Origin of the sequence: Streptomyces sp. NPDC008150 (genome assembly GCF_042956945.1) — a bacterium.
Taxonomy (GTDB): Bacteria; Actinomycetota; Actinomycetes; order Streptomycetales; family Streptomycetaceae; genus Streptomyces.
Genome location: NZ_JBIBHJ010000003.1, coordinates 229,363 through 285,297, shown reverse-complemented (window position 1 = coordinate 285,297; position 55,935 = coordinate 229,363). Strand labels below are relative to the sequence as shown.

Genomic DNA, 55,935 nt, shown 5'->3' with positions numbered 1-55,935 from the left:
CGCCTACAAGTACCTGATCATGCCGGTGCGCCTCAGCGGCTGACCGTCGGACGGTCCGTGCCCGGCCCCTCGCGGCCGGGCACCCAGCCCGCCTCCCGGGCGGCGTTCGCGCCCGCTCCAGGGCCCCCACGAGCCCCTGGGAGGCGGCGCGGGACGCGAGGGGAGACGGGGTCGGCGGACCCGGCGCCGGAGCGGCCGCCCGGCAGGGGTCGTCCACAGGCGCTCCCCGCCGGAGGCCCCGCAGGCACCCGGCACCGGCGCCGGACCCGAAGCCGCAGGTCGCGGCCCACGCCTGAGCGCGCATGCCCACAGGTGTGCGCGGACGTCCGGGTTTAGGGTCGGACCGGGTACGCAAGTGCCCCCACGCCACGTCGCACACCTAAGGAACACTGATGGAGCTCGGTCTCGTCGGCCTCGGCAAGATGGGCGGGAACATGCGCGAGCGGATCCGCCGCGCAGGCCACACCGTCATCGGATACGACCGCAACCCGGACCTCGCCGACGTCCACAGCCTGGAAGAGCTCGTGGGCAGGCTCCAGGGCCCGCGCGTGATCTGGGTGATGGTCCCCGCCGGTGCGCCGACCCAGTCCACCGTCGACGAGCTCGGCGCGCTGCTCCAGCCCGGCGACGTCGTCGTCGACGGCGGCAACTCCCGCTGGACGGACGACGAGAAGCACGCCGAGGAACTGGCTGCCAAGGGCATCGGCTTCGTCGACTGCGGCGTCTCCGGCGGTGTCTGGGGCCTGGAGAACGGCTACGCGCTGATGTACGGCGGTGACGCCGAGAACGTCGCGAAGGTGCAGCCCGTCTTCGACGCGCTCAAGCCGGAGGGCGACTTCGGCTCGGTGCACGCCGGCAAGGTCGGCGCCGGCCACTTCGCGAAGATGGTCCACAACGGCATCGAGTACGCCATGATGCAGGCCTACGCCGAGGGCTGGGAGCTGCTGGAGAAGGTCGACTCGGTCACCGACGTGCGCGAGGTCTTCCGCTCCTGGCAGGAGGGCACGGTCATCCGTTCCTGGCTGCTCGACCTCGCGGTCAACGCCCTCGACGGCGACGAGCACCTGGAGAAGCTCAAGGGCTTCGCGCAGGACTCCGGCGAGGGCCGCTGGACCGTCGAGGCCGCCATCGACAACGCGGTGCCGCTGCCGGCGATCACCGCCTCGCTGTTCGCGCGGTTCGCGTCCCGCCAGGACGACTCGCCGCAGATGAAGATGATCGCGGCGCTGCGCAACCAGTTCGGCGGCCACGCGGTCGAGGCCAAGTAGCCTCTGCGGCCGCGCTGTTCGGCCGGACGGTCGCCCGGCCGTTCCGGCCGGGAGGCGGCCGTGCGGGAGCACGCAGGACAAGAGCAAGAACCGGTGCCGCTCCGGCGGGCACCCTTCCGCCCGCCGGAGCGCCCCGGTCGTCCACAGGCCGGGGACGGCCGGTGGACAGGACCGGTGGACACGAACCACCATGTTGGGGGAGGTCGGCACACGACCATGCACGTCACGCATCTGTCGCTGGCCGACTTCCGTTCGTACACCCGTGCGGAAGTTCCGCTCGACTCCGGGGTCACCGCGTTCGTGGGCCCCAACGGGCAGGGCAAGACCAACCTCGTCGAGGCCGTCGGCTACCTGGCCACCCTCGGCAGCCACCGCGTCTCCTCCGACGCGCCCCTCGTCCGCATGGGCGCCGAGCGCGCGGTGATCCGGGCCCAGGTCCGGCAGGGCGAGCGGCAGCAGCTCGTCGAGCTCGAACTCAACCCGGGGAAGGCCAACCGGGCCCGCATCAACCGTTCCTCGCAGGTCAGGCCGCGGGACGTGCTCGGCATCGTGCGGACCGTCCTGTTCGCGCCGGAGGACCTCGCCCTGGTCAAGGGCGACCCCGGTGAGCGTCGGCGCTTCCTGGACGAGCTCGTCACCGCGCGCTCGCCGCGCATGGCGGGCGTCCGCTCCGACTACGACCGTGTCCTCAAGCAGCGCAACACCCTGCTCAAGTCGGCCGCGCTGGCACGGCGGCACGGCGGCCGGTCCGTCGACCTGTCCACCCTCGACGTGTGGGACCAGCACCTCGCGCGCGTGGGTGCCGAACTGCTCGCGCAGCGCCTCGACCTGATCGCGACCCTCCAGCCCCTCGCCGACAAGGCGTACGACCAACTGGCGCCCGGCGGCGGCTCGGTGGCCCTGGAGTACCGCCCGTCCGCGCCCGGTGAGGCGCACGCGCGCGAGGAGCTCTACGCGCAGCTCATGGACGCGCTGACGGAGGCGCGCAAGCAGGAGATCGAGCGTGGCGTCACCCTCGTCGGACCGCACCGCGACGACCTGCTGCTGAAGCTGGGCGAGCTTCCCGCCAAGGGGTACGCGTCGCACGGCGAGTCCTGGTCGTTCGCGCTGGCGCTGCGGCTGGCCTCGTACGACCTGCTGCGCGCCGAGGGCAACGAGCCCGTCCTCGTCCTGGACGACGTCTTCGCCGAACTCGACGCCCGGCGCCGTGAGCGGCTGGCCGAGCTGGTGGCACCCGGGGAGCAGGTCCTGGTGACCGCGGCCGTCGACGACGACGTCCCGCACGTACTGGCCGGGACCCGGTTCACGGTGGCGGACGGGACGGTGGAGCGGGTATGAGCGACAGCGACGGCGGCACCGACGGCGAGCAGCAGCTTCCCCGCAAGGAGCCCGAACCGTCCGGCGTGGACCTGGCACGCGTCGCCCTCAGGGCGGCCCGTGAGCAGGCACGCGCGCGTGGTGACGCCGCGCAGCAGAAGAAGCAGGCCCGCCGGGGCGGGGGGCTGCGCTCCGGCGCACGTGCCGACGGGCGTGACCCCATGGCGCTGGGCGCCGCCATAAACCGGCTGATCACCGAGCGCGGCTGGGAGACGCCGGCCGCGGTGGGCGGCGTGATGGGCCGCTGGCCGCAGATCGTCGGCCCCGACCTCGCCAACCACTGCGAGCCGGAGCGGTACGACGAGGAGGAGCGGGTGCTGACCGTGCGCTGCGACTCCACGGCCTGGGCGGCCAACCTGCGGCTGCTCGCGCCCACCCTGGTCGCCCGCCTGAACGAGGACCTGGGCCACGGCACGGTGCGCACCATCAAGGTGCTGGGTCCGGCGGGCCCGGTCCGCCGCTACGGCCCGCTGCGGGCTCCCGGCAGCAAGGGACCCGGCGACACCTACGGGTGACGGTGGTCACCCGCGGGCCGCCGCCGCGGTCCGGGGTTCGCGGGAGCGACGGCCCGCGCACCGCCTGCGGGCCGTGCTCGTCCCGTGCTCGGAACCGTCGTACCCCTTCCCGTGACCGTCACTCGCTGTGACGTCCTCCGCCTCCCGCCGGACAGCCGTCCGCCGCGTCGGCCACGCCCGGCTGACCCCCGGGGCGCCCGCCACGAGCCCGCACGCCCGCGCGCGCCGGCCCGCACGAGCCGGTATCCGCCCTTGTCAGCCGCTGTTCCCCCCTCTTTCGCGACCCTTGCCAGGCTGCCCCGCGACCGTCGTCGCGGGCGGCCGGGGCCGGTCGTCCGGGGCCTGCGGCACGGACGCGTCGTCACCGAACGCGGTTGCGAATTCGGTGATGACTAGCCGGTAGCCAAGGGTTGACACCCAGAAGCGCTGAGTGCCGTTGTGAGCCTCCTGGAGCCCTGCTCCGTATATGGGGACCCGGAAGAGACCGGTTCAGGGCGGCACATGCGGACTCAGGTACCGGCAAACCCCCATCACTGTCAGCGCTACCGGTAGACTGGAAGCAATCCCGCCCCGACCGTGGGGACCGTCCGGGACAAGCTGAGCAACGCTGATCAAGGCTTACCAACGCAACATGCCGCAGCCGCTCCGGCAACCCGCCGACGAGCCCGGCTCGTGCTGTGCCAGAAAGGGCGCTTCGTGGCCGATTCCGGCAACCCCAACGAGAACATCCCGTCCACCGACACCGGCGTGAACGACGACGGGGCGGCCTCCTCGAACACCGAGGCCGCCCCCTCGTACGACGCCGGTGCCATCACCGTCCTCGAGGGTCTGGACGCGGTTCGCAAGCGACCCGGTATGTACATCGGCTCGACCGGTGAGCGGGGCCTGCACCACCTGGTGCAGGAGGTCGTGGACAACTCCGTCGACGAGGCTCTGGCCGGGCACGCCGACACGATCGACGTGACGATCCTGTCCGACGGCGGCGTCCGCGTCATCGACAACGGCCGCGGCATCCCGGTGGGCATCGTCCCCTCGGAGGGCAAGCCGGCCGTCGAGGTCGTGCTGACGGTCCTGCACGCGGGCGGCAAGTTCGGCGGCGGCGGTTACGCGGTCTCCGGCGGTCTGCACGGCGTGGGCGTCTCCGTGGTGAACGCCCTGTCCACCCGGGTCGCCGTCGAGGTCAGGACCGACGGCCACCGCTGGACGCAGGACTACAAGCTGGGCGTGCCCACCGCGGCCCTCGCCCAGCACGAGGCCACCGACGAGACCGGCACCTCGGTAACGTTCTGGGCGGACCCCGACATCTTCGAGACCACCGAGTACTCGTTCGAGACCCTCGCGCGCCGCTTCCAGGAGATGGCGTTCCTCAACAAGGGTCTGACGATCAAGCTCACCGACGAGCGCGAGTCGGCGAAGGCCACGACGGGCGCGGACGAGGCGGGCGGTGACGCGACCCCCGAGGTCAAGACCGTCACCTACCACTACGAGGGCGGCATCGTCGACTTCGTGAAGTACCTCAACTCCCGCAAGGGCGAGGTCGTCCACCCCTCGGTGATCGACGTCGAGGCCGAGGACAAGTCGCGGCTGCTGTCCGTCGAGGTCGCGATGCAGTGGAACAGCGGTTACAGCGAGGGCGTGTACTCCTTCGCCAACACCATCCACACGCACGAGGGCGGCACGCACGAAGAGGGCTTCCGCTCGGCGCTCACGAACCTGATCAACAAGTACGCGCGCGAGAAGAAGCTGCTCCGCGAGAAGGACGACAACCTCACGGGCGACGACATCCGCGAGGGTCTGACGGCGATCATCTCGATCAAGCTGGGCGAGCCGCAGTTCGAGGGCCAGACGAAGACGAAGCTGGGCAACACGGAGGCGAAGACCTTCGTGCAGAAGGTCGTCTACGAGCGCCTGAACGACTGGCTGGACCGGAACCCCAACGAGGCCACGGACATCATCCGCAAGGGCATCCAGGCGGCCACCGCGCGCGTGGCGGCCCGCAAGGCCCGCGACCTCACCCGTCGCAAGGGCCTGCTGGAGTCGGCGTCGCTGCCGGGCAAGCTGTCCGACTGCCAGTCGAACGACCCCACCAAGTGCGAGATCTTCATCGTCGAGGGCGACTCCGCCGGCGGCTCGGCCAAGTCCGGCCGCAACCCGGAGTACCAGGCGATCCTGCCGATCCGCGGCAAGATCCTCAACGTCGAGAAGTCCCGGCTGGACAAGATCCTCCAGAACCAGGAGATCCAGGCGCTCATCTCCGCCTTCGGCACCGGCGTGCACGAGGACTTCGAGATCGAGAAGCTGCGCTATCACAAGATCATCCTGATGGCGGACGCCGACGTCGACGGCCAGCACATCAACACCCTGCTGCTGACCTTCCTGTTCCGCTTCATGCGCCCGCTCGTCGAGGCCGGACACGTGTTCCTGTCGCGCCCCCCGCTGTTCAAGATCAAGTGGGGCCGGGACGACTTCGAGTACGCCTACTCGGACCGCGAGCGCGACGCGCTGATCGAACAGGGCCGCCAGGCCGGCAAGCGCATCCGGGACGACTCGATCCAGCGCTTCAAGGGTCTCGGCGAGATGAACGCCGAGGAGCTGCGCGTGACGACCATGGACGTCGACCACCGCGTCCTCGGCCAGGTCACCCTGGACGACGCCGCGCAGGCCGACGACCTGTTCTCGGTCCTCATGGGCGAGGACGTCGAGGCACGCCGCCAGTTCATCCAGCGCAACGCCAAGGACGTCCGCTTCCTCGACATCTGAGTCGGTCACCGCTGACCGCGTCAGAAAGGATCTTCACCAGCAATGGCCGACGAGAACACTCCAGTCACGCCTGACGGGGACGGCGCCACCGCGATGCGGATCGAGCCCGTCGGGCTCGAGACGGAGATGCAGCGCTCCTACCTCGACTACGCGATGTCCGTCATCGTGTCGCGCGCGCTGCCCGACGTCCGGGACGGCCTCAAGCCCGTCCACCGCCGCGTCCTGTACGCCATGTACGACGGTGGCTACCGGCCCGAGCGCGGCTTCTACAAGTGCGCCCGCGTCGTCGGCGACGTCATGGGCAACTACCACCCGCACGGCGACTCCTCGATCTACGACGCGCTGGTCCGCCTCGCGCAGCCGTGGTCCATGCGCATGCCGCTCGTGGACTCCAACGGCAACTTCGGTTCCCCGGGCAATGACCCGGCCGCCGCCATGCGGTACACCGAGTGCAAGATGGCGCCGCTGTCCATGGAGATGGTCCGCGACATCGACGAGGAGACCGTCGACTTCACGGACAACTACGACGGCCGCTCGCAGGAGCCGACCGTCCTGCCGTCCCGCTTCCCGAACCTGCTGATCAACGGCTCGGCGGGCATCGCGGTCGGCATGGCCACCAACATCCCGCCGCACAACCTGCGCGAGGTCGCGGCCGGCGCGCAGTGGGCCCTGGAGAACCCGGAGGCCTCGCACGAGGAGCTTCTGGACGCGCTCATCGAGCGCATCAAGGGCCCCGACTTCCCGACCGGCGCCCTCGTCGTCGGCCGCAAGGGCATCGAGGAGGCGTACCGCACGGGACGCGGCTCGATCACCATGCGCGCGGTCGTCGCCGTCGAGGAGATCCAGAACCGCCAGTGCCTGGTGGTCACCGAGCTGCCCTACCAGGTCAACCCGGACAACCTCGCGCAGAAGATCGCCGACCTGGTGAAGGACGGCAAGGTCGGCGGCATCGCGGACGTCCGCGACGAGACGTCGTCCCGCACCGGCCAGCGCCTGGTCATCGTCCTCAAGCGGGACGCGGTCGCCAAGGTCGTCCTGAACAACCTGTACAAGCACACCGACCTCCAGACGAACTTCGGCGCCAACATGCTGGCGCTCGTCGACGGCGTGCCGCGCACGCTCTCCCTCGACGCGTTCATCCGGCACTGGGTCACCCACCAGATCGAGGTCATCGTCCGCCGCACGCGCTTCCGGCTGCGCAAGGCGGAGGAGCGCGCGCACATCCTGCGCGGCCTGCTGAAGGCCCTGGACGCCATCGACGAGGTCATCGCGCTGATCCGGCGCAGCGACACCGTCGACATCGCGCGCACGGGCCTGATGGAGCTCCTGGAGATCGACGAGATCCAGGCCAACGCGATCCTGGAGATGCAGCTCCGCCGCCTGGCCGCCCTGGAGCGTCAGAAGATCATCCAGGAGCACGACGAGCTCCAGGCGAAGATCACGCTGTACAACGAGATCCTGGCCTCGCCGGTCCGCCAGCGCGGCATCGTCAGCGAGGAACTGGCCGCGATCGTCGAGAAGTTCGGCGACGACCGCAAGACCAAGCTGGTGCCCTACGACGGTGACATGTCCATCGAGGACCTGATCGCCGAGGAGGACATCGTCGTCACCATCACGCGTGGCGGCTACATCAAGCGGACCAAGGCCGAGGACTACCGCTCGCAGAAGCGCGGCGGCAAGGGCGTCCGGGGCGCGAAGCTCAAGGAAGACGACATCGTCGACCACTTCTTCGTGTCGACGACGCACCACTGGCTGCTGTTCTTCACGAACAAGGGCCGCGTCTACCGCGCGAAGGCGTACGAGCTTCCCGACGCCGGCCGTGACGCGCGCGGCCAGCACGTGGCGAACCTGCTGGCCTTCCAGCCGGACGAGTCGATCGCGGAGATCCTCGCGATCCGGGACTACGACGCCGTTCCGTACCTGGTGCTCGCCACCAAGGCCGGCCTGGTGAAGAAGACCCCTCTGAAGGACTACGACTCCCCGCGTTCGGGTGGTGTCATCGCGATCAACCTGCGCGAGCAGGAGGACGGTTCCGACGACGAACTGATCGGTGCCGAACTCGTCTCGGCCGACGACGATCTGCTGCTGATCAGCAAGAAGGCCCAGTCGATCAGGTTCACCGCCACGGACGAATCGCTGCGGCCCATGGGCCGTGCGACCTCGGGCGTCAAGGGCATGAGCTTCCGCGAGGGCGACCAACTGCTCTCGATGAATGTTGTTCGAGCCGGTACGTTCGTGTTCACTGCCACAGACGGCGGGTACGCGAAGCGGACTCCCGTCGACGAGTACCGCGTCCAGGGGCGCGGCGGCCTCGGCATCAAGGCCGCCAAGATCGTGGAGGACCGTGGTTCGCTCGTCGGTGCGCTGGTGGTCGAGGAGACGGACGAGATCCTCGCCATCACGCTCTCCGGCGGTGTGATTCGCACGCGAGTCAACGAGGTCAGGGAGACGGGCCGTGACACCATGGGCGTCCAACTGATCAACCTGGGCAAGCGCGACGCCGTGGTCGGCATCGCGCGTAACGCCGAGGCGGGACGCGAGGCGGAGGAAGTCGACGGCATCGAGGCCGTGGACGAGCCCGCCGAGGGTGCCGTGACCACCGGCACGGACGAGGACGAGGGGTCCTCGCCCGAGTAGCACGAGGAGAGTCATCGTGAGCGGAGCCACGGGCGCCGGATCGACCGGAACGGAAACGGACGGCGGCGGCCGTGGCTCCGCCGCGCAGGTGACCGACTCGAACGCCCACGACACTCATGGATCCCAGGGGGGAACTGTGACGGACACCCGAGGTCCGCAGACCCAGCAGTACGCGGCTGGAGCGGGCCCGGCCGCTCCGGGCACGCCGGCCCAGCCGGCCGCGGGCGGTGCGGCGTCGCCGCTCCCCGGCGACCGGCAGCCGCAACAGCCCGCGGGCCCGTACCACCCGCCGCAGGCCTACCAGGCGCAGGCACCCGCGGGCGCCGTGCGCCGGCCCCGCACGGGTGCCCGCACGACACCGCGCACCCGCAAGGCACGCCTGCGGGTGGCCAAGGCCGACCCGTGGTCGGTGATGAAGGTCAGCTTCCTGCTGTCCATCGCCCTGGGCGTCTGCACGATCGTCGCGGCCGCCGTGCTGTGGATGGTCATGGACGCGATGGGGGTCTTCTCCACGGTCGGCGGCACGATCTCCGAGGCCACCGGCTCGAACGACTCCAACGGCTTCGACCTCCAGGCGTTCCTGTCGCTGCCGAACGTCCTGATGTTCACGACGATCATCGCGGTCATCGACGTCGTCCTCGCGACGGCCCTCGCGACGCTCGGAGCGTTCATCTACAACCTGTCCGCGGGCTTCGTGGGCGGCGTCGAGCTGACCCTCGCCGAGGACGAGTAGAGCCCCGGTCAGAGCGGTTTCCGCGGTGCCGCGGGGGTGCCCCGACTATCGATTTTGGGACTGCCCAGGTCGTGCGCTAATCTTCAGGGGTCAGCGCGCGGGACACACTCCGCAAAGCGCGGCGGGGCTATAGCTCAGTTGGTTAGAGCGCATCCCTGATAAGGATGAGGCCACAGGTTCAAATCCTGTTAGCCCCACCAGCACGAAGGCCCCCAACCGGTACCGGTTGGGGGCCTTTGACATCTACGGGTGACATCAGCCGATCAGTGGATCTTCCAGCAGGCCGGCCAGCAGGTCCGCAGCCTCCCTCTGATCGTCGCCCACGACGTGCGTGTACACGTCCATCGTCATGCGGATCTGCGAGTGCCGGAGGATCGCCTGAGCGACCTTCGGATGGACCTTGAGGAAGGCCAGCAGCGTCCCGCAGGTGTGCCGAGCCAGCCGCACGGTGATCCGGGGCACGCCGGCCCGCGTCACCCTGGCATCGAAGGACCGCGAGAAGCCCCGCGGCTCGATGGGCCCGCCGTTCCGCTCAGTGAAGATCAGGTCCGCCCCCGGAGCCTGCGACCACTCGGCGCCGGCCTGTGCCCTCTCGATGCCCTGGAGGTGACGCCGCTCCGCCAAGGCCCGCACGCAGAACTCCGGGAGCGGCAGCGTGGCTTGGGACGAGTCGGTCTTGAGTTCCTTGAGCACGAGTCCCCTCCCCTTCTCCCGCTGCACCTGCTTGACCGGCGTGAACTGGCGAGCGTCGAAGTCCACGTCTGACCACCGCAGTCCGAGCACCTCGCTTCGCCGAAGCCCCAGAACGAGCACCAGGACGAAGGCGGCATACAAGCGGTGCGCCCGGACCGAGCGGAGGAAGGCGACCGCCTCACGGGCGTTCCAGGGGCTGTGAGGCTCCTTGGAGACCTTCGGCATGTCGACGAGCAGCGCGACGTTCCGCGTGATCAGTTCCTCGCGCAGAGCGCGGTTCAGGGCGTTCCGCAGGGTACGCAGAACCTCGAACCGCACCGACGCGGACACCTTGGCGCGGGTGAGCTGTTGCATCATCAGCCGCACCTGAGCAGGCGTGAGCTTGGCCAGGGGCTTCTTCCCGAGTGCCGGCACGAGGTAGAGCCGCACCTTCGACTCGTACTTGGACCAGGTGTTGTACTCGGTGTTCGGCTTCACGATGTGCGTCAGCCAGTAGGCCAGCCACTCGCCCACCGACCAGGACCGCGAGGGCACCGGGACCCCGTTGCGCTCTTGGTCTTGCAGCTTGCCCAGCTTCTCCGACGTCTCGTCCCAGGTCTGCCCGTAGACGTACTTGCGGACGCGGTTGCCGTCCGTGTCGGTGACGTAGGCAGCGCCCTGATACCGGCCGTCGCTCCGCTTCGTGATGGTGCCTCCGCCGTTGGGCCGACGCTTCGCCATCAGGCAGCCTCCCCGATCTGACCGACGATGAAGTCGTGAATGGCACTGTCGGGGATGCGCCGGCAGCCGTCGACCTTGATGGACGTCAACCGGTGGGTGCGGATCAGGTCGTAGACCTTGGTCCGACCGACCTTGAGCCGCGCCATGACTTCCGGCACGGTCAGCAGCTCAGCGGGTGCGGTGGTCATGCTGCGGCTCCTTCCAGTTCGAGCAGGGCGGGAAGTTCCTCGCGGGCGGTTTCGCGGTTGAGTTGGATCTCTCGGCGGGTGTTGGCGGCGAGCCAGGATTCACCGGGGGTGTGGCCGTGGCCGGCGTAGGCCCAGTGGGCGAGGGTGAGCGTCGACGCTTCGGGGTCGTCTGGGTCGGGCAGGCCGAGGGCGGCCCGGTGCTCGCCGGCGCGGTAGTCGGCCCGGACTTGGCGCAGGGCGCCCAACGTGGTCGAGTAGCGGCGGGACTTGGTGGAGAAGTGGCCGCGGAAGCCGAGCATGTGGGCCCAGTCGCGCAGCTTGCGGTCCGGGTACAGCGCGTGCAGGTCAAGGCATGCGGCGATGAGCCGGGCGGGATGCTCGGGGACGTCGAGCAGGGCCAGGGCTTCCTTGTTGCCGATCCGGCGATCAACCGTGCCCGTCGTCTCGGCCGCCTTGGTGGCGTACTTGGCGACGTAGGAGGCGACCGCCTGTTCCGTGATGTCCTCCCCGTCGCCGAACGCGCGGATCGGGCGGACGTCGAGCTGTGTCCCCCACGTGAGGGTGCGGGTCGGCTGGTCACCGGCCGGGGGGACGTCGACCGCAACGCGGGCGGCAGCGGCCCTAATTGCGGTGTCGAGGAGTTCGAGCGTCGCCCACGTCGGGGGCGGGGAGTCGGGGCCGTCCGGTCCGTCGAAGCGGATCACGGCGTGGAAGTGCACGGCGCCGCGCTTCTGGTACTCGGCGACCTTGCCGAAGGAGACCCGCGACTCTTCCTTGGCCGCCTTCTGCGTGAGGCCGGCGTGCCGGGCGATCTCGCGGCGCAGGTAGATCGAGAAGTAGCGCCACAGGTCGGAGGCGTGGTTGTTCCACAGCACCGCCCCGGCGTAGTCGTACGTCTCCGGGGCCAGCGGCGTGCCCAGGGCCGGCGCGTCCTCGGGGTGGCGGGCGCCGCACCGGCAGGGGCCGGAGCCGCCAGGCCGGTTGTGGACAGGGCCGAAGGAGGGTGCGGTGAGGGTGGCGAAGACGCGGGGGTGGTTCCGCACGGTGGGCGGGGTGCCCTTGGCGGGGTCGCCGACGAGTCCGGCGCGGATGAGGTGGTAGGTGTCGCCGGCGTAGGTCCAGGCGCAGGAGGGGCAGCGGGAGGCACGGCGGTTGCCGCACGCGATGCGGAGCCGGCCACCGGGTTCGTTGTCGGTCGAGTACCGGTGTAGGACGTGCCCGGTGGTCCGGTCGCGGGTGACGGTGCCGCCGGTGAGGTGGATCGGGTCGGAGCAGCCGCCGGTTCGGCGGATCTGGTCCTGGATGCGGTCGAAGCCGGGAGACCCGGTCAGCCTCAGCACGTCGGCGAGGGTGGCCGGGTCCAGGCCCGCCATGGTGGCGGTGTCGGTCACGCGGCGGCCTCCAAGGCGTTGGAAACCAGGGCGCGGAGGGCGGCGGAGGCGAGCAGCGGCGGAACGGCGTTGCCGATCTGCTCGAACTGCCGGGTCTTGGTGCCCTGGAAGGGGTAGCCGACGGGGAAGGTCTGGAGGGCGGCGGCTTCCGGAACAGTGATGCGGACGGATTCCGGACCGGCGGAGCCCTCCTTTTCCCAGGACACGTCGTTGCTGGCCTTGGCGAACAGCAGGGTTGCGGCAGGTTCATCGGCGCGCCGGACGGTGGCGTTTCGGCGGTTGCTGTGCCTCAGGACCCACTGACTGCCTGCCTTTGCCGTGAACGTGGGCGCGGGCGCACCATGCGGGTCGGCGGTCTGCCGATTGCCGTCGGGCCGTTGATCGCGGTTGGTGTGCAGCACCCACGAGCCGCGCCGTTGAGCGTCCATCAGGGCTTTCCGGGCCGAGCTGGGGAAGGGCTCCGGTCCCCCGCTCTTGCCGCCGCCGGCGGTGACCGTGGGGACGGGGCGGTCGGTGGCGCCCCAGCCCAGGGCGTCGGCCATGGTGACCCACGGCGCCAAGGTGGGGCCGAACAGGGTGTCAGGGCCGGGGTCCTTGGCGTGAGTGGGCTCGGGCGGTGCGGCGGTACGGGTGCGGGATGCCAGCAGGAGGGCCCGGCGGCGGGTCTGCGGGACGCCGTAGTCGGCCGCGTTGAGCACGCCCGTCCACACCGAGTAGCCGATGCCGCGCAGGATGCCCGCGACGTGGGCGAACAGGGGTGCCACGGCTGGGACTTCCTCCAGGGCGATCCAGCCGGGGCGTAGGTCGAGGGCGTAGCGCAGCGGTTCAACCACGAGCAGAGAGCGCGGGTCGGCGCAGGCGGCGCGAAGTGCGGGGCGGGTGTCGCTCCCGCGGGCGATGTCGTCAAGGCCCTGGTGGCACAGGTCCATGTCGTCGTTTCCGGCGCGCAGTCCGGCGGCGCTGAAGGTCTGGCAGGGCGGAGAGGCGATCAGCCCGGAGACCTTTCCGTCGAGCGGTGCGGTGGGGTAGGCGGCGACATCGGCGCGGATCGTGGTGTGCCCGGCGGCAGTACGGGTGGCGCAGGCCGCCGGGTCGATTTCAATCCCGACGTCCCGCAGCCCGAGCGATCGCAGTCCCTCGGACCAGCCGCCGGGTCCGGCGAAGAGGTCCAGGACGAGGGCGGGGGCGCTCATTCCGAGTCCCCCTTCTCGGGGGTGTGGGCGTCGATCCACTCTTCGGCGCACACCTTGTGGGCGGGCTTGCCCCGGTCGGAGCGCAGCGGGGTCGGCTTGGCGCACAGGACGCACGGCTTGTCGCCGGTCGGGTCGTAGTGCTTGGCGGAGCGCCAGTCGAGGAGGCTCACGAGTGCCTCCCGTGGCCGCGCGGCGGCAGGGGCTTGCCGTGGCGTTCCCACGGGCGGCCGTTGCGGTCGGGGCAGGTGCTGCCGTGGTCGGTGTACTCCTGGACGAGGTTCTGCACGGCGTGTCGGCCGCAGGCTTCACCGGCGGCGCCGCATCCGCAGGCGTAGGACGCGGTGGGCTGGCCGGCCAGGGTGGTCGGGACAACGCCGGACAGCTCCAGCTCGCTGGGGCGCTGGGCGTACCGGGGGTCCCGTTCGGCGGCGGACGGGGCAACGATGTGCAGTCCGGGGCTCTGGCGGGTGGGGCGCTTCACCGCATCCACCTCCCGACCGGGGCGAGACGGTCGGCGGGGCGGGTGGTACCGGTGCCCTTGCAGGCGGGGCAGACGACGGGGAGCACGGCGCGGGAGCCGTCGCGGTCGCGGCCACCAGTGGTGACCATGGCCGAAGCGTGGCCGTCGCAGTCGCGGCAGACGCGCATGGCGGAGTAGTGCTCGGGCATGATGGCCTTTCCCTTTCGGGTCCGTTGGATCAGGAGGGGCGGGCCCCCGCAGCGGCGGAAGTTTGGCGACCTAGGCCACTGCGGGGGTTTTTCAGTGCCGGTTCTCGTGGTTGAGCAGGGAACGCAGGACGACCGCGCACACGGCGACCGAGGCCCCCGTGATGGCGACCGCGAGGAGCATGGAGACCAGGACCGCGCCGACGACCAGGACCACGGCGGTCCCGCCGCCGACGAGGGCGAGGGTGCTGCCGGGGGTGAGCTGGACGACGGGCCGGTTCGAGACCGGGGCGGGGGCGGCCGGGGCCGGCGCGGTCGGCACGGACACCGGGGGCGCGACGGGGGCCGCGGCGGGGATGCCGGAGGCGGTGTCGGGGGCGGGGTACTTCGGGGTGAACACGGGTGGATCTCCCTTCGGTCAGGCGCAGCGGTGGGTGTTGGCGGCGAGTTCGGCGGCGGAGCGGTCGTCGTAGTCGGCGGAGAAGCCGCAGCCGGGGGCGGAGCAGGCGGCGACGTGGCGGGTACGGCCCCTCCCGTCCTGGTAGGTGGCGACCGTGACCGGGCCGATACGGCGCTTGTCGCGGAAGCGGCGGAAGGCGGGCATGGCAACTCCGTTCAGGTCAGGTTGAGTTGGTTGGTGATCGCGTCGGTCATCGGTGCGGGAAGGCCCAGCCGTCCCGCGAGCGCGGCAGCGGTGATCGGTTCTCCGTGCGCGGCCCGGTGGCTGTCGGCGATCTTTCGGGCGTGATCGAGCAGGGCCGCGGGGACAGCCGGAGCCGGCGTGGCCGGAGCCGGGGGTGCCGCAGGCAGTTCCGGGGTCGTCTCCCGCATCGGAGCAGGCTCCGGGGCGGGTTGGTCGGCCCGGTCCAGGGCGACGTCTGGCACCTCTGCGGGGACTTCCGGCGGGTTGTTCGCGGCCGGAGCGGTGGGGGCGGGTGCGTGGACGAGGAGGGTGCCGCCGAGGAAGGCGAGGGCGGGCCAGCCGGCGACGAGGATGCACAGCCAGGCGGGCACGTGCCGCATGTCGAGCAGACCGGCCGTGGCGACGTTCGCCCCGAGGGAGGCGCACAGCGCGATGGCGAACCAGGTCCAGGTGGCCCGGTCCCGTCCGGCCCGGAGCCGGCGCCATGCGGCGACAAGGAGCAGGTCCACGGAGACCGGGTAGGCCCACGCCTTCCATCCGGACTGTCCGGCAGCCGCCGCCAGGTCGTGCAGGTGCGCGAAGGAGAGCGCCCCGGCGATCACCGCTTGTACGAGGACCGCGTCCAGCCGGACCTTGCCGTTCATGAGGTCACCTCACCCTCACCGAGGCAGTTCAGGCAGAACCCGGACTGCTGACCGGCCGGGCGACGCTTGCGGCCGACCAGGACCGTGCGGGGAACGTCCCCGGAGCCCTTGCAGACCGGGCACGGCACGGTGGGCGGCGGGGTGGGGGTGGTGCTCTTGGCGCTCTTGCGTGCAGCCATGGCGAACACCTCCTACTCGGCGACCGGCCGGGGCTTGACCAGCGACGGACCGGACACCGGGGCGCCGGCGGGCACGTGCGGGCGGAACGACTCCAACGCGGGCAGGTCCGGCACCAGGTGCGCGTACCGGAGGCAGGCGGCGACCACTTCGGCGCGCGAGACGTGCGGGGTGCGGATACGGGACCAGCCGCCGGAGGTGTCTGCCGCGACAGCGGTTCCGGGGCGGTCCGCACGGATCAGCCCGGCAGCCGCCACCGCGTCCGGAGCCACGTCGCCCAAACCCATCTCGGCGGTCTGCTTGTCGTTGACCCGGTGCACCACACGCCCGGTGAGCTGGGCACGGAGCATGGTGGCGCCCCTGCCGAGTTCCGAGCCGAAACGCTGACCGCAGATCTCCAGATAGATCCCGACCGCGCGTGCCATCTGCGCGAGCCGGATCAACGCCGTCACCAGGCGTTCGCGCCGTTCCTCATCCTTCTTCGAGGAGATCAGGAACAGTTCCGCGATCTCGTCAACCAGCACCACCAACGGCACCGGACGCTCACCGGCGGGCAGTTCCCACATGTCGGAGACACCGTGCCTGGCCAACAGGTCGAACCGGTCCTCCATCTCACCGACGAGGACGTCGACCAGGGCGGAAGCCTGATCCGGTGTGGTGGCCAGAGCCGACAGCCGCGGGCGGTAGGCGGACTGTTCCACCCCGCGCTTGCAGTCGATGCCGACCAGCGCCACGGGCAGGGAGGCCAAGCCCTTGACCAGGTTGCGCAGGTACATGGACTTCCCCGAGTGCGTGGCACCGAGGGTCAGTGCCATGGGCACCTTGCGGTAGTCCCGCTCGAAGGCCGTGCCGTCGTCCCGCACCGCCACCGGCACCACCAGACCCGACGAACGGGCCGAGCGGGGCAGGCGGACCCGGGACAGGACGTCGTACCCGGTCATCCGCAGCTCGACATACCCGGGCTTGGTCTCCGCCACGGTGACCGCGTGGACACCCCAGGCGTGCCGAAGCCGCTCGGTCGAAGCGGTGATGTCGGCGGGTTCGAGGCCGGCGGGGAGCCGGAGGGTGACCCGCAGCCCGGTCGACGTACCGCGAACCCGGCGGACCTTCGGCGCCACCTGACGCACCTCGCGACGGGCCACGTTCCTGGTGACGAACGCGCGGAACCCGGACGGCTGCACCGTCAGCCCGCACACGTCCATCGTCGACTGGTACGACCACGTGAACCGACCCCAGGTCACCGGGAGCCCGACCAGCGACCAGTACACGCGAGGAGCGTGCACCTTCGCATAGCCGAGACCGCCGGCAGCCGAAGCGGCCCCCGCAGCCTCCACGTACACGGCCAGGTCCGTCATCCTCAGACCCCAGCCGTGATGGCAGCCGCACGGAACGCGATGCCGTGACCGGGCTTGCCGTTGAACGTGTTCTCCCAGTCCCGGGCCTTCAGGCCGACCACGGTCACCGGGACACCCACGGTCAGTCCGTCCGGCAGGCCCGTCTCCGGGACCGTCACCTTGTAGAGGTTCGCCTCCCCGTCGTCCGCGATCAGCAGCCCCACCGTGGACAGGCCGGCGCCCGTCTCGAAGTCCACCGCGCGCTCACCGGTCTTCTGGTCCTTCAGCTTCGGAACCGGGGCGGTCGCCACGAACACCGTGGCCGACGAAAGGTCGATCTTGAAGGACGGCATGCGTCACTCCTCGTTCACGGAAGTCGCCTGTACGACCTCTCTAGACATCTCCATTTGAGCGCACCTCTCTAGAGACGTCAAGGGAGATGTATAGAGATGTTGGTCGAGCCTGATCCGGGCTACACGCAGAGAGCGCCTATGGAACCCATGCCATAGGCTGTCTAGAGAAGAGAGGAGGGCTCCAAAATGGCCACCACCGACGACGACCGTCGGCCGAAGTACCAGCGGATCGCGGACTCCCTGCGTGAGGCGATCCAGTCTGGCGAATACGGTCCCGGTGATCGGCTACCAGGAGAGAACGACCTGATCTCCGAACACGGGGTTGCCCGTATGACAGCCCGCCAGGCTCTCGGCGTGCTTCAGTCCGAAGGGTTGGCCGAGTCCCGTAAGGGCGCCGGCGTCTTCGTGCGAGCCTTCCGCCCGCTTCGACGCCAGGGGATCAAGCGCTTGGCACAGGACCAGTGGGGTACCGGGCGCTCCATCTGGGCCGCCGACACCGAAGGCCGTGACCTCGTTGTCGACCAGGTCAGCGTTTCCGAGGAGCAGGCGCCAGCCGAGTTCGCGGAAGCACTCGGCTTGGCGGAGGGCGAGACCGCATGCGTCCGCCGGCGGAGGTTCGTGCTGGACGGGAAACCCGTGCTGTTCGCGACGAGCTACCTCCCCACGTCCGTGGCGGCAGGGACACCGATCACTGACGAGAACCCGGGTCCCGGCGGCATCTACGCCCGGCTTGCCGAAGTCGGCTGGAAGCCCATTCACTTCCGCGAGGAGATCCGCTCCCGCATGCCGTCGAAGGACGAGGCGGAGCATCTGAGCATCGCGGCCGGCACCCCGGTCATCCTCATCGTCCGGACCGCCTTCGCCGAGGACGGCCGCCCCGTCGAGATCAACGACATGGCCCTTGACGCTGCCTCGTACATCCTGGAGTACGCGTTCGACGCGTGATCAACCTGTCCAGGTCCGCGGACGTCGCGCCACGGCGTAGATGTGGGCGACCTGGTCGGGCGAGAGCGTGGGAGTCAGACCGGACAACACTTGGTCGAGCCGCGCGACTTCCAAGACGAGGACAGGCGGATTCGCACCCTTGACCGTGACCTTCGCCGCGTGCACGACAGAGATCACAGGACGGACGGAAATCTCGGTCCCGCAGTGACGCGACAGGGCACGCGAGATGCGGCGAGCTTCGGACTGGCTGATCGCGATGTGCCGGGTCGGGGAACGGTTCACTGTCAGGGCATGGTCGCCGTACCAGACCGTCTTGCCCGGGTGCCGTTTGGAGTTGATCGCGAAGACCCCGGCAGGACCGATGGCGAGATGATCGATGTCAGCGCCGCCGGCCCCCGGGATCGCGTGGAGGACGAACCATCCATGACGCCGGAGTGTGCTCAAACGGCGCCCGGTGAGGCGTTCACCGGTAAGACCGGCCGCCCAGCTGTAGATGGCCGACCCCGGACGCCAGCGGTCAATCAGCCTCAGCACCGGGTTCGGCTGCAACTCCAGGATCTTCCGACGCACCGCGTCGCCCGGCCTGTTCCGTGCCAAGTCGTCCGGTAACGGCTGCACCCTGCCCCCTCGCGCGTGACCTTCCTTCACCCCACCACGCGGCATGAGTAGCGCCAAGGCCCCTACCGGCCAGGAGCTGTTACAGGTTTCTCTACCTCATCAAGCCCCGGCTGCGCTCCGCTCCGCCGGGCGCGCTTCCCGGCTCTGGCTGCGCCCGCGCTCCTGCCTTCGGCCCGCTCGGCGCTGCCGCCGCCGACGCGCGCCCACACGTGGGTAGGGCCGAGGTCCATGGGGTGATCACCGTGCAGAGCAGCCACGCTACGAACAAGCCTCCGGCGGGGGCGCTCAGGCTCCGAGATGGCAGGGGGCCCGGTCGCGAGTGCCGGCCGTGAGTGGCTGGTGCGGAGGCTCCCATCCCGCCTGCCGTCGACCCAGGCAGAGCCGAGCAGACGCGGCCCAGGGCGTCAAGGTCGTTCGTACAGTGGCGCGCTCCACCTTGACGCCCTGATCCACGCCCGCTCCACGGTGTGTGGGTCGACGGCAGACGGGATGGGAGCTGGGGCGGGTGGTGAGTGGCAGGGGGTTGAGACGTGCTGACCTTGTGGTGTAGGCGAGTTTGATGAGTACACTGTTGATACGGCAAGCCGTGTACGCCGAGCCGCCGCGCCCTTGCGCCCACACCGCAAGTGACAGACGGTCAAGGCCCTTGGGGCCCACGTTCATTCATCGAGCTTGGCAACAGCCACGGACCGATGAGGGTGTGGGACTCGTCGAGGTCGGAGAAGGCTGTGACCAAGAGGGGCAAGAACTCTCTTAAGCAGAAGGCCCGTCAGCTTGCCCAGCATGAGGGCATCCACTACAGCACCGCACTTGCTCGTCTGAGCGGTACCCAGGACTGTCAGCCCCACCAGACCGAGTGCGGGAATCCTCTCCCCGATGCAACCTCGTTCCGGAAGCTGGCGGCTGAAGCGCGGCCGTTCCGGATGCTCGCGGACCAGCCGGCGCCGTTTGAGTCGCTGCTGAAGAAGCTGGCGGATCAGCAGCGGCCGTACGAGTCGGTACTGAAGAAGCTGGCGGATCAGCAGCGGCCGTACGAGTCGGTACTGAAGAAGCTGGCGGACCAGCAGCGGCCGTACGAGTCGGTACTGAAGAAGCTGGCGGACCAGCAGCGGCCGTTCGAGACGGCGCTGAAGAAGCTCGCGGACCAGCAGCGGCCGTTCGAGACGGCGCTGAAGAAGCTCGCGGACCAGCAGCGGCCGTTCGAGACGGCGCTGAAGAAGCTGGCGGACCAGCAGCGGCCGTTCGAGACGGCGCTGAAGAAGCTGGCGGACCAGCAGCGGCCGTTCGAGACGGCGCTGAAGAAGCTCGCCGACCAGCAGCGGCCGTTCGAGACGGCGCTGAAGAAGCTCGCCGACCAGCAGCGGCCGTTCGAGTCGGTACTGAAGAAGCTCGCCGACCAGCAGGCGCCGTACGAGTCGGTACTGAAGAAGCTGGCGGACCAGCAGCGGCCGTACGAGACGGCGCTGAAGAAGCTCGCCGACCAGCAGGCGCCGTACGAGATGGCGCTGAAGCGGCTCGGTCGGTGAAGGCGCTTCGCCTACGTGGGTAGCTCGTGTGTTGAGCCGCCTTTGTCAAGAGCGGCCCCGTTCGTTGACACCAGCGCCTGACACCAACAAGGGCGGACACTGGCGGGCACCGTCGAATACAGACGTACAGATGGTCCAAGTCCACGGCGGACTTGCCGATGCCCACAGGTACCCGTGATCGACCTGATAAGGATGAGGCCACAGGTTCAAATCCTGTTAGCCCCACAGCGGAAAGACCCCCGGCCCACAGGGCCGGGGGTCTTTTGCTGTCCCGTCGTGGCGGTGGCCCGCTCCGCTGGGATTCCCTTGGTCGAGGCCGTGATGGGGGCCTGGGCCGCGGGGGTGGGCGGGCTGGTCGTGTGGGGCTTCAGCAACGTGTTCGGGCCGGACGGAGAGCCGCTGAACTGGTGGCCGGCGTCGGAGGCGTGACCGGCTTCGCGAGCGGCGGCCGGGAGAGCCCGGTACTGGGCTCTCCGGGCGTCCCGGGGGGCGGAGAGGGCCCGCGCAACGCGCAACCCGGCGTAGACGTCAGGGACTTGGCCCACGCCGCACGGGACAGGTTCCGGGCAACGCGAAGAGCCCCGGCTGTCCAGGCCGGGGCTCTTTTTCTTCTCCAGGAGCGGAGTACGCAAATTCGCCGCTGGTTCGTGGAGAGGTCATGCGGGACGTGCGGGGGTACGGCGGGACGCGACGGGTGCCGTTCTCGGCCTGGAGCCCACTGCCGGGTTCGCCTCGCGGTGGCGGCACGTCCCGTCGGCGGTGGCGTGTGCGGCCAACTGCGCCGCGGCCTGCCGTCGTACGGGGATTCCGTCCGGTGCTGGGCTTACGTCGGGTCGTGAGCAGCCCTGTCGAGGGTGCGTGGCCACCGGGTGGTGGTCTCGTCCTGCCGTGCTGCTGCAAGTCCGTGTGGTGCGTGTGGTGCTGTCGTGCGGGGTGGTGCCGGAGGGTCTGGTGGGGCTGTGGAGCCGAATGTGCTGGGCTCGGGTGGCTCGCTCGGCCGGAGGGCCTGGCCCTGTCGGGCTGTGCCTGCTGGGCCGTCGGGCCGGAAGGTGCGGGACCGGGCTGCCGGACCGGGCTTGCCGGATCGGGCTGTTGGGGTCCTGCGCTGTCGGGACCGGGCTCGCCTGGCGGCGTGTGCCGGGGGCCCTGCCGTGTCAGCGCTGGAGCGGGACCGCCCGGTCGTGCTGGCGGGCGAGGGGGATGCCCGCGAGGTGCGGTTCCTTCAGGAGCGGTTCCGCCGGGGCGTCCGCGCACTGGGCGTCGGCCGGGATGCCTGCGGTGATGTCGGCCGGGGGTGCCTCGGCCTCGTCGTCGGCCGGCGGGCGGTGGCGGCAGCTCGGTGACTTGCCGTGGGCCTCGGCCCGGATGCGCTGCTTCATGGTGGGCGGTAGTGATCGCGCGAAGATCCACGCCCAGGGGCTGAGCGCCGGTGTCGTCACCTCCGCCGGGGTCTCGGTGGTGCGGGCGGCCGAGTCCGTCTGCGGCGCTGCCGCGGCGGAGGTGGTGGTGATCAGACCGAGCGCGGTGAACAGCGCGAGGAACGCGGTGACGATGGCGGTCCAGAGCTTCATGACCGGAATCCGGGCCATGACCCCTCACTTTCAGGTTGGGCGATTTGCGTACTTTCCTCATGATGTGTATGCGGACCGCGAAGTGGTGGACCTCGGCACGTGGCGCGTTGATGTTCAGATGAACACCACACGGATGGGTGCAAGAGGGACGAAAAGCGCCGCAGACGGGAGGAGAGTGGCCAAAGTCACCGTCCGTGCGGATGTGATCACCGTCAGATCGGACCGACGTCCACCCCGTCTACTGCGCTCCGGGGAACGGGAGTTGAGGGCCGGACGCGGGTCACTGATCGGTCTCGGTCGGTGTGTATAGTCGGGCGCCAGAGGTCCCCTTACGTCAAGGAAAGACGAGGTAGCGCGGTGAAGAAGCTTCTCCTGGTCGCACTGGCCGCCATCGGCGGGCTCCTCGTGTACCGGCAGATCCAGGCGGATCGAGCCGAGCAGGACCTGTGGACGGAGGCAACCGACTCCGTGCCCGCGGGTTCGTGAGCACCGACAAGCGAGACTGAACAGACCCCGGCCGCCTCGCGGTCGGGGTTTTGTGTTGTCCGGGCGCGGGATGCGGCACCCGGTGCAGGATGGGCCACGTCCGGAGCAACCGCGGGAGCAACGGCGAGGGGTGGCGCGATGGGGCGGGGTGTGGCAGGGGGACGCGGTGCGGCACGGCACCGGCGCCCTTTCCGACCGAAGGCGCCCGCGGCCCCTCCCACGGCGCAGGGCCGTCCGCCCGGCTCCCCGCTCCCCGGCGCCGCCGCCTCCCCTCTCTCTCCGGTCCACCCGGTGGCGCCGGTCCACGGCCGACCGTCCGGTGGTTCCCGCCTCCGCGGCGTCGCGCGCGCGGGTGTCGTCGGTGTGCTGCTCTGCGCGATGTCGGCGTCGGCGGTGCGGGCCGCGGTGGCCGCCGACGGAACCGTCCCCTACGACTACGTGCCCGGCGCGCGGACCGTCGCGGGCACGGAGGGGACCGTCGGCGCGTCACCGCTGGAGGCCGGGTCGGCCTACCGCAGCTCCCTGCCGAGGGACGGCGCCCGCTACTACCGCCTCGAACTGGACGCCGCGGAGACCGCCTACGTCTCCGTGACCGCCGTTCCGCGTGCCGGCGGAACGGTCGCCGCCACGGACGGCGTCCGCGTCTCCCTGCGGGACGCGAACGGCGGCACGTGCTCGCTGGCGACCGAACAGTTCGGCGCGAGCCACAGCCCCCACCCGGTCGCGGCGTCGGCGTCCCGCGAGGTCGCACCGGGATCCGGAGTGTGCCAGGGGGCGGGCACCTACTACGTCGTCGTCGAGCGGGCGGACGCGAAGAACTCCCAGGCCGGCGACTGGGGTCTCGAACTGACCGCCGTGTCCGAACCCGGGCTGAAGGCGGCCGGGGCGACGAAGGCACCCGAGGCGTGGGACTCCGCGACGCCCGAACCGCCGGCCGGGACCGCCGTGCGGCGCGCGGGCGGCGCGGGCTTCGGCTCGGCGGTCACCGTGGGACGGGGCACCTGGACGGCGGACATCCGGCCCGGCCGGACCCTCTTCTACCGGGTGCCGCTCGACTGGGGACAGCAGCTCGACGCCACCGCCGAGCTGGGCGCGGGACCGGGCACCGGCTACGTCACCGGCGCGCTGACCACCTCCCTGTACAACCCCGTGCGGGACGACGTGCAGGACGTCGCCCTCTCGTACGGCGGCCGCGCGGCGTCGGCCGCGCTGGACTCGTCGCCGCCCGTGGCGTACGCCAACCGCTTCAGCTTCAGCGACCAGGTGCGGGCGATGCGGGTCGCGGGCGCGTACTACCTGGTGGTGCATCTCGCCGGGCAGACGGCCGACCGGTTCGGCGACGGGCCCTTCACGCTGACGCTGCGGCTGGGCATCCGCGGCGAGGCGCAGGCGGGCCCGGGGTACGCGGGGAGGTCCGTGCCGTCCGGGGTCTTCGAGGTCAGCGACGCGGAACGCGACGCCGCGACGGCGCACGGCGCGGCGGGCACGGGCGCCGACCCGGGCATGCGGGCGGTCGCCGCGGGCGGGATCGGCGGCGGCACCGTACTGCTGGCCGGACTCGGCGTGTGGACGGTGCTGAGCAGGCGCCGGGCGGCGGCCGCGGGCCGGGGCTGAGCGGGGCCGTCCGGCCGCCGGGCGCGGTCACATCCGGGTCAGCGCCCAGAACCCCACGGCGTAGCAGGCGAGCGCGATGAGCAGGACGGGGACCACGACCGCGGCGGGCGGCCCCGGCCTCGGCCGACGCCGCCGCGAACCGCGGCGCCGGGCCGGCTCCCGCGCGGGGAGCGGGACCTGGGCGGTGTACGAGGCGGTCGGCCTCTCGGCGGGGACGTGCTGCTGGGTGGGCGGCGTCGCGTCGGGCACGGGGCCGAGGCCGCCGTACGGCAGGCCGCCGCCGGGAGCGCCGGGGCCGTCGTCCGGGGCGGGACCGGTGCGCTGTCCGCCGGGTACGCCGGGTGCCGGGGACGGCAGGCGGAAACTCCCGGTGTCCTCGGGCGAGGGCCCGCCGGTGCCGGGGGAGCGGGGCGTCGGCGCGGGCAGGTTCGCCGGGCGCGGGGGTGCGGAGACCGACGCCGAGGGGGAGTCCGGCGAACTGCGGGGGTCGGACGGCGGCGGGCCGGAGCGCGGGGGGCTCGTCACCGGTCCGCCCGGTGCCTGCCCGGCGGCCTTCGAACCGGCCCTTGCCGCACCCGCGTTCCCGTGTCGGGGCGACCCTCCGCTCTGCGAACTCCCGTTTTCCCAGACGTCCTTGACCGCACCCGGCCGTGTCGCGCTCGGCCCTTCCGGGCCGAAGCCCGGGGGAAGGGGGCCCAACTGGTCGAAGATCTCGATCAGTTCGTCGTCCGGGCCGGGCGGTGGGAGGAGTTCGGCGGCATCGGCGAGCGCCCGGCGGGCGCCGGTGGCGGTGCGGAAGCGGGCGTGCGGGTCGGGTTGCAGCAGGGTGGCCACGACCTGCCAGAGGGGCTCGGGCACGCGCTGCGGCGGCCCCGGCGTCCCGTGGGCGGCGAAGTGCTCGACCAGTGCCCTGGCGTCCGGCTTCGCGCCCTCCAGCAGGTAGAGGGCGACCAGCCCGACCGCGAACAGGTCGGCGGTGAAGTCCGGTTCGGCGCCCATCATCTGCTCGGGCGCGAGATAACCGGGCGTTCCCACCACGAGGTTGGTGTCCGTCAGGCGTGCCTCGCCGAGACGCATCGCGATGCCGAAGTCGGACAGCCGCAGCTTCGGGAGGCCCGTGCCCGTGGCTTCGAGGAGGATGTTGGCGGGCTTGATGTCGCGGTGCACGACCCCTTCCGCGTGGACGGCGGAGAGGCCGGACAGCAGCTGGTCGAGGAGCAGGCGGACGAACGCGGGCGGCAACGGCCCGTAGTCGCCGACGAGATGGACCAGGGAACCGCCCGCCACCAGGTCCATGGTGAACAGGACCTTGTCGTCGTCGGCCGCCCAGCTGGCCGGTGCCAGCACATGGGGATGGTCGATCCGCAGGGCCTGTTCGCGCACGAAGCGCAGCAGCGAGTGCGCGTCGCTCTGCTGGAGGACCTTTGCCGCGACGTAGCGGCGACGGCGGTGGTCCCAGGCGCGCCAGACGGCGCCCACTCCTCCGCGTCCGATCGGGTCGGCCAGTTCGTACCGGCCGGCGAAGACCTCACCCATGACAGCGCGTCGCTCCTCCCCCTGCGGTTGCCCCCGTGGGCCTCTCCGTGCCGGGCGGTGCGACTCCCCCGTGAACTCCCGCCCGTTCCTGGTGCCTTGCGCCGTGCCTTGCCTCTGTGCGGTTCTCGCGCGTGCCGCATTCCACGAGGGACACGGGAACGTCCGTGCCCCTCCGGTGCGGACGGGTGGAGTCCCCCGACTCCGTTCACACGGCCGGTGACGCGCCCCCGCGCGTTCCGTGCCTGCCCCTGCCCGACGGCCGGACCCCCTGCCGGCGACCGGGTGCGGGGTCTCAGCTCTGGTGGGACTGGTAGTGCGCCACGGCGTCGGACGTGCGGCCGGCGCCGTACACGCGCAGGAACTCGGCGAGTTCCGGATGGGACGGGGCGAGGGTGTTCGCCGCGTCGATGATGTCGCCCGCGGCGGCCACGGACCGCAGCAGGGACTGGATCTCACGGACCACCCGCTTGACCGTGGGCACTCCTGAACTGCTGGTCGTCTGCGTGGTGTTGCTGAGCACCGAGCCCCCTTGAGACTTCTTGATCTCCTCCATGCGCTCGGTGGCCTCGGCGGCGCTCACGCTGCCGTCCGCCACCTGGCCGGCCAGGTCCTGCAGCAACTGCACCCGCTGCACGACCGCCGGGTTGCCGATCTTCGCCCGCTGGCCGCTCATCAGCTGGGACAGCATCGGAGCCGACAGTCCCAGCACCCCCGCGAGACGAGCCTGGTTGAGCCCCAGGTCGTCGATGAGCTTACGGAAGAGCGCCCCCAGCGGCTCCCCGTACCAGTTCCGCTGCAGTTCCCGCGCTCGCGCGGTCGCTTCCTGCTGTGCGGCGTCCATTGCGTCTCCCCATCGCTTCCCCAATACCGTGGTTCGCTGCCGCGAACCACGCCGAGCATCTTACGGAGAGTGGTTGTCCACGGGGACCCCCAATCTTTTTGCGAGATCGGGGGGGTGACCCGGTACTCTGGGCCTGCGGCGCCCACCGGTACGGGGTTTCTCGGGGTGGTCGTCCGTCTTCGGGGCCTTAGCTCAGTTGGTAGAGCGCTGTCTTTGCATGGCAGATGTCAGGGGTTCGACTCCCCTAGGCTCCACAGTGATGAGCTCCTTCCACCTGCGGAAACGCGGTGGGAGGAGCTCATTTCGTTGCGACGTCGTCCGCCCCGCCACTCGCCCCCACTGGGCTGTTCGCCCCGCCCGGGGTGTTCGCCTCACCCGTGGCGGCCCGCTCACCTACGGCGGCCGACTGTCCCAGGCCCGCCGTGCGCACGATCAGGTCCGCCGTGGCCTCCACGGTGCTGCCGGCGCCCACGATCCGCTCGATGCCGCCGGGCAGCAGGTCGAGCGGCCGGTACCAGCCGCGCAGTTGGTCGGCGGTGACGTCCAGGGCGATCGGTTTGGTCGCGTGACGGGCGAGGGTCTCCGTGAACGGCACGTCCAGGTAGAAGAGATGGGTGCCGCCGCGGTGGTCCCGGCACAGGCCGTCGATCATCGTCCCGTAGTGAGCCACGTAGAGGATGCCTTCGAGGACGACGTGGAAGCCGTGGTCGAGGGCGTAGCGGACGGTCAGGTCGATGAGGCCGATGTTGGCCGCGTCCGGGACGTCGCGCTCGCGCAGCACCTCTCGGCGGAGGTTGTCCTGGCCGACCAGGGCGATCCCCCGGCCGTGACGTTCACGGACGCGTGCGGCGACTGTGGACTTCCCGGAGGCGGAGTTGCCGCGCAGCACGACGAGTCGAGTCGAGTCGCTTCCCGTCTTCACCGGCGGCACATTACCGGCCGGAACGGACGTCGCGGCCGGGTGCGGTCCCGACGAGGTTCCGCGGAGCGTTTCACGTGAAACAACGCGGCGGGGCGGACGACCTCAAGTCGTCCGCCCCGCCGCGTCGTTGGCGCCTTGCTTCAGAGGATGGTCGGTCCGGTGGGAACTCAGCCGAGGTCGTCGCGCTTGGCGGCTTCCTCGGCCTCCTTCGCCTGGACCTCCGGGTCGAGCGCGCTCTGTGCCTGCGCGCTGCCGTCCACCGAGGTGAGGCCGCCGGACTCCGGGACCTCCGTCGCGGCGGGCGGCTCCACCAGCCAGTCGGGGTTGGCCTGCTTGTCCCACCACTTCCAGGCGGCGAAGGCCCCACCCGCGAGGATGCCCAGAACGGCGAGTCCCTTGGCGATACGGCCGGCCCTGGCCCGTCGCTCGTGCTTGCGGACCAGCTTCTGGATCTCCTTCTGGGAGACCTGGCCGCGCAGTGCGGCCAGTGCGGCGAGTCCGCGCGCGGCGGCCTCGTCCTTGACCGGTCCGGCCGCTGCGACGGCCTGCTCGATCCTGGGGCGTGAGTAGTCGGCGGCCTGGCGGGCCGCCTTGCGGGTGCGATCGGCCGCGTCCTGGGCGGCCTGGTCGACCTTCGGCGGGACATGCGCGAGAGCCTGGTCCACTCGCGGCGCGACGTAGGCGTCGTACTGGACACGAGCCTGCTCGGCGGCCTGCGACACCTTGGGCGCGAGCCGTACACGCGCCTCCTGTGCGTAGAGCGCGGCCTTCTCCTTGGCCGTGTCGGCGTAGGGCGCCACCACTTCCGCGGCGTGCAGCACGCTGTCCTTCGCCGAACCGGTCGCGGCGCGCACGCTGTCAATGCGGGTCACGGGTTCCTCCTCCTCGGTGGCGTACGGTAATCGACTTTCCACCCTTTTCCGGATCATGCCTGTCCGTGTGCTCCGGGGCATGCGAGGACGGGCATCCGGGTCATGGGCACCGGCTCGGGGCCCGCCGGGATCAAGGACTTTCCGTACGGCGATCAAGTGCAATAGCGGATTAATTCGGGGCAACAGGAGCTTGTCGCCGACAATGCCACGGATCGTCGGCCCATGCTGCGGTCGCGCGGCGACTCGGCCGGATTTCTGCGAGCGGTCGGGCGGACGCGCGTCCCGAGGGCGGTGCGCGTGCCTCCGCCGGGGCGGTCGGAGCCGGGTCGGACGGGCGTGCGGAGGTTGTCGTCGAGCGCCGCGCGGCACCGTCCGTGCGAGGATCGGCGAGTCACAGGAGGACAACGGAAGGCACATCGTGGCCGAGCAGCTTTACGCCACCCTGAAGACCAACCTTGGGGACATCCAGGTCCGGCTGCTGCCGAACCACGCTCCCAAGACGGTCCGCAACTTCGTCGAACTCGCCCAGGGCGAGCGCGAGTGGGTCAACCCCGCGACCGGCGAGAAGACCCGTGCCAGGCTCTACGACGGCACCGTCTTCCACCGCGTGATCAGCGGTTTCATGATCCAGGGCGGTGACCCGCTGGGCAACGGCACCGGTGGCCCGGGGTACCAGTTCGAGGACGAGTTCCACCCCGACCTCGGCTTCGACCGGCCGTACCTGCTCGCCATGGCGAACGCCGGGCCGGGCACCAACGGTTCGCAGTTCTTCATCACCGTCGCTCCGACCGCGTGGCTGAACCGCAAGCACAGCATCTTCGGCGAGGTCGTCGACCCGGCCGGCCAGAAGGTCGTCGACGCCATCATCAACACCCCGACCAACCCGCGTACCGACCGCCCCGTCAACGACGTCGTCATCGAGTCGGTCGTCGTCGAGACCCGCGAGGGCTGAGCCGGGCCCAGGACCCGATCACCCCGGGTCCACAGGGAACCAAACGCCCCGCTCATCCGTAAGGATGGGCGGGGCGGTGCATTGTGCGTACGGAGTAGTGAGGGGACCCCGATGGAACAGGTGCCAGGCGACCCGCAGGGTCCCGCGGGCCGGGACCCGTCGAGCGCTCCGAGCCTGCCGCGCTGCTACCGCCACCCCGACCGGGAGACCGGCATCCGGTGCGTGCGCTGCGAGCGCCCGATCTGCCCGGAGTGCATGGTCAGCGCGTCCGTCGGGTTCCAGTGCCCCGAATGCGTGCGGCAGGGCTCGGGCACGGGCCACGCCCCGGAGGCGAACCGGCCGCGCACGATCGCGGGAGGCACGGTCGCCGCCGATCCACGGCTGCTGACGAAGATCCTCATCGGGATCAACATCGCGGTGTTCATCCTGGTCCAGGTGCGCGGCCAGGCGCTGGTCGACCAGATCGCCCTGCTGGGCCAGGCGCAGCTGCCCTCCGGGTCGGTCGCCGGCGTCGCGCAGGGCGAGTGGTACCGCCTGCTGACCTCGATGTTCACGCACCAGGCCGTCGCGCACATCGCGTTCAACATGCTGAGCCTGTGGTGGGTGGGTGCTCCGCTCGAAGCCGCGCTCGGCAGGCTGCGGTACCTCTCGCTGTATCTGGTCAGCGGGCTCGCGGGCAGCGCGCTGGCCTATCTGCTCGCGGCGCAGAACGTGGAGACCGTCGGGGCGTCCGGAGCGATCTTCGGCCTCTTCGGCGCGACGGCGGTGCTGATGCACCGGCTCCGGCTGGACCTGCGGCCGGTCATCGCCATGCTGGTGATCAACCTCGTCATCACCTTCGCCTGGGCGGGCATCTCCTGGCAGGCCCACATCGGCGGGCTCGTCGCCGGTGTCGTGACCGGGTACGCGATGGTCCACGCGCCCCGGCGCCACCGGGCTCTGATCCAGTACGGCACCTGCGCCGCCGTACTCCTGGTCGTCGTCGTGTTGACCCTGATCAGGACCGCTCAGCTCAGCTGATATCGGATCGTTGTCCACAGCGGGTGCCGGATCTTGTGCATAGTGTGCGGGAACAGCTGTGCAGCCGGTCGCTCAGACGTGTTTTCGCAGGTCAAGTGGGATGCGAACGCTCTTCCGGATCTCGGTGTGACGGTCCTACCGGCGTCAACGGCCAGTGGGTTATCCACAGATCGTCGTTCTTTTCCCCAGGGTCGTGTGGAAATTCGAATCAGGCTGTGGATAACTCAGTGGATAGCCGTGGGCAGAGCTGCCGTCGCCCGGCCGCACGCCGGGCCGCCGTCGGGGCGCCACCAGGCAGAACCCGCTGTCCGCGGGCAGGCAAAAACCCCTTCACCGGCTTTCGCGCCCGGTGAAGGGGCGGACCCCCTGGGAAGCTCAAGAAGCTCCGGAGGTCCTACTTCCACTGCGTGGAGACACCGAAGCCGGCGGCGATGAAGCCGAAGCCGACGACGATGTTCCAGTTGTCCAGTGCGTCGATGGGCAGCGAACCGTCGGTCACGTAGAAGACCACGATCCAGGCGAGCCCGATGACGAACATGGCCAGCATCACGGGCGCGACCCAGGCCCGGTTGTTCAGCTTGAGCGCGGTCGCCTGCTTCACCGGCGGCGGCGTGTAGTCGGCCTTCTTGCGGATACGTGACTTCGGCACGAGGGGCTCTCCTGTCGATGCGCTGCGTGGCCGCGCAGGGGACTTGGCTGGCTCGGAGGGCAGCGTACAAGGGGACGCTGAGCGCCCTCCCGGGCGTCCGTTAGCGTAGTGCTTCCGTGGCGTCGAAGGAGATAAGGGTACGTTGACCAATTCCGACGACTCCCCCGGAGCAGGCCCGGGCTCTGCCCGTATCCGCCGGTTCCGCCCGTTCCGGGTGGTCACGGCTGGCGTCTTCGCTCTCGCGGGACTCATTTTCTTCACCAGTTTCGACACCGCCAAGGGCACCGACATCCGCACGGACGCCTCGCTGCTCAAGCTCTCCGACCTGATCCAGGAGCGCAGCCACAAGAACGGCGAGCTGGACGAGTCCAACGGCACCCTTCGCGACGACATCGAGGGCCTGGCCGAGCGCGACGACGGCAGCACGCGGGCCGAGGACGCGAAGCTCGCGGCGTTGGAGAAGAACGCCGGCACCCAGAAGCTGTCCGGCGACGGGCTCACCGTCACGCTCGACGACGCCCCGCCCAACGCCACCGCGAAACTGCCCGGCTATCCCGACCCGCAGCCCGACTACCTGGTCATCCACCAGCAGGACCTCCAGGCCGTGGTGAACGCCCTGTGGCAGGGCGGCGCCAAGGGCATCAAGGTCATGGACCAGCGGCTGATCTCGACCAGCGCGGTGCGCTGCGTCGGCAACACCCTGATCCTCCAGGGCCGCGTCTACTCGCCGCCGTACAAGATCACGGCGATCGGGGACACGGACAAGCTGCAGAAGTCCGTGGCGGCGAGCCCGGCCATCCAGAACTACATGGTCTACGTCAACGTCTACGGACTCGGCTGGGACGTTACGGAGGACGGCCCGGTGACTCTGCCCGGCTACTCGGGCACAGTGGACCTGCACTACGCCAAGCCCGTCGGGTAGCGCGTCGTGCGGTAGGGGATCGGCTGTCGCTGGGGGGAACCGGTGCCGGTGCGCGTGATCGTCAGGACCGTCAGCGAACTGTGCGTCACGCTGGGCGCCCTCATCGTGCTGTTCGTGGTGTACCTGCTGTTCTGGACCGGTGTGCGGGCCGACGACGTGATGGACGACCAGGTCGGCCGGCTGCACGCCCAGTGGGACCGGGACCGGGAGCACGAGACCGCGGGCGGGAAGCCGGCCGCGCCCGCCTCCGGCGCCTCCCCGACGGCGACCGCCACCCCCGCCGCGAAGCCGTACCGGAACGGCAGGGCCTTCGCCGTGATGTACATCCCGCGTCTTGGTTTCACGTGGAACAAGCCGGTGCTCCAGGGCACCGCCACCGACGTCCTGAAGAAGGGCCTCGGCCACTACGGGGGTTCCGCGCGACTCGGTGGGACCGGCAACTTCGCGGTGGCCGGCCACCGGCGCACGTACGGCGATCCGTTCAAGGACTTCCCGAAGCTGCGGCGCGGTGACGCGGTCGTGCTGACCGACGGAACCACCTGGTTCACGTATCGGATAGACAAAGGCCCATACAAAACAGTTCCCACCGATGTGGCCGTGGTCGACCCCGTCCCGGCCAAGTCCGGGTACACGCGTCCGGGCCGTTACCTGACGCTGACCACGTGCGATCCGGAGTGGGGGCACAGCCACCGCCTGATCGTCTGGGCGCACCTGGCCTCGACCCGGCCCGTGGAGGCAGGGAAACCGGAGGCACTGCGCCGTTAGTCTGGTGCCGTACGGCGTGAGTCTGGTGCCGTGGTGCGACGGAAGGGACGGCATGTACGGCTGGATCTGGCGGCATCTGCCGGGGAACACGTGGGTGAGGGCACTCATCTCACTGGTGCTGGCGCTGGCCGTCGTCTACATCCTCTTCCAGTACGTCTTCCCGTGGGCCGAACCGCTGCTTCCCTTCAACGATGTGACGGTGGACAACCAGTGAGTGCGCGGATTCTCGTCGTCGACAACTACGACAGCTTCGTCTTCAACCTGGTCCAGTACCTGTACCAGCTCGGCGCCGAGTGCGAGGTACTGCGCAACGACGAGGTGTCGACGGCGCACGCCCAGGACGGGTTCGCCGGAGTGCTGCTCTCTCCCGGTCCTGGCGCGCCCGAACAGGCCGGTGTCTGCATCGACATGGTGCGGCACTGCGCGGCGACCGGCGTCCCCGTCTTCGGCGTCTGCCTCGGCATGCAGTCGATGCAGGTCGCGTACGGCGGTGTGGTGGACCGGGCGCCGGAGCTGCTGCACGGCAAGACCTCTCCGGTCGAGCACGACGGCAAGGGCGTCTTCGCGGGCCTGCCCTCGCCGTTCACCGCGACCCGCTACCACTCGCTGGCGGCCGAGCCGGCCACCGTGCCCGCCGAGCTGGAGGTCACGGCACGCACCCACGACGGCATCGTCATGGGCCTGCGCCACCGTGAACTGCCGGTCGAGGGCGTGCAGTTCCACCCCGAGTCGGTGCTGACCGAGCACGGGCACCGGATGCTCGCCAACTGGCTCGTCGAGTGCGGCGACCAGGGTGCCGTGGCGAGATCGGCGGGGCTCGCCCCGGTGGTGGGCAGGGCCTCCGCGTGACCATGCTGCGCCCCGAGCGCGAGTCCGCCGCCGCACCGGGTGCCGAGGCCCCGACGGCCGCGGACGGCGCTGTGGACGGTGCCGCGCGGGGCGCGGCGGACCGCCCGGCGGCCGGGGGCACGGCAGCTGGGCCCACCGACGCGGCAGCGCCCGCGGGGCGCGGCACGGGACGCAGGCGCGCGCCGGGCGGGGCTGCGGACGGTGCCGTTGCCGGTGCCGCGGACCCCGCAGCGGGCGGGGGCGGCACGGGTGCGCGCGGCGAGGCGGCGATGCCCGGCAGCCGGGGCACGGGACGCAGGCGGGCGCCGGGCGGCGCCGCCGACGCCGTGCCGGGTGCGGCGGATCCCGCCGGGGGCGGCAGCGCGGCGGGGCCGCGTGGTGACGCGGCGGCCGTGGCCGGAGGCGAGGGCACGGGGCGCAGGCGCGCGACGGGCGGTCCGCGCCGGGCGCGCCCGGCGGCCGAGGAGGCCGCCCGTGCCCTGGCCGACGGGCCCGCTCCCTCCCCCTCCACGACCGCACCGCCGCGCCGCCCCCCGTCCGACGACGAGACCGTCGCGCTGCGGCTGCCGCCCCCGCCGGACGACGAGACGGTCGCCCTGCGGATATCCGACCTCACCGCGCTCGTGGCCGAGACCGCCCTGGCCGACGAGGACGCCACACGGGCCTCAGCGGCCGCTTCTGGCGCGGGAGTTGACGGATCCACCCCGGGCGGCCGTGCGGCCCGCAGAAGGGCGGCCAAGAGCCGTCACGGGCGTCGTACGACCGCTCCGCGCGCCGGGGAGGGCACCGACGACGCGGCGGAGGACGCCGGATCGCCGGACGGAGCGCCCCTGTCCCGCGTCGAGGCGCGGCGGCGGGCGAAGGCGCAGAAGCCGGGAGCCGCGGTGATCGCGAGCCGTGCGGTGGGCGAGGTGTTCATCACCACGGGCGTGCTGATGCTGCTGTTCGTCACCTACCAGCTCTGGTGGACGAACGTCCGCGCGCACGCGCAGGCAGGCAGCGAGACGAACAAGCTCCAGAACGACTGGGCGAGCGGCAAGGGCGCCCCGGGCGCGTTCGAGCCGGGCCAGGGCTTCGCCATCCTGCACATCCCGAGCCTCGACGTGGTCGTGCCGATCGCCGAGGGCACCAGCAAGTCAAAGGTCCTCGACAAGGGCATGGTCGGCCACTACGGCGTCGGCGACTTCAACACCGCGATGCCGGACGCGAAGACGGGCAACTTCGCGCTCGCCGGGCACCGCAACACGCACGGCGAACCCTTCCGGTACATCAACAAGCTCAAGCCCGGCGATCCGGTCGTGGTCGAGACGCAGGACAAGTACTACGTCTACAAGGTCACTTCGACGCTCGCCTCGACCCCGCCGAGCAACGTGAACGTGATCGACCCGATCCCCGCGGGCTCCGGCTTCACCAAGCCGGGCAGGTACATCACGCTGACGACGTGCACCCCGGAGTTCACCAGCACGAACCGGCTGATCGTCTGGGGCAAGATGGTCGAGGAACGGTCGCGCAGCAAGGGCAAGCCGGATGCGCTCGTCGAGTAGGGGCAGATGACCAGTGGCAGCGACCACCGACCACGAAGAGCAGACGGACGCGACCGGACCCGACCCGGCGCCCTCGCGGCCCCGGCGTTCCCGGCCGACCGGTCCGGTCGCGGCGGCGGTCAGCTTCCTCGGTGAACTCCTCATCACGGCGGGCCTGTTGCTCGGCCTGTTCGTCGTGTACTCGCTGTGGTGGACGAACGTCGTCGCCGACCGGACGGCGGACCGGCAGGGCGACAAGGTCCGCGACGACTGGGCGCAGCAGGACGACGGCGGCGGCGACGCCTCGTCGGGAGCGCCGGGTGCGCTGGACACGAAGGCCGGCATCGGCTTCCTGCACGTGCCCGCGATGAAGAACGGCGAGGTCCTGGTCGAGAAGGGCACCGACACGTCCGTCCTCAACGACGGCGTCGCCGGCTACTACACGGACCCCCTCAAGGCGACGCTGCCGACGACCGGCAAGAACGGCAACTTCACGCTGGCCGCGCACCGGGACGGGCACGGCGCCAAGTTCCACAACATCGACAAGATCAAGAAGGGTGACCCGGTCGTCTTCGAGACGAAGGACGACTGGTACGTCTACAAGGTCTTCGCGATCCTCCCCGAGACGTCGAAGTACAACGTGAACGTCCTGGGCTCCGTCCCCAAGGAGTCCGGCAGGAAGAAGGCCGGCCACTACATCACGCTGACGACCTGTACACCGGTGTACACCTCCCGGTACCGGTACGTGGTGTGGGGCGAGCTGGTCCGCGTCGACAAGGTCGACAGCAGGCGGACGCCGCCGAAGGAGCTGCGGTAGGGGGCGCGAGTCCTCCGCGACGCCGGAGCCCCGGCACCCGTGACGGGTGCCGGGGCTCCGGCGTACAGGGCGGGGGCGGTCAACCGCCGAAGAGGCCGCCGTTGTTGCCGCCGTTGTCGTTTCCGTTGCCGCCGATGGTCGTCAGCGTGACCGTCGTGTTGTCCGGACTGTCCACCTGGCTGTTTCCGGCGGGGTCCTGCTGGAGCACCCGTGCGTTGTCGTCCCGGGAACTGCCGTTGGCGAACTGGATGTTGTTGTAACCGGCCGCCTTGAGGGCCGCCGTGGCGTCCTTGACCGTCTGGCCGCGGACGTCCGGCACCGTCGACTTCTGCACGGCCTTGCCGATCTGGATCGTCACCTTCGAGTCCTTGTCGACCGAGGTGCCGGCCGCGGGAACCGTCTGGATGACCTTGCCGACCTTCGAGGCGTCCTCGGTGTCGACCTCGGTGCAGTCGCCCTGGAGGTTGCTGGCGGTCATCTGCGCCTTCGCGGCGTCACAGGTCTGGTTGGAGACGTCCGGGACCGTGGATTTCGCCACTTCCTTGGCGATGGTGAGGGTGATCGTCGATCCCTTCTCCACCTCCTTGCCGGCGACCGGGTCCTGGTCGAGAACAGTGCCGGGGTCCTCGGTGGACTCCCTCTCCTTGGTCTTGACCGTGAGCTGGTAGTCGTCGCCCTCCAGCTGGGACTTCGCGTCGTCGAGGCTCTGGGTGATCACGCTCGGCACCGTCACCTTCGGCGCACCGGTCGAGATGACCAGGTTGACGGTGTCGCCCTTGTTGACGTCGGTGCCTTCCTGCGGGTCCTGCGAGCAGACGTTGCCCTTGGGCTGGTCCTCGCAGGCCTTGCGGGTCACCGCCACCTCAAGGCTGACGTTGCTCGCGCTCTGCTTGGCCCTGGCCAGGGTCTGGCCCACGAAGTTCGGCGCCTGGAGGCTCTCGTTGTCCGCGCCCCCGTTGCCGCTGAAGACGTACTTGCCGATCAGGATCGCGCCGATGAGCACCAGGATGCCCGCGACGACCAGCAGGATCGTCGAGGTGTTCTTCTTCTGCTGCTTCTGCCGGCGCCGGTCGGGCCGCTCGTCGTAGCCGTAGCCGCCGTCGTCCGGGTTCATCGGCGGCAGCATCGAGGTGGCGCCGGCGTCCGCGGTGCGCAGGGCGGTGGTCGGCTGGTCCTGGCTGCCGTAGGCGCCGTAACCGACCGAGCCCATCGCCGCGGTGGCCGCGACCGGCTGGCCGTCGAGGCATGCCTCGATGTCCTGGCGCATCTCGTCGGCGGACTGGTAGCGGTAGTTGGGGTCCTTCTCCAGCGCCTTCAGCACGATCGCGTCCATCTCGGGCGTGATCTCGGTGTCGAAGACGCTCGGTGCCTGGGGCTCCTCGCGCACGTGCTGGTAGGCGACGGCCACCGGGGAGTCGCCGATGAACGGCGGCCGCACGGTGAGGAGTTCGTAGAGCAGGCAACCCGTCGAGTACAGGTCGGAACGGGCGTCGACCTGCTCGCCCTTGGCCTGCTCCGGCGAGAGGTACTGGGCGGTGCCGATCACGGCCGCCGTCTGCGTCATCGTCATGCCGGAGTCGCCCATGGCGCGGGCGATGCCGAAGTCCATGACCTTGACCTGGCCGGTGCGCGTGAGCATGACGTTCGCCGGCTTGATGTCACGGTGCACGATGCCGTTGCGGTGTGCGTACTCCAGGCCCTGGAGGATGCCGACGGTCATCTCCATCGACCGTTCCGGCAGCAGCTTGCGGCCGCTGTGCAGCAGCTCGCGGAGCGTGGAGCCGTCGACGTACTCCATCACGATGTACGGGATGGAGACCCCGTCGATGTAGTCCTCGCCCGTGTCGTAGACCGCGACGATCGCGGGATGGTTGAGCGAGGCGGCCGACTGGGCCTCCCGGCGGAACCGGGCCTGGAACGACGGGTCGCGCGCCATGTCGGCACGCAGCGTCTTCACCGCGACCGTGCGGCCGAGCCGGGTGTCATGCGCGAGGTACACCTCCGCCATGCCACCACGGCCGAGCACGTGGCCCAGCTCGTACCGGCCGCCGAGGCGACGCGGCTCTTCCATAGCTACCTACCAGCCCTCTCCGTCGGCCCGACCGGCACTCTTGTGCCGTCGGAGGCTGCCGTCCGGGCCTACCGTACCCGGCTCGTTTGCTGTGACCTGGCCAAGCCCGTCACCCGATACCGGACCGGTATTTCAACGTGCACCGATGTGCAGGAGACGTGAGCGGGGTCACTTCTTGCTGTTGACGACTGCCTGCATCACGCTCTTCGCGATGGGGGCCGCGAGGCCGCCGCCGGAGATGTCGTCACGGTTGGCGTCGCTGTCCTCGATCACCACGGCCACGGCGACGGGGGAGCTGCCGTCGGGCATCTTGGCATACGAGAGGAACCACGCGTAGGGGTTCTCGCTGTTCGCGACACCGTGCTGCGCGGTACCGGTCTTGCCGCCCACCGTCAGGCCGTTGATCTGGGCGTTGGTGCCGGTGCCCTTCTGGACCACCGTCTCCATCATCGACTGGAGGACCTGGGCGTTCTCCGCGGTCAGCGGCTGGCTCATCTGCTCCGGGTCGGTCTTCTCCAGGGTGTCCAGGTTGGGCGCCTGGAGCTCGTCGACCATGTAGGGCTTCATCAGCTTGCCGTCGTTGGCGACCGCCGAGGCGACCATGGCCATCTGGAGCGGGGTCGCCGCGGTGTTGTACTGGCCGATCGACGACAGCGCGGTCTGCGACGGGTTCATGTCCGACGAGAAGACGGAGGCGTTCGAGCGGACCGGCGTGAACTGCTCCGAGTCGAAGCCGAACTTCTTGGCCTCGGCGAGCATCTTGTCGTTGCCGAGGTCGGCGCCGATCTTGCCGAACACGCTGTTGCAGGAGTACTGGAGGGCGACGCGCATGGTGGCGTCCTTGCAGGGGATGTTGCCCTCGTTCTTCAGCGGTGTGGTGGTGCCCTTCATGATGTAGGGCAGCGGGGAGTCGGTCTTCTCGTCGGCCGAGGTGTACAGGCCGTTCTCCAGCGCGGCGGCCGCGGTGACGACCTTGAAGGTGGAGCCCGGCGGGTAGGTCTCGCGCAGCGCCCGGTTCAGCATCGGCTCACTGGAGTCCGACGCCTTCTGGAGCTTCTTCCACGCGTCCTCGTCGGCCGTGCTGGCGCCGGCGATCGTCGAGGGGTCGTACGAGGGGAACGAGGCCAGCGCGAGGATCTTGCCGGTGGACGGCTCGATCGCGGCGACCGCGCCCTTGCCGCCGTTCTTCGCCAGACCGTCGTAGGCGGCGGCCTGCGCGGCGGAGTTGAGGGTGGTGACGACGTTGCCGCCCTGCTTCTTCTTGCCCGTGACCATGTCCAGGGTGTTGCGGAAGAAGAGCCGGTCGTCGTTGCCGGTGAGGATGCCGTCGTCGATGGACTCCAGCTGGGTCGCGCCGTAGGCCTGCGAGACGTAGCCCGTGACGGGCGACCACATCTTGCCGTCCTTGTACGTGCGCTTGTACTTGAAGTCGCCGTCCTTGGCCGTCGTGTGCCCGGTGATCGCCTTGCCGTCGACGATGATGTCGCCGCGCGGGGTGGCGTACCGCGCGATGGCGACCCGGCGGTTGTCGGTGTCGCTGGCGAGGCTGTCGGCCTTGACGTACTGGAGCCAGTTGTCGCGCAGCAGCAGCGTCAGGACGAGGAGGGCGCAGAAGATCGCGATCCGGCGCAGGGGCTTGTTCACGGGCGGACCACCTGGGTCATTTCGGCGTCGGGGTTGGCGGCGGGGGCGGGCGCGGGGCGGCGCGCGGTGTCGCTGATTCTGATCAGGATGCCGATGAGGGCCCAGTTGGCGATGACGGAGGAACCGCCGTACGCCACGAACGGCATCGTCATACCGGTCAGCGGGATGAGGCCCATGACGCCGCCGGAGACGACGAACACCTGGAGCGCGAAGGCGCCGGAGAGGCCGATGGCGAGCAGCTTGCCGAACGGGTCGCGGGCGGCGAGGGCGGTGCGCACGCCGCGTTCCACGATCAGGCCGTAGAGCAGGAGGATCGCCATGATGCCGGCGAGACCCAGTTCCTCGCCGAAGGTGGCGAGGATGAAGTCGGAGTTGGCGGCGAAGCGGATCAGGTCGGAACGGCCCTGGCCGAGACCGGTGCCGAGGGTGCCGCCGGAGCCGAACGCCCACAGCGCCTGCATCGACTGCTCGGAGTGGCCGGCCACGCCCTTCTGGCTCAGCAGGTACTCGTGCATCGGGTTGAGCCACGCCTGTACGCGCATCTTGACGTGCGGTTCGAACGACGCGACGCCGACCGCGCCGGCCGCCGACATCAGCAGACCGAAGAAGATCCAGCTGGTCCGCTCGGTGGCGACGTACAGCATGATGATGAACATTCCGAAGAACAGCAGCGACGTGCCGAGGTCCGTCTCGAACACCAGGATGATGATCGAGATGAACCAGACGACCAGGATCGGGCCGAGGTCGCGGCCGCGCGGCAGGTACAGCCCCATGAAGCGGCGGCTGGCCAGCGCGAGCGCGTCGCGCTTCACCATCAGGTAGCCGGCGAAGAAGATCGCGAGGACGATCTTCGCGAACTCACCGGGCTGGATGGAGAATCCGGCGACGGAGATCCAGATCTTCGCGCCGTAGATGTTCGCGCCGAGGCCCGGCACCAGCGGCAGCAGCAGCAGGACGAGCGCGCCCACCATCGAGATGTAGGTGTACCGCTGGAGCACGCGGTGGTCCTTGAGGAAGACCAGGACCGCGATGAACAGGCCGATGCCCATGGCCGTGTACATCAGCTGGCGCGGGGCCGCGGTGCCCGCCTGGTGGATCGACTGGAGCAGCTTCGACTGGTCGAGCCGCCAGACGACCACGAGACCGAGGCCGTTCAGGAGGGTCGCCAGCGGCAGCAGCAGCGGATCCGCGTACGGCGCGAACTTGCGCACCGCGAGGTGCCCGACGCCGGCGAGCAGCCCGAGGCCGAGCCCGTAGCTCAGCAGCCCGGACGGCACCGAACCGTCGATGGCCAGGCCCACGTTGGCGTAGGCGAACACCGGGATGAGGACGGCGAACACCAGCAGCGCGAGCTCGGTGTTGCGTCTGCTCGGCGCGCCGATCGAGCCGATCGTGGACGTGTGGTGCGTCGACGTGTTGGAAGAACTGCTCATCGTGTGACGGGGCCTCTCACGGCTTGCCTACTGCTTACCGCACAGCGAGACGACCTTCTGCTCTTCCTCGGAAAGGCTGGGGCCGGGGCTGGGAGTGGACGCGGTGGCGGACGGGGACGGGGAGGACGAGGCCGACGGGGTCGGTGACGCCTTGGACGAGGCGGAGGTGCTCGTGGTTCCTGCCGTGGCCCCGGTCTTGGCGTTGCTGTCGCTCTGCGGGGCGGTGCGCTGGGCCTCCTTCTTGCACGCGGAGGCCTGGACGGTCAGCTCGTCGATCTTCTTCTGGGCGGCCTTGAGCCCGCCCTCGGCGATCGTCGCCCGCACCTGCTTCTGCTGGTACTGCGGCAGGTACTTGAGTTCGATCTCGGGGTGGGCCTTCTCGACCTTCGAGAGTTTCACCCAGGCCAGGTCCTGGCTGATGCCCTGGTAGAGCGCGACGTGCTCGTCCTCGGCGCCGACGAAGTACTGCGTCTGCGTCCAGCGCCAGCCGCCGTACAGGCCGCCGCCGATCACGGCGAGGGCGAGCACGGTGTAGAAGGATCTCTTCAGCCAGCGCCGACGGCCGCGGGGCTTGACGAAGTCCTCGTCGGTGTAGTCGTCGAAGCTGCCCGTGGGCGCGTACCCGGTGGTGTCGCCGCTGCCGGGCGGGCCGAACTCCCCGCCGCCGCCCGCCTGTCCGGGCACCTGGCGGCCGAGCCCGGAGGCGCGTCCGGCCGGGGTCTGCATGATCCCGTTGTCGTGGTGGTGCAGCTGCTGGTTCTCGGCGACCGCGCCGACCACGATCGGGGTGTCGGAGAGCTGCCCGGCCAGGGTGTCGCCGGTGTCCAGGTCGAGCACGTCGGCGACGATCAGCGTGATGTTGTCGGGGCCGCCGCCGCGCAGCGCGAGCTGGATCAGCTCCTGCACGGTCTCCTGCGGGCCCTGGTAGCTGGCGAGCGTCTCCTCCAGCGTCTGGTGGGAGACGACGCCGCTGAGACCGTCGGAGCAGATCAAGTACCGGTCGCCCGCGCGTACTTCGCGGATCGACAGGTCCGGCTCGACGTGGTCGCCGCTGCCGAGGGCGCGCATCAGCAGCGCGCGCTGCGGATGGGTGGTCGCCTCCTCCTCGGTGATGCGCCCCTCGTCGACGAGGCGCTGCACCCAGGTGTGGTCCTGCGTGATCTGCGTGAGGACGCCGTCGCGCAGCAGGTACGCGCGCGAGTCGCCGACGTGCACGAGACCGAGCCGCTGGCCGGTCCACAGCAGGGCGGTGAGGGTGGTCCCCATGCCTTCGAGCTGCGGGTCCTCCTCGACCATCATGCGGAGCTGGTCGTTGGCCCGCTGCACGGCGGTGCCGAGCGAGGTGAGGATGTCGGAGCCGGGGACGTCGTCGTCGAGGGCGACGATGGTGGAGATCACCTCGGAGGAGGCGACCTCGCCGGCGGCCTGGCCGCCCATCCCGTCGGCGATCGCGAGCAGCCGGGGGCCGGCGTAGCCGGAGTCCTCGTTGCCCTCGCGGATCATGCCTTTGTGCGATCCGGCGGCGAAGCGCAGTGACAGACTCATGCGCACCTCGCCCGTCGGCTCCGGGTACATCCGCACGGTGCCCACCCTCCGGTCGGGAGCGCGCCGGGGCCCGGGGTGGGGACCACCGCTGCGTGCTCGCTCCGCTCGCTCCTACTCATGACGTAGCACTACTTCCGCAGCTCGATGACGGTCTTGCCGATGCGGATCGGTGCGCCCGGTGCGATCGGTGTGGCGGTCGTCAGCCGGGACCGGTCCAGGTACGTGCCGTTCGTGGAGCCCAGGTCCTCGACGATCCACCGTCCGTCGCGGTCCGGGTAGATCCTCGCGTGCCGGCTGGAGGCGTAGTCGTCGTCCAGCACGATCGTGGAGTCGTGCGCCCGGCCCAGCGTGATGGTCTGGCCCTGGAGCGCCACGGTGGTCCCCGTGAGGGTGCCCTCCGTCACGACGAGCTTGGTGGGTGCGTTGCGGCGCTGGCGGTTGCCGCCACCGCCGCCCGCGGGCTGCTGCTGGCCGCGCTGCTGGGGCGGCGCGGCCTGGCGGGCGGCCTGCTGCCGCCCGTTGTCGCGGCGGGCCCCCCGCTGGGTGACACGCGTACCGAACAGATCGCTGCGGATGACCTGCACGGCCACGATCACGAACAGCCACAGTACGGCCAGGAAACCCAGCCGCATGACCGTGAGGGTCAGCTCTGACATTGCCCCCGCTTCACCCTTCGGCTTGCCGGTAAATGATGGTGGTGCTGCCCACGACGATCCGCGAGCCGTCGCGGAGCGTAGCGCGGGTGGTGTGCTGCCCGTCCACCACGATGCCGTTGGTGGACCCGAGATCCTGGATCGTCGAGGGCGTTCCGGTCCGGATCTCGCAGTGCCGGCGCGAGACGCCGGGATCGTCGATCCGCACGTCGGCCTCGGTGCTGCGGCCCATCACCAGCGTCGGCCGGGAGATCTGGTGGCGGTTGCCGTTGATCTCCACCCAGTAGCGCATACGTCCTGAGGGCATCGGTCCCGCGGGGGGCCGCTGCTGCGCGCCGTAGGGCGCCGACGCCGGGGGCTGTGCGGGCGGCGGCGAGGCCGGCATGGGAGGAGCGCCCGCGGCGGGCGGGTAGCCGTAGCCGCCGCCCGGGGCGGCGCCGCCGGGGCGTCCCGCCGGGGCCGAGGGGCCCTGGGCCTGCTGGTTGCTGGAGGAGGCGAGGGTACGGCTGCGGACCCGGTAGAGCCCGGTGTCCAGGTCGTCCGCCTTCTCCAGGTGGACCTTGATCGGCCCCATGAAGGTGTAGCGCTGCTGCTTCGCGTAGTCGCGCACCATCCCGGCGAGCTCGTCCCCGAGCTGGCCGGAGTAGGGGCTCAGCCGCTCGAAGTCGGGCGTGCTGAGCTCCACGATGAAGTCGTTGGGAACCACCGTGCGGTCGCGGTTCCAGATGGTGGCGTTGTTGTCGCACTCCCGCTGGAGCGCTCCCGCGATCTCCACGGGCTGGACCTCGGACTTGAACACCTTGGCGAAGGTGCCGTTGACCAGACCTTCGAGACGCTGCTCGAACTTCTTCAGGACTCCCATGGGGCACCTCCTCCGTCGTCGCCGTGCTGGTCTCGCTCGTACTGCTTACTGATCGTATCCACGCGCCGGGAAATCGGCTGGTTCCCCCTGTCGGCCCCGTCGACGGGTGTCGACGCCTCCGAAGTTCCCGGCGAAGCTCCCCTTCGAACTCCTCCGGGGCCACTTCTCCGCTTCTCCACGTGCTGCCCGCCATGTCGTACGGGCGCACATGGTGTCGTACACCCTGCCAAGGATCGTAGAGGCGGCCGTGGACCAGTGTCCCGCACCTGACTGTGCACCCTGCCCTGCTCCTGGGGAGATGCGTGGGACCGGTACGAGGTTGATACGTGAACCGATTTTCGTACCGGTTCATGGGACTCCCCGACGGGAGACGGGGGACGCGGCCGACAAAGGGGACGGGGAGCGGGGGCCGGGCCGGGCGGAACGCGGAGCCGGGGACGGGACGAGGGGAGCCGCGAAGAGGAGGACGTGTGACGGATCACGGTCCGTGGGACGCCCCGGACCGTGACCGGCGGGGTGGGACGGATCACGCGGACCACGGCGGGGAGGGACGGGCGGGGTGCGGGGGTCGCCGCGTTCCGGGCCCTGGGGAGGCGGGTGCGTCCTCGGCGTGCGTGCGGCATGCGGGGTGTCCTCCGTCGGGGCTCTCGCGGGACGTCCCGCCGGGACCTCTGGCTCCGCCGGGCCCGCCACCTGCCCCTTCTCTCCGCGCGGCCGAGCGGTCGCCGCGGCTCGGCGGTCCCGGGCGCCCGGTCCCCGCGGGCTCGGCAGGGTGCCCGGGGAGGCGCTCCGGGGTGCCGTCTGCCCACGGGAAAGGGATGTGAATCCACCCCCTCCGGCGTGCTAATCTTCTCGATGTCGGAAGGCGCCGGGCCGAAAAAGCCAGGAGCCGGAGGACACACCCAATGCGCGGGTGGCGGAATAGGCAGACGCGCTGGATTCAGGTTCCAGTGCCCGAAAGGGCGTGGGGGTTCAACTCCCCCCTCGCGCACAGCGAAGACGGGTAACGGGTCTTCACCAGAGACGAAAGTCTCGGTGAAGGCCCGTTTCTCGTTGTGGGGGTTCGGGGGCCGGGCGGCGGGCGGTGAGGTATCTCACGGCCGCCCTGCCCTGCCCGGTGTCCGTCGGCCCCTCTCGGCGGCCCCGGCGGCGCTGTGGCGTCCGCCCCGTGGCGAACTTCGGCTCCTGTCGGCCGAGTTGACGGCGGCGTGGGTGGGCGCGGGACGGTCTTGCCGGTGGTGACGTCGAGGGCGGGCGGTCGGAACGGCAGGGGCGGCATGGCGGGCGGCGTCGTGAGCCGGGGCTTCGGCAGTCTCGTTTTCCGCTTCCTTTTCCACAGCCTCGGACTTGTCCACAGGCCCTGCCGCTGCTCGGCCTCCCGCTGTACGGTCTCCACGAGTTGATGTTCGTTGCTGTTCGTGCGGGCAAATCCGCATGTCGGCGGGTTTCGGGGGAGGCGGTCCGCGTGGCCGTGGACGGTGTGGTGGGCGTGGTCGGTGCGCCGCTTGTGAGCGGGGAGTCCGCCGCTGCCGGTGCCGGTGCCGGCGGGAGCGGCGGCGGGGCGCCGGTTCCGCCCCGGCTGCCCCGGGTGCCGGGCTTCGCCGCCCGGCGGGCCGACGGGTCCGTGAAGGCGCGGGGCAAGGCGCTGCGCGAGAGGGTGCCGCGCGACGCGCACGCGGAGTTCGTCCCGGACCCGGCGCGACCCGACGCGGTGGACGCGGTCGAGGAGTCGGGGCGCGGCCGGATCCCCGCGCTCACGCCGCTCCGGGTCGGCAGGATGGCGGCCAACCCCTTCGCCTTCCTGCGCGGTTCGGCGGGCCTCATGGGGTACGACCTGGCCCGCACCCCCATGACACGGATCACCGCGCAACTGTGCGGCGACGCCCACGCGGCCAACTTCGGTCTCTACGGCGACGCCCGCGGCGGCCTCGTCGTGGACCTCAACGACTTCGACGAGACGGTGCCCGGCCCCTGGGAGTGGGACCTCAAGCGCCTCGCCGTCTCCCTGGTGCTCGCGGGACGCGTGGCGGGGGCCGGTGAGGAGGCGTGCCGTGCGGCCGCCCTCGACGCCGTCGGTGCCTACCGGCGCACGATGCGGCTGCTGGCCCGGCTTCCCGCCCTGGACGCGTGGAACGCCATCGCCGACGAGGAGTTGGTCTCCCACACCGACGCCCACGACCTGCTCGGCACCCTGGAGCGGGTCTCCGCGAAGGCGCGGGCCAACACCAGCGGGCGCTTCGCCGCCAGGTCGACCGAGGCCACCGCCGACGGCGGACGGCGGTTCGTCGACGCCCCGCCCGTGCTGCGGCGGATCGGTGACGCGGAGGCCGGCGCGGTCGCGGCCGCGCTGGAGCAGTACCTGACCACCGTCTCCGAGGACCGTCTCCCGCTGCTGGCCCGGTACGCGGTGCACGACGTGGCCTTCCGGGTCGTCGGCACCGGGAGCGTCGGCACCCGCTCCTACGTGGTGCTCCTGCTCGACCACCGCTCCGAGCCCTTGATACTCCAGGTCAAGGAGGCCCGGCCGTCCGCGCTGCTGCCGCATCTGGCGACCGCCGGGTTCGACGTGCCGCCGGTCGCCCACGAGGGCCGGCGCGTGGTGCTCGGGCAGAAGCGGATGCAGGTCGTCAGCGACATCCTGCTCGGCTGGACCACGGTCGAGGGGCGGGCCTTCCAGGTACGGCAGTTCCGCAACCGCAAGGGGAGCGTCGACCCCGCCGCCCTCGCCCCCGATCAGCTCGACGACTACGGCCGCATGACCGGGGCGCTGCTGGCCCGTGCCCACGCGCACAGTGCCGACCCGCGCCTGATCGCCGGCTACTGCGGCAAGAACACGGAACTCGACGAGGCGGTCGCCACGTTCGCCGTCGCCTACGCCGACCGCACCGAGAAGGACCACGCGGAGCTGGTCACGGCCGTGCGCGCCGGGCGGATACCGGCGGAGGAGGGCGTCTGATGCCCCCGGCGGGCCTTGGCGTGTCCATCGCGTTCGGGGTGTGGCCTAGGCTGGTCGGGTGACGAGCCCGGAAGCTGAGCAAGGGGACGGCGCCACCGGCGGGGCGGCGCCCCGGAGCGGTGACGCGCGGCCCGAGGAACGGTTGGAGCGGGCCGTGCGGGCCGCCGAACAGGCCCTCATCGAGTTCGAGATCGCGGTGGAGACCTTCCGCATCGAGGTCGAGAACTTCTCCCGGCTGCACCACCAGAAGCTCGGGCCCATGTACACCCGGCTCGACGAGCTGGACGCGGAGCTGGCCGAGCTCAAGGCGGCCCGCACCGGCGACCCCGAGGACGCGCGCAAGGCCGACGAGGCGCGGGCCCTGGTGCAGCCGATGCCCGGGGTCGAGGAGCTGTTCCACGGCTGGATGGACGGGTCGGGGCTGTTCCCCGAGGCCGCCGCCATGCTCACCGACCAGCCCGTGCGTCCGCCGCAGCGTGTCCGCCCCAGCGAGGAGGCCCGCAAGCTCTTCCGGGAGCTGGCGCGCAAGGCGCACCCCGACCTGGCGCAGGAGGAGGGCGAGCGCAAGCGGCGCGAGGAGTTCATCACCCGCGTCAACGCCGCCTACGCCCGCGGCGACGTGCCGCTGCTGCGCGAGCTGGCCGAGGAGTGGGCGGCGGGTCCGGTGCCCGAGGAGCAGGGGCCGAGCGCCGCGGAGGAGCTGTACGCGCGCCTGGAGTGGCTCTCCCAGCGCAAGGAGATGCTGACACTGGTCGCCCGGGAGCTGGAGGACAGCGCGATCGCCTCCATGCTCAGGATCGCGCCGGACGACCCCGACCGGCTGCTCGACGAGATCGCCGAGCAGCTTCTGGGCGAGGTCTCCCGCCGCGAGGCGGAACTGTTCAACCTGCGCGCGCAGGAGCAGGGGCAGGACGGCCCGGGTCAGGCGCCCGCGGCGGCGCGGCAGCCCGGTGACGAGGCGGTGCCGGGGGCGGAGGCCGACCGCGGTCTCGGGGACCAGCAGCCGGGCTGACGGACGCGGGGGTGCCCGGGTGCCGGGTTTCCCGGTTTCCCGGTTTCCCGGGCGGATCCGGCAGCGGGGTCGTGGTTCCCGGGGTTCGGGGGACGCCCGAGCCTCGCCGCGGGTGCGGTTCGGGTAGCGTCGGGGGCATGCACTTTGGAGCTGGTGTCCCCACGGTCGAGGTCTCGGACCTCAAGGACGGCGACTTCCTCCTGGACGTCAGGGAGGACGACGAGTGGCAGGCTGGGCACGCCGAAGGGGCGCTGCACATCCCCCTCGGTGAATTCGTGTCCCGCTACGGCGAGTTGACCGAGGCCGCGCCGCAGGACGGGCGGGTCAACGTCATCTGCCGTTCCGGCGGGCGGTCCGCGCAGGTGACGTCGTACCTGGTCCAGCAGGGCATCGACGCCGTGAACGTCGACGGCGGCATGCAGGTCTGGCAGGGCTCCGGCCGTCCCGTGGTGACCGACGACGGCAAGCCGGGCCACGTTCTCTGACCCGGCCGACGGGCGTTCCGCCGGCCGGTCGCGCGGCGGTCAGCCGTCGAAGTCCAGCTCGACCTCGCCGGTGAGGGGGCGGGACTGGCAGGACAGCACGTACCCGGCCGCCGTCTCCTCGGGCTCCAGCGCGAAGTTGCGGTCCATTCGCACCTCGCCGGTGACCAGCAGCGCCCGGCACGTCCCGCAGACGCCGCCCTTGCAGGCGTAGGGGGCGTCGGGGCGGTTGCGCAGGACGGTCTCCAGCAGGGTCTCGCCGTCGAGCACCGGCCAGGTGCCGGCCCGTCCGTCGAGCCGCGCGGTGAGCTTGCCGGCCGGGGCCGCGGGGCGTGCCGGGCCGGCCGCGGCGGTGCCCGACGGGACGGCGGCCTCCACGTGGAAGATCTCCTCGTGGATCCGGGTGCGCGGTACGCCGAGGTCGCGCAGCGCGCGTTCGGCGCCCTGCACCAGGCCGTACGGGCCGCACAGGAACCAGCCCGCCACCCGGTCGACCGGCAGCAGGCCGGGCAGCAGTTCCGTCAGCCGTTCCCGGTCCAGCCGTCCGGACGGGAGCCCCGCCTGCAACTCCTCCCGGGACAGCACGGTCACGAGCTGGAAGCGGCCCGGGTAGCGGTCCTTCAGATCGGCGACCTCCTCCAGGAACATCGTCGACGCCGCGGTGCGGTCGCTGCGGACCAGGCAGAAGCGGGCCTCGGGCTCGTGTGCCAGCAGGGTCGTCACGATCGACAGCACCGGCGTGATGCCGCTGCCGCCGACGACGGCCGCGTACAGCCCGGGGGCCGGCTCCAGGACGAACCGGCCGGCGGGAGTCATCACCTCCAGCTCGTCGCCGACGACGATCTCCTTCAGCGCGTAGGTGGAGAAGGCGCCGCCCTCGACCAGCCGCACGCCGACCCGCAGCGTGCCGGGGCCGTCGGTGTGCGGGGCGGGGGCGGGTGAGCAGATCGAGTACGTGCGGCGCACCTCGGGACCCTCCGCCGGGCGGCGCAGGGCGAGGTGCTGGCCCGGTGCGTGCCGGTAGGCGGCGCGCAGTCCGGCGGGCACGGCGAAGGTGAGCGCCACGGCGTCGTCGGTGAGCCGGTCGACCGCGCTCACCGGGAGCGGGTGGAAGCGGGCCATCACAACTCCTTGACGTGGTCGAAGGGTTCACGGCAGGACAGGCAGCGACGCAGGGCCTTGCAGGCCGTGGAGGAGAACCGGCTGAGCAGCTCGGTGTCGGCCGAGCCGCACTGCGGACAGCGGACCGGTTCGGGTTCCGGTCCGGGGGCGGCGGCGGGCGGTGTGCCCGGGGCGGCCGTGCCGTCCGCGCTCCGGCCGCCGCGCGTGCGGGTCGGGCCGAGGGACAGGGGGAGCGGACCGGACGCGGGCCGGGTGCGGCGCGGGGGCGCGATGCCGGACTCCCGGAGCTTGCGCAGGCCCTCGGGGGTGATGTCGTCCGTCGACCAGGCGGGTTGCAGCACCGTGCGGACGGTGACGTCGCGCATGCCGTGCTCGCGCAGCGCGTGCTCGATGTCCGTCGCCATGGTCTCGACGGCGGGGCAGCCGGTGTAGGTGGGCGTCAGGTCCACCTCGACGGTGTCCGTGCCGTGGACGCGCAGGGCGCGCAGCACGCCGAGTTCCGCGAGGGTGAGCACGGGCAGTTCGGGGTCGGGCACCGCGCCCGCCGCCCGCAGCAGTTCCGCCTCCAGGGAGGTCACGTGGGTCACCACGAGGCTCCCGGGTGGCTGCGGTGCAGGTGCTGCATCTCGGCGAGCATCCGCCCGAAGGACTCGGTGTGCACGCCCTGCCGGCCCGCACCCGCCGACCAGGCTCCCGCACGCGGGCCCTGCGGGACCGGCACACCGGCGCGGCCGAGGACGGCGGTGACCGACTCCAGCCACGCCGCCGCCGTGCCCGTCCAGTCGATGTCGACGCCCTCGACCGGCTGGAACAGCTCGTCGGTGAAGCGCCAGAGCGCGTCGCAGGCGTCCCGCATCCGCCGGTTGCTGACGTCCGTGCCGTCGCCGAGGCGCAACGTCCACTGCTCGGCGTGGTCGCGGTGGTAGGCGACCTCCTTCACCGCCTTGCCGGCGAGCGGTGCGAAGTCGCCCGTTCCGCCTGCCAGTTGGGTGTACAGGAGGTGCTGGTAGGTGGAGAAGTAGAGCTGGCGGGCGATGGTGTGCGCGAAGTCCCCGTTGGGCTGCTCGGCCAACTGGACGTTGCGGAAGGCGCGTTCCTCGCGGAGGTAGGCGAGTTCGTCCTCGTCGCCGGCCGCCGACAGCAGCACCCGGGCCTGGCCCAGCAGGTCGAGGGCGATGTTGGCGAGGGCGACCTCCTCCTCCAGCACGGGGGCGTTTCCCGCCCACTCCCCCAGGCGGTGCGAGAGGACCAGCGCGTCGTCGCCGAGGGCGAGGGCGGCGCGGGCCGTGACCGAACCGGCGCCGGGAGCAGGCGAGTCGGGGCGCGGAACCGGTTCGGGTGTCGGCAGGGGACGGGGCCGGGCGGAGGTCACAGGTGCTTCACCCCTTCCGGGATCTCGTAGAACGTGGGGTGGCGGTAGGGCTTGTCGGCGGCGGGGTCGAAGAAGCTGTCCTTCTCGTCGGGCGACGACGCGGTGATCGCCGTCGCCGGGACGACCCAGAGCGAGACGCCCTCGCCGCGCCGGGTGTACAGGTCGCGGGCGTTGCGCAGGGCCAGTTCGGCGTCGGGTGCGTGCAGGCTGCCGGCGTGGGTGTGGGACAGGCCGCGGCGCGCGCGGACGAAGACCTCCCACAGGGGCCAGTCCGGGGTGACGGCCGGCCGCTCCTGCGGCGCCGCGGGCTCGTGCGCGGATGTCATGCGGACCTCGCTTCGGTGCGGTCGGCGGTGAGGGCGGGGCCGTCGTGCGCGGCGGGCGCTTCGGGGCGGGCGTGCTTGGCCGCGTGGGCCGCCGCCGCGTCGCGCACCCAGGCGCCCTCCTCGTGCGCGCGGCGCCGCCGGGCGAGGCGCTCCTCGTTGCACGGGCCGTTGCCCTTCAGGACCTGCTGGAACTCCGTCCAGTCGATCGCGCCGAAGTCGTGCCGGCCGCGCTCCTCGTTCCACCTGAGGTCCGGGTCCGGCAGGGTGAGGCCGAGCGAGGCGGCCTGCGGGACGCAGATGTCCACGAAGCGCTGCCGCAGCTCGTCGTTGGAGTGGCGCTTGATCTTCCACGCCATGGACTGCGCGGAGTGCGCGGACTCGTCGTCGGGCGGACCGAACATCATCAGCGACGGCCACCACCAGCGGTTCACGGCGTCCTGCGCCATCTCGTGCTGCTCGGGGGTGCCGCGGCCGAGGGCCAGCAGCAGTTCGTAGCCCTGGCGCTGGTGGAAGGACTCCTCCTTGCAGACGCGGACCATGGCGCGCGCGTACGGGCCGTACGAACAGCGGCACAGCGGGACCTGGTTGGTGATCGCGGCGCCGTCCACCAGCCAGCCGATCGCGCCGACGTCGGCCCAGGTCAGCGTGGGGTAGTTGAAGATCGAGGAGTACTTCTGGCGGCCGGTGTGCAGCCGGTCGAGCAGTTCGTCGCGGCCCGTGCCGAGGGTCTCCGCGGCGCCGTAGAGGTAGAGGCCGTGGCCCGCCTCGTCCTGGACCTTGGCCATCAGGATGGCCTTGCGGCGCAGCGAGGGCGCGCGGGTGATCCAGTTCGCCTCGGGCTGCATGCCGATGATCTCCGAGTGCGCGTGCTGGGCGATCTGCCGGACCAGGGTGGCGCGGTAGGCGTCGGGCATCCAGTCGCGGGGCTCGATGCGCTCGTCGGCGGCCACGGCCGCGTCGAAGGCCCGCTGAAGCGCTGCGGTGTCCGCGGCGCCGGTGCCGGGGCCGCCCGGTGTCCGCACGGGTGCGGTGGGCGACGGGGCGGCCGTCCGCGCACCGTGCGCACCGGTGCGGGACGGGCCCTGCGCGGGTGCTGTGGCCATGCGGTCCCCCTCGACGTCGTGCTCGACCTGTCGGACTTGTCGAATCCGTCCCGACCGATCGTTCGGTTCGGGCGATTCAATGGTGGAGCGGCGCCCCGTAGGGTGTCAACCGCTGTGGACAACCGGTGGGCGCACCCGTCCCACCCGCCTCCCGCCCGCGGTCACGCCGTCGCGCCGGGCTTCCGGGCGGGCGGCGGACCCGTTCCCGGACCTTTCGCCCGTACGACCTCGCGAGGCGGTGTCCCGGCCCGATGTCCTCGTACGACTGATGGTGCGGCCGTGACGGCCGGTGCGCAGGGGACGGGACGCGGCCACGGAGGTTCCGGAGTCATGGGGGACTGTGCCTGGCGGGCGGGGCTGGGTACCGTGCCTGCCAGCGACGGAGACCGGGGCGCATGGCCCGGTCGGGTGGTGGCGCCGCCGGGCGGAGGCCCGGCACGGCGCCGGAGCGCGGACGCCGTGGCGCGGGACATCGGGTGGGACGACCGGCCGGACGGCCGGCAGACGGACCGGAAACGGGAGACGGGGCGGAATGGACGCGCACGACGGGGGCTCGAACACCCCGGGCGAGGTCGACGGCGGCGGGCGCCGGCCGGACGGGGAGGCGTCGCCTCCCGGTGCCACCGTCGGCGACGGGAAGCTCCCCGCACCCCGGGAGCCCGCGGCGCGCCGGGAACCCGCGGCGCGCCGGGAACCCGCGGCGCCCGCAGAGGGCGCGGTACCCGCAGAGGGCGCGGTGGAGGAGAACACGGAGGGGGAGGAACCCGCGTCCCCCGCAGGTCCCGCAAGTCCCGCGGGGGACGTGGACCCGGTGCAGGCCACAGGGCCCGCGCAGGCCCCAGGGCCCGGGGCGGCCGGGGAGGCCGGCGCGGCGTCCGAGGTGCCGGTTCCCGGTGGCGCGTCCGCCGCGGTCCCCCCGGCGCGCGGAGCGGTCGGCGCCCCCGTGCCCGGCGCCGGAGCGCCCGCGACCCCCGTGCCCGGCGCCGGAGCGCCCGCGGCCCCCGTGCCCGGCACGGAAGCGCCGGGCGAGCAGGCCGAGAACTGGGGGCGTGTCGCCTCGCTGCCCCTGCCGTACCGGGTCGGCGCCGCGCTGGCGCTCGCGGTCGTCGGGGTCGTCACGTGCGTACACCTCGGCATGGTGTTCCTGCACGTCGCGCCGTCCAACACGCTCACCAAGCAGCACGGCGAGGCGATCGAGGAGTGGATCTACCCGGAGTTCGAGCAGAACTGGAAGCTGTTCGCCCCGAACCCGTTGCAGCAGAACATCGCCGTCGAGGTACGCGCGCAGGTGCGCACGCCGGACGGCAGCACCCGGACCACCGGCTGGTACAGCCTGTCCGCGCAGGACGGCCGGGCCATCGACGGCAACCTGGTGCCGAGCCACACGCAGCAGAACGAACTGCGCCGGGCGTGGGACTTCTTCACCGCCACGCACGACAACGACAACCGCCCGGTGGGCCTGCGCGGCGCGCTCTCCGAGCAGTACATCCGGCGGATCGTGGTGCTGCGCCTCGGCCGTGACGACGCGGCGGGCAGCGGCGGGGTCGTGGAGCGTGTGCAGATAAGGTCCCGCACCACCAACGTCCAACCCCCGAAATGGAGCGCCGAGAAGGTGCCGGACAGTCCCGTGTACCGGCAGCTCGCCTGGTGGTCCGTGCCGGCCTCCGAGGCGGACGGGAGCGTCCGGTGAATCGCTTCTCCCTGACACTCTCGCGCGGCATCGCCCGCATCACCGACTCCGCGCTGGGGCCCTACCAGACCGCCGTGGTCCGGACCGGCTTCGCGACGACCTGGCTGCTGTTCCTGCTGCGCGAGTTTCCGCACCGCCAAGAGCTCTACGGCCCCGACGGTCCCTGGAGCTGGTCCCTCGCCCGCCAGCTGACCTCGGACAACGGCGCGTTCACGGTCCTGATGTGGGCGCGCGGGCAGGGCTGGTTCGAGCTGGTCTACGGGGTCGCCGTCGTGTCGAGCGCGCTGCTGCTGGTCGGCTGGCGCACCCGCACGATGTCCGTGCTGTTCATGGTCGGGGTGCTGTCGCTCCAGAACCGCAGCGTCTTCGTGGGCGACGGCGGCGACAACGTCCTGCACCTGATGTCGATCTACCTGGTGTTCACCAGGTGTGGGCAGGTCTGGTCGCTGGACGCGCGCAGGGAGCGCCGGGAACGGGCGGTACGCGCGCGTGGCGGGCGTCCGGCTGACGCAACCGGCGTGCTCCTGTGGAGCGTCCTCGGCGTGCTGCTCGTCATGGTGACGGCGGCGGGCAAACTCGCCGACGGCAGCGAGCTGTTCGTGCCGGCGCTGCTGTGGACGGTGTGGCTGGCGCACGGGCTGTGGTGGGCGGCGGGCCGGCGTGAGCGGGACGGGCACGCGCGCGTACTGCTCGACGTCGTCACCGACCTCATGCACAACGCCGCCGTGCTGGTGATCATGGCCGAGGCGTGCCTGATCTACGCGACGGCGGGCTGGTACAAGATCCAGGGCTCCCGCTGGCAGGACGGCACCGCCGTCTACTACCCGCTGCACCTGGACTACTTCTCGCCGTGGCCGGCACTCGCCGACCTGCTGTCCTCGTACGGCGCGGCGGTCATGATCATCACGTACGGGACGGTGATCGTGCAGGTCGCGTTCCCGTTCACGCTCTTCAACCGGCGGGTCAAGAACGTCCTGCTGGTCGTGATGATGACCGAGCACGCCGTGATCGCGGTCGTCCTCGGGCTGCCGTTCTTCTCGCTGGCGATGATCGCGGCCGACGCGGTGTTCCTGCCGACGTCGTTCCTGCAAGGGGTGGGCCGGGTCGCCGTACGCGCGCGTGCACGCGTGCTGCCGGGTGGCGGCCGACCGGTGCCGGGGCCGCGCGCGGAGCCGGACGGGACGGCGGCCGGGACCGCGACCACCGGCCCCCCGGCCGCCGGTGCGCGAGCCGGAACCCCGGCCGTAGCCGATGCCGGAGCCGGTACGGGGGCGGACGCTGGGCAGCGTCCTGGGGCCGGGCGCCCCGAGGTGTCCGGCGAGGCGGCCTCCCGGGGCTGAACGGGGCGGTCCGGGGGTTGCGACCCGCCGGGCCTGCCGTCCCCACCGCGCGGTCCGCCGGGGCTCTCGCCCGGCGGACCGGCGGCCACGCCCGCGTAGGCTGCACCGCATGACCGACGGCGCGACCGACACCACGACCACCTGGCGCCGGCTCGCCGACAGCTCCGTCCTGCTCGACGGTTTCCACGCCCTCAAGCACGCCCTGCGCTTCGGCGCGCGGGTGCCCGTGGCGGTTGCCGTCGACCGTGCCGCGGCCCTCACCCTCGCCGACGAACTGGCGCCCGACGTGCGCGACGCACTGGACGCGCTGCTCACGGAAGTCCCGGAGTCCGTCTACCGGGGGTTCGTCGCCCGCCCGCACCCCACCGCCGTCGCCGCCCTGGCCGAGCGCCCCGACCGGGACGCGAACCTGCGCACCCTCGCCCGCATGCCCCGGCACGCCCCCGTCGTCGTCCTCGACGATCCGCGCAACCTCGGCAACGCGGGCGCCGTGATCCGCCTGGCCGCCGGTTTCGGGGCGACCGGGGTGGTCACCACCGGCACGCTCGACCCCTGGCACCCCAACGTCGTGCGCGGCGGCGCGGGCCTGCACTTCGCCACCGCC

General features: G+C 71.2%; 57 protein-coding genes and 3 tRNA genes (2 of these 60 cut by a window edge). 29 read left to right on the top strand and 31 right to left on the bottom strand.

All coding sequences use genetic code 11. The annotated features are described in order from the left end of the window. From dnaN to ACFZA0_RS10575, 8 genes are all read left to right on the top strand, one after another. Positions 1-43: the 3' portion of a DNA polymerase III subunit beta gene (gene dnaN, locus ACFZA0_RS10610; protein WP_391014040.1), read on the top strand. 1,088 nt of this gene lie to the left of the window's left edge; only the last 43 of its 1,131 coding nucleotides appear in the window; its start codon lies off the left edge, out of view; the stop codon is at positions 41-43. A gap of 349 nt (positions 44-392) precedes the next feature. After that, positions 393-1,268: a phosphogluconate dehydrogenase (NAD(+)-dependent, decarboxylating) gene (gnd, locus tag ACFZA0_RS10605; RefSeq protein WP_391014038.1), complete on the top strand. Its 876-nt coding sequence runs from the start codon at positions 393-395 to the stop codon at positions 1,266-1,268. Between the two features lie 216 nt (positions 1,269-1,484). Then, complete coding sequence (gene recF, locus ACFZA0_RS10600) at positions 1,485-2,606, top strand: DNA replication/repair protein RecF (protein ID WP_391014036.1); 1,122 nt, start codon at positions 1,485-1,487, stop codon at positions 2,604-2,606. Then, positions 2,603-3,160: a DciA family protein gene (locus tag ACFZA0_RS10595; protein WP_391014034.1), complete on the top strand. Its 558-nt coding sequence runs from the start codon at positions 2,603-2,605 to the stop codon at positions 3,158-3,160. The genes recF and ACFZA0_RS10595 overlap by 4 nt, the downstream gene beginning before the upstream one ends. 672 nt (positions 3,161-3,832) lie before the next feature. After that, positions 3,833-5,920 carry a DNA topoisomerase (ATP-hydrolyzing) subunit B gene (gene gyrB / locus ACFZA0_RS10590; protein ID WP_391014033.1) on the top strand — a complete coding sequence of 696 codons (2,088 nt, stop codon included), beginning with the start codon at positions 3,833-3,835 and terminating at the stop codon, positions 5,918-5,920. Positions 5,921-5,962: 42 nt separating this feature from the next. After that, positions 5,963-8,557 carry a DNA gyrase subunit A gene (gene gyrA, locus ACFZA0_RS10585; RefSeq protein ID WP_391014032.1) on the top strand — a complete coding sequence of 865 codons (2,595 nt, stop codon included), beginning with the start codon at positions 5,963-5,965 and terminating at the stop codon, positions 8,555-8,557. Between the two features lie 16 nt (positions 8,558-8,573). Continuing rightward, a complete protein-coding gene (locus ACFZA0_RS10580) occupies positions 8,574-9,290 on the top strand; it encodes a DUF3566 domain-containing protein (protein ID WP_391014030.1) in 717 nt (238 codons plus the stop codon). 123 nt (positions 9,291-9,413) lie between these two features. Beyond that, positions 9,414-9,490: transfer RNA gene (locus tag ACFZA0_RS10575), tRNA-Ile, on the top strand. A gap of 55 nt (positions 9,491-9,545) precedes the next feature. Here the strand turns inward: ACFZA0_RS10575 and ACFZA0_RS10570 are convergent. The 13 genes from ACFZA0_RS10570 to ACFZA0_RS10510 all read right to left on the bottom strand — a co-directional run bounded on the left by ACFZA0_RS10570 (position 9,546) and on the right by ACFZA0_RS10510 (position 17,292). Continuing rightward, a complete protein-coding gene (locus ACFZA0_RS10570) occupies positions 9,546-10,703 on the bottom strand; it encodes a tyrosine-type recombinase/integrase (protein WP_391014028.1) in 1,158 nt (385 codons plus the stop codon). Further along, positions 10,703-10,891, bottom strand: coding sequence for a helix-turn-helix domain-containing protein (locus ACFZA0_RS10565; protein ID WP_391014027.1), 189 nt, complete (start codon positions 10,889-10,891; stop codon positions 10,703-10,705). Before ACFZA0_RS10565 ends, ACFZA0_RS10570 begins: the two co-directional genes overlap by 1 nt. After that, entirely contained in the window at positions 10,888-12,282 is a 1,395-nt protein-coding gene (gene repSA / locus ACFZA0_RS10560; protein WP_391014025.1) for a replication initiator protein RepSA, read from the bottom strand. The genes ACFZA0_RS10565 and repSA overlap by 4 nt, the downstream gene beginning before the upstream one ends. Beyond that, positions 12,279-13,475, bottom strand: coding sequence for a DNA cytosine methyltransferase (locus tag ACFZA0_RS10555; RefSeq protein WP_391014023.1), 1,197 nt, complete (start codon positions 13,473-13,475; stop codon positions 12,279-12,281). Before ACFZA0_RS10555 ends, repSA begins: the two co-directional genes overlap by 4 nt. Then, the gene (locus tag ACFZA0_RS10550; protein WP_391014022.1) at positions 13,472-13,645 is read right to left on the bottom strand and encodes a hypothetical protein; all 174 of its coding nucleotides are present in this window, start codon (positions 13,643-13,645) and stop codon (positions 13,472-13,474) included. Before ACFZA0_RS10550 ends, ACFZA0_RS10555 begins: the two co-directional genes overlap by 4 nt. Then, positions 13,642-13,956, bottom strand: coding sequence for a hypothetical protein (locus tag ACFZA0_RS10545; protein WP_391014020.1), 315 nt, complete (start codon positions 13,954-13,956; stop codon positions 13,642-13,644). Before ACFZA0_RS10545 ends, ACFZA0_RS10550 begins: the two co-directional genes overlap by 4 nt. Next, a complete protein-coding gene (locus ACFZA0_RS10540; RefSeq protein WP_391014019.1) occupies positions 13,953-14,144 on the bottom strand; it encodes a hypothetical protein in 192 nt (63 codons plus the stop codon). The genes ACFZA0_RS10545 and ACFZA0_RS10540 overlap by 4 nt, the downstream gene beginning before the upstream one ends. Before the next feature lie 91 nt (positions 14,145-14,235). Further along, positions 14,236-14,541, bottom strand: a complete 306-nt coding sequence (locus tag ACFZA0_RS10535) for a SpdD protein (RefSeq protein WP_391014018.1) — start codon at positions 14,539-14,541, stop codon at positions 14,236-14,238. An 18-nt stretch (positions 14,542-14,559) separates the two neighbouring features. After that, on the bottom strand, positions 14,560-14,745 hold the full coding sequence (locus ACFZA0_RS10530; RefSeq protein WP_391014016.1) for a mobile element transfer protein: 186 nt from the start codon (positions 14,743-14,745) through the stop codon (positions 14,560-14,562). Positions 14,746-14,756: 11 nt separating this feature from the next. Continuing rightward, positions 14,757-15,428 carry a DUF2637 domain-containing protein gene (locus tag ACFZA0_RS10525; RefSeq protein ID WP_391014014.1) on the bottom strand — a complete coding sequence of 224 codons (672 nt, stop codon included), beginning with the start codon at positions 15,426-15,428 and terminating at the stop codon, positions 14,757-14,759. Continuing rightward, positions 15,425-15,607, bottom strand: a complete 183-nt coding sequence (locus tag ACFZA0_RS10520; protein WP_391014012.1) for a hypothetical protein — start codon at positions 15,605-15,607, stop codon at positions 15,425-15,427. The genes ACFZA0_RS10525 and ACFZA0_RS10520 overlap by 4 nt, the downstream gene beginning before the upstream one ends. 12 nt (positions 15,608-15,619) lie before the next feature. Continuing rightward, positions 15,620-16,960, bottom strand: coding sequence for an FtsK/SpoIIIE domain-containing protein (locus tag ACFZA0_RS10515; RefSeq protein ID WP_391014010.1), 1,341 nt, complete (start codon positions 16,958-16,960; stop codon positions 15,620-15,622). 2 nt (positions 16,961-16,962) lie between these two features. Further along, positions 16,963-17,292: a hypothetical protein gene (locus tag ACFZA0_RS10510; protein WP_391014008.1), complete on the bottom strand. Its 330-nt coding sequence runs from the start codon at positions 17,290-17,292 to the stop codon at positions 16,963-16,965. 186 nt (positions 17,293-17,478) lie between these two features. Here ACFZA0_RS10510 and ACFZA0_RS10505 point away from each other — a divergent pair, with 186 nt between their 5' ends. After that, positions 17,479-18,237, top strand: coding sequence for a UTRA domain-containing protein (locus ACFZA0_RS10505; protein ID WP_391014006.1), 759 nt, complete (start codon positions 17,479-17,481; stop codon positions 18,235-18,237). Here ACFZA0_RS10505 and ACFZA0_RS10500 read toward each other — a convergent pair whose 3' ends face one another. After that, entirely contained in the window at positions 18,238-18,855 is a 618-nt protein-coding gene (locus ACFZA0_RS10500; protein WP_391014004.1) for an NERD domain-containing protein, read from the bottom strand. Between the two features lie 923 nt (positions 18,856-19,778). Between ACFZA0_RS10500 and ACFZA0_RS10495 the strand changes: the two genes are divergently transcribed. Together ACFZA0_RS10495 and ACFZA0_RS10490 are read left to right on the top strand one after the other, a co-directional pair. Continuing rightward, the gene (locus ACFZA0_RS10495; protein ID WP_391014002.1) at positions 19,779-20,381 is read left to right on the top strand and encodes a hypothetical protein; all 603 of its coding nucleotides are present in this window, start codon (positions 19,779-19,781) and stop codon (positions 20,379-20,381) included. Between the two features lie 282 nt (positions 20,382-20,663). Further along, on the top strand, positions 20,664-20,810 hold the full coding sequence (locus ACFZA0_RS10490) for a hypothetical protein (protein WP_391014000.1): 147 nt from the start codon (positions 20,664-20,666) through the stop codon (positions 20,808-20,810). A gap of 725 nt (positions 20,811-21,535) precedes the next feature. Here the strand turns inward: ACFZA0_RS10490 and ACFZA0_RS10485 are convergent. After that, a complete protein-coding gene (locus ACFZA0_RS10485) occupies positions 21,536-21,970 on the bottom strand; it encodes a DUF6344 domain-containing protein (protein WP_391013998.1) in 435 nt (144 codons plus the stop codon). 339 nt (positions 21,971-22,309) lie between these two features. On the opposite strand from ACFZA0_RS10485, the gene ACFZA0_RS10480 reads away from it, so the two are divergent. Together ACFZA0_RS10480 and ACFZA0_RS10475 are read left to right on the top strand one after the other, a co-directional pair. Beyond that, positions 22,310-22,438: a DLW-39 family protein gene (locus tag ACFZA0_RS10480; protein ID WP_010467770.1), complete on the top strand. Its 129-nt coding sequence runs from the start codon at positions 22,310-22,312 to the stop codon at positions 22,436-22,438. Between the two features lie 291 nt (positions 22,439-22,729). Next, a complete protein-coding gene (locus ACFZA0_RS10475; protein ID WP_391013996.1) occupies positions 22,730-24,052 on the top strand; it encodes a hypothetical protein in 1,323 nt (440 codons plus the stop codon). A gap of 27 nt (positions 24,053-24,079) precedes the next feature. Here ACFZA0_RS10475 and ACFZA0_RS10470 read toward each other — a convergent pair whose 3' ends face one another. After that, entirely contained in the window at positions 24,080-25,588 is a 1,509-nt protein-coding gene (locus ACFZA0_RS10470) for a protein kinase (protein WP_391013994.1), read from the bottom strand. Between the two features lie 292 nt (positions 25,589-25,880). Further along, positions 25,881-26,429 (bottom strand): helix-turn-helix domain-containing protein, encoded by a 549-nt coding sequence (locus ACFZA0_RS10465; protein WP_391013992.1) that lies wholly within the window; start codon positions 26,427-26,429, stop codon positions 25,881-25,883. A 181-nt stretch (positions 26,430-26,610) separates the two neighbouring features. Here ACFZA0_RS10465 and ACFZA0_RS10460 point away from each other — a divergent pair. After that, positions 26,611-26,683: transfer RNA gene (locus ACFZA0_RS10460), tRNA-Ala, on the top strand. A 44-nt stretch (positions 26,684-26,727) separates the two neighbouring features. Here ACFZA0_RS10460 and ACFZA0_RS10455 read toward each other — a convergent pair. Together ACFZA0_RS10455 and ACFZA0_RS10450 are read right to left on the bottom strand one after the other, a co-directional pair. Further along, positions 26,728-27,351, bottom strand: a complete 624-nt coding sequence (locus tag ACFZA0_RS10455; protein ID WP_391013990.1) for an AAA family ATPase — start codon at positions 27,349-27,351, stop codon at positions 26,728-26,730. A 167-nt stretch (positions 27,352-27,518) separates the two neighbouring features. Then, positions 27,519-28,223: a DUF5324 family protein gene (locus tag ACFZA0_RS10450; protein WP_391013988.1), complete on the bottom strand. Its 705-nt coding sequence runs from the start codon at positions 28,221-28,223 to the stop codon at positions 27,519-27,521. A gap of 418 nt (positions 28,224-28,641) precedes the next feature. On the opposite strand from ACFZA0_RS10450, the gene ACFZA0_RS10445 reads away from it, so the two are divergent. After that, positions 28,642-29,175, top strand: a complete 534-nt coding sequence (locus ACFZA0_RS10445; RefSeq protein ID WP_391013986.1) for a peptidylprolyl isomerase — start codon at positions 28,642-28,644, stop codon at positions 29,173-29,175. 111 nt (positions 29,176-29,286) lie between these two features. After that, a complete protein-coding gene (locus ACFZA0_RS10440; RefSeq protein WP_391013984.1) occupies positions 29,287-30,195 on the top strand; it encodes a rhomboid family intramembrane serine protease in 909 nt (302 codons plus the stop codon). A 394-nt stretch (positions 30,196-30,589) separates the two neighbouring features. On the opposite strand, the gene crgA is transcribed toward ACFZA0_RS10440, so the two are convergent. Then, complete coding sequence (gene crgA, locus ACFZA0_RS10435; RefSeq protein ID WP_391013982.1) at positions 30,590-30,844, bottom strand: cell division protein CrgA; 255 nt, start codon at positions 30,842-30,844, stop codon at positions 30,590-30,592. A 142-nt stretch (positions 30,845-30,986) separates the two neighbouring features. On the opposite strand from crgA, the gene ACFZA0_RS10430 reads away from it, so the two are divergent. The 6 genes from ACFZA0_RS10430 (at position 30,987) to ACFZA0_RS10405 (ending at position 35,720) form a co-directional block, all read left to right on the top strand. Further along, on the top strand, positions 30,987-31,766 hold the full coding sequence (locus tag ACFZA0_RS10430; protein WP_391013980.1) for a DUF881 domain-containing protein: 780 nt from the start codon (positions 30,987-30,989) through the stop codon (positions 31,764-31,766). A gap of 48 nt (positions 31,767-31,814) precedes the next feature. Beyond that, entirely contained in the window at positions 31,815-32,531 is a 717-nt protein-coding gene (locus ACFZA0_RS10425; RefSeq protein WP_391013978.1) for a class E sortase, read from the top strand. Positions 32,532-32,547: 16 nt separating this feature from the next. Continuing rightward, complete coding sequence (locus ACFZA0_RS10420) at positions 32,548-32,745, top strand: hypothetical protein (protein ID WP_391014446.1); 198 nt, start codon at positions 32,548-32,550, stop codon at positions 32,743-32,745. Next, positions 32,742-33,380, top strand: coding sequence for an aminodeoxychorismate/anthranilate synthase component II (locus tag ACFZA0_RS10415; RefSeq protein ID WP_391013977.1), 639 nt, complete (start codon positions 32,742-32,744; stop codon positions 33,378-33,380). The genes ACFZA0_RS10420 and ACFZA0_RS10415 overlap by 4 nt, the downstream gene beginning before the upstream one ends. Before the next feature lie 269 nt (positions 33,381-33,649). Next, positions 33,650-34,924 (top strand): class E sortase, encoded by a 1,275-nt coding sequence (locus ACFZA0_RS10410; protein WP_391014423.1) that lies wholly within the window; start codon positions 33,650-33,652, stop codon positions 34,922-34,924. Between the two features lie 13 nt (positions 34,925-34,937). Continuing rightward, positions 34,938-35,720 (top strand): class E sortase, encoded by a 783-nt coding sequence (locus ACFZA0_RS10405; RefSeq protein WP_391013975.1) that lies wholly within the window; start codon positions 34,938-34,940, stop codon positions 35,718-35,720. 79 nt (positions 35,721-35,799) lie between these two features. On the opposite strand, the gene pknB is transcribed toward ACFZA0_RS10405, so the two are convergent. The 6 genes from pknB to ACFZA0_RS10375 all read right to left on the bottom strand — a co-directional run bounded on the left by pknB (position 35,800) and on the right by ACFZA0_RS10375 (position 43,928). After that, positions 35,800-37,791, bottom strand: a complete 1,992-nt coding sequence (pknB, locus tag ACFZA0_RS10400) for a Stk1 family PASTA domain-containing Ser/Thr kinase (RefSeq protein WP_391013973.1) — start codon at positions 37,789-37,791, stop codon at positions 35,800-35,802. Positions 37,792-37,959: 168 nt separating this feature from the next. Continuing rightward, positions 37,960-39,435, bottom strand: a complete 1,476-nt coding sequence (locus ACFZA0_RS10395) for a penicillin-binding transpeptidase domain-containing protein (protein WP_391013971.1) — start codon at positions 39,433-39,435, stop codon at positions 37,960-37,962. Further along, on the bottom strand, positions 39,432-40,868 hold the full coding sequence (locus tag ACFZA0_RS10390; protein ID WP_391013969.1) for an FtsW/RodA/SpoVE family cell cycle protein: 1,437 nt from the start codon (positions 40,866-40,868) through the stop codon (positions 39,432-39,434). Before ACFZA0_RS10390 ends, ACFZA0_RS10395 begins: the two co-directional genes overlap by 4 nt. 27 nt (positions 40,869-40,895) lie before the next feature. Beyond that, positions 40,896-42,443, bottom strand: a complete 1,548-nt coding sequence (locus tag ACFZA0_RS10385) for a Stp1/IreP family PP2C-type Ser/Thr phosphatase (protein ID WP_391014421.1) — start codon at positions 42,441-42,443, stop codon at positions 40,896-40,898. Between the two features lie 98 nt (positions 42,444-42,541). Next, positions 42,542-43,069, bottom strand: a complete 528-nt coding sequence (locus tag ACFZA0_RS10380) for an FHA domain-containing protein (protein ID WP_391013967.1) — start codon at positions 43,067-43,069, stop codon at positions 42,542-42,544. Between the two features lie 10 nt (positions 43,070-43,079). Next, on the bottom strand, positions 43,080-43,928 hold the full coding sequence (locus ACFZA0_RS10375) for an FhaA domain-containing protein (RefSeq protein WP_391013965.1): 849 nt from the start codon (positions 43,926-43,928) through the stop codon (positions 43,080-43,082). A 907-nt stretch (positions 43,929-44,835) separates the two neighbouring features. Here ACFZA0_RS10375 and ACFZA0_RS10370 point away from each other — a divergent pair. The 4 genes from ACFZA0_RS10370 (at position 44,836) to ACFZA0_RS10355 (ending at position 48,381) form a co-directional block, all read left to right on the top strand. Further along, positions 44,836-44,919, top strand: a tRNA-Leu gene (locus ACFZA0_RS10370). Positions 44,920-45,330: 411 nt separating this feature from the next. Continuing rightward, positions 45,331-46,884: a DUF2252 family protein gene (locus tag ACFZA0_RS10365; protein WP_391013963.1), complete on the top strand. Its 1,554-nt coding sequence runs from the start codon at positions 45,331-45,333 to the stop codon at positions 46,882-46,884. A gap of 58 nt (positions 46,885-46,942) precedes the next feature. Further along, a complete protein-coding gene (locus ACFZA0_RS10360) occupies positions 46,943-47,896 on the top strand; it encodes a hypothetical protein (RefSeq protein ID WP_391013961.1) in 954 nt (317 codons plus the stop codon). Between the two features lie 137 nt (positions 47,897-48,033). Further along, complete coding sequence (locus ACFZA0_RS10355; protein ID WP_391013959.1) at positions 48,034-48,381, top strand: rhodanese-like domain-containing protein; 348 nt, start codon at positions 48,034-48,036, stop codon at positions 48,379-48,381. Between the two features lie 39 nt (positions 48,382-48,420). Here ACFZA0_RS10355 and ACFZA0_RS10350 read toward each other — a convergent pair whose 3' ends face one another. Genes ACFZA0_RS10350 through paaA form a run of 5 tightly spaced genes read right to left on the bottom strand, consistent with a single transcriptional unit; the run spans position 48,421 to position 52,301 of the window. Then, positions 48,421-49,500, bottom strand: a complete 1,080-nt coding sequence (locus ACFZA0_RS10350) for a 2Fe-2S iron-sulfur cluster-binding protein (RefSeq protein ID WP_391013957.1) — start codon at positions 49,498-49,500, stop codon at positions 48,421-48,423. Next, a complete protein-coding gene (gene paaD, locus ACFZA0_RS10345) occupies positions 49,500-50,090 on the bottom strand; it encodes a 1,2-phenylacetyl-CoA epoxidase subunit PaaD (protein WP_391013955.1) in 591 nt (196 codons plus the stop codon). The genes ACFZA0_RS10350 and paaD overlap by 1 nt, the downstream gene beginning before the upstream one ends. Beyond that, entirely contained in the window at positions 50,084-50,872 is a 789-nt protein-coding gene (paaC, locus tag ACFZA0_RS10340) for a 1,2-phenylacetyl-CoA epoxidase subunit PaaC (RefSeq protein WP_391013953.1), read from the bottom strand. The genes paaD and paaC overlap by 7 nt, the downstream gene beginning before the upstream one ends. Further along, on the bottom strand, positions 50,869-51,198 hold the full coding sequence (gene paaB, locus ACFZA0_RS10335) for a 1,2-phenylacetyl-CoA epoxidase subunit PaaB (RefSeq protein WP_391013951.1): 330 nt from the start codon (positions 51,196-51,198) through the stop codon (positions 50,869-50,871). Before paaB ends, paaC begins: the two co-directional genes overlap by 4 nt. After that, the gene (gene paaA / locus ACFZA0_RS10330) at positions 51,195-52,301 is read right to left on the bottom strand and encodes a 1,2-phenylacetyl-CoA epoxidase subunit PaaA (RefSeq protein WP_391013949.1); all 1,107 of its coding nucleotides are present in this window, start codon (positions 52,299-52,301) and stop codon (positions 51,195-51,197) included. The genes paaB and paaA overlap by 4 nt, the downstream gene beginning before the upstream one ends. Positions 52,302-53,304: 1,003 nt before the next feature. Between paaA and ACFZA0_RS10325 the strand changes: the two genes are divergently transcribed. The 3 genes from ACFZA0_RS10325 to ACFZA0_RS10315 all read left to right on the top strand — a co-directional run. Next, positions 53,305-53,991 (top strand): DUF5819 family protein, encoded by a 687-nt coding sequence (locus tag ACFZA0_RS10325; protein ID WP_391013947.1) that lies wholly within the window; start codon positions 53,305-53,307, stop codon positions 53,989-53,991. After that, positions 53,988-55,331, top strand: a complete 1,344-nt coding sequence (locus tag ACFZA0_RS10320; protein WP_391013945.1) for an HTTM domain-containing protein — start codon at positions 53,988-53,990, stop codon at positions 55,329-55,331. Before ACFZA0_RS10325 ends, ACFZA0_RS10320 begins: the two co-directional genes overlap by 4 nt. Before the next feature lie 109 nt (positions 55,332-55,440). Then, on the top strand, positions 55,441-55,935 hold the 5' portion of the coding sequence (locus ACFZA0_RS10315; RefSeq protein WP_391013943.1) for a TrmH family RNA methyltransferase. 273 nt of this gene lie beyond the right edge of the window; the window shows 495 of its 768 coding nt (coding positions 1-495); the start codon lies at positions 55,441-55,443; its stop codon lies off the right edge, out of view.

Coding starts and splice junctions, on each gene's coding strand:
- ACFZA0_RS10520 (WP_391014012.1), bottom strand. CDS start 15,607: ATGGCTGCACGCAAGAGCGCCAAGAGCACCACCCCCACCCCGCCGCCC.
- pknB (WP_391013973.1), bottom strand. CDS start 37,791: ATGGAAGAGCCGCGTCGCCTCGGCGGCCGGTACGAGCTGGGCCACGTG.
- ACFZA0_RS10440 (WP_391013984.1), top strand. CDS start 29,287: ATGGAACAGGTGCCAGGCGACCCGCAGGGTCCCGCGGGCCGGGACCCG.
- paaB (WP_391013951.1), bottom strand. CDS start 51,198: ATGACATCCGCGCACGAGCCCGCGGCGCCGCAGGAGCGGCCGGCCGTC.
- ACFZA0_RS10530 (WP_391014016.1), bottom strand. CDS start 14,745: ATGCCCGCCTTCCGCCGCTTCCGCGACAAGCGCCGTATCGGCCCGGTC.
- ACFZA0_RS10570 (WP_391014028.1), bottom strand. CDS start 10,703: ATGGCGAAGCGTCGGCCCAACGGCGGAGGCACCATCACGAAGCGGAGC.
- ACFZA0_RS10350 (WP_391013957.1), bottom strand. CDS start 49,500: ATGGCCCGCTTCCACCCGCTCCCGGTGAGCGCGGTCGACCGGCTCACC.
- gnd (WP_391014038.1), top strand. CDS start 393: ATGGAGCTCGGTCTCGTCGGCCTCGGCAAGATGGGCGGGAACATGCGC.
- ACFZA0_RS10595 (WP_391014034.1), top strand. CDS start 2,603: ATGAGCGACAGCGACGGCGGCACCGACGGCGAGCAGCAGCTTCCCCGC.
- ACFZA0_RS10385 (WP_391014421.1), bottom strand. CDS start 42,443: ATGTACCCGGAGCCGACGGGCGAGGTGCGCATGAGTCTGTCACTGCGC.
- ACFZA0_RS10540 (WP_391014019.1), bottom strand. CDS start 14,144: ATGCCCGAGCACTACTCCGCCATGCGCGTCTGCCGCGACTGCGACGGC.
- ACFZA0_RS10465 (WP_391013992.1), bottom strand. CDS start 26,429: ATGGACGCCGCACAGCAGGAAGCGACCGCGCGAGCGCGGGAACTGCAG.
- ACFZA0_RS10380 (WP_391013967.1), bottom strand. CDS start 43,069: ATGTCAGAGCTGACCCTCACGGTCATGCGGCTGGGTTTCCTGGCCGTA.
- ACFZA0_RS10515 (WP_391014010.1), bottom strand. CDS start 16,960: ATGACGGACCTGGCCGTGTACGTGGAGGCTGCGGGGGCCGCTTCGGCT.
- ACFZA0_RS10470 (WP_391013994.1), bottom strand. CDS start 25,588: ATGGGTGAGGTCTTCGCCGGCCGGTACGAACTGGCCGACCCGATCGGA.
- ACFZA0_RS10495 (WP_391014002.1), top strand. CDS start 19,779: ATGCTCGCGGACCAGCCGGCGCCGTTTGAGTCGCTGCTGAAGAAGCTG.
- gyrA (WP_391014032.1), top strand. CDS start 5,963: ATGGCCGACGAGAACACTCCAGTCACGCCTGACGGGGACGGCGCCACC.
- ACFZA0_RS10390 (WP_391013969.1), bottom strand. CDS start 40,868: ATGAGCAGTTCTTCCAACACGTCGACGCACCACACGTCCACGATCGGC.
- ACFZA0_RS10355 (WP_391013959.1), top strand. CDS start 48,034: ATGCACTTTGGAGCTGGTGTCCCCACGGTCGAGGTCTCGGACCTCAAG.
- ACFZA0_RS10510 (WP_391014008.1), bottom strand. CDS start 17,292: ATGCCGTCCTTCAAGATCGACCTTTCGTCGGCCACGGTGTTCGTGGCG.
- recF (WP_391014036.1), top strand. CDS start 1,485: ATGCACGTCACGCATCTGTCGCTGGCCGACTTCCGTTCGTACACCCGT.
- ACFZA0_RS10505 (WP_391014006.1), top strand. CDS start 17,479: ATGGCCACCACCGACGACGACCGTCGGCCGAAGTACCAGCGGATCGCG.
- ACFZA0_RS10565 (WP_391014027.1), bottom strand. CDS start 10,891: ATGACCACCGCACCCGCTGAGCTGCTGACCGTGCCGGAAGTCATGGCG.
- ACFZA0_RS10555 (WP_391014023.1), bottom strand. CDS start 13,475: ATGAGCGCCCCCGCCCTCGTCCTGGACCTCTTCGCCGGACCCGGCGGC.
- ACFZA0_RS10410 (WP_391014423.1), top strand. CDS start 33,650: ATGCCCGGCAGCCGGGGCACGGGACGCAGGCGGGCGCCGGGCGGCGCC.
- ACFZA0_RS10365 (WP_391013963.1), top strand. CDS start 45,331: ATGTTCGTTGCTGTTCGTGCGGGCAAATCCGCATGTCGGCGGGTTTCG.
- ACFZA0_RS10525 (WP_391014014.1), bottom strand. CDS start 15,428: ATGAACGGCAAGGTCCGGCTGGACGCGGTCCTCGTACAAGCGGTGATC.
- ACFZA0_RS10375 (WP_391013965.1), bottom strand. CDS start 43,928: ATGGGAGTCCTGAAGAAGTTCGAGCAGCGTCTCGAAGGTCTGGTCAAC.
- ACFZA0_RS10485 (WP_391013998.1), bottom strand. CDS start 21,970: ATGGCCCGGATTCCGGTCATGAAGCTCTGGACCGCCATCGTCACCGCG.
- paaA (WP_391013949.1), bottom strand. CDS start 52,301: ATGGCCACAGCACCCGCGCAGGGCCCGTCCCGCACCGGTGCGCACGGT.